Source organism: Marinomonas gallaica, from assembly GCF_001639745.1.
Classification (GTDB): Bacteria; Pseudomonadota; Gammaproteobacteria; order Pseudomonadales; family Marinomonadaceae; genus Marinomonas; species Marinomonas gallaica.
Genome location: NZ_LTAX01000013.1, coordinates 1 through 57,671 on the forward strand (window position 1 = coordinate 1; position 57,671 = coordinate 57,671).

At 45.7% G+C, this 57,671-nt stretch carries 57 protein-coding genes and 1 riboswitch (1 of these 58 running past the window's edge); of the genes, 20 read left to right on the top strand and 37 right to left on the bottom strand.

The window, feature by feature from the left end; all coding sequences use genetic code 11:
• The first annotated feature begins 247 nt into the window (after positions 1-247).
• A riboswitch (TPP riboswitch) is annotated at positions 248-346 on the top strand.
• A 77-nt stretch (positions 347-423) separates the two neighbouring features.
• The 7 genes from thiD to thiE are packed head-to-tail and all read left to right on the top strand — an operon-like array spanning position 424 to position 5,872.
• On the top strand, positions 424-1,236 hold the full coding sequence (gene thiD / locus AYW76_RS12475; RefSeq protein WP_067220634.1) for a bifunctional hydroxymethylpyrimidine kinase/phosphomethylpyrimidine kinase: 813 nt from the start codon (positions 424-426) through the stop codon (positions 1,234-1,236).
• Complete coding sequence (locus tag AYW76_RS12480; protein ID WP_067220639.1) at positions 1,236-1,985, top strand: ABC transporter ATP-binding protein; 750 nt, start codon at positions 1,236-1,238, stop codon at positions 1,983-1,985. Before thiD ends, AYW76_RS12480 begins: the two co-directional genes overlap by 1 nt.
• A complete protein-coding gene (locus AYW76_RS12485; protein ID WP_082866215.1) occupies positions 1,978-2,775 on the top strand; it encodes an ABC transporter permease in 798 nt (265 codons plus the stop codon). The genes AYW76_RS12480 and AYW76_RS12485 overlap by 8 nt, the downstream gene beginning before the upstream one ends.
• A gap of 15 nt (positions 2,776-2,790) precedes the next feature.
• Positions 2,791-3,741, top strand: a complete 951-nt coding sequence (locus tag AYW76_RS12490) for an ABC transporter substrate-binding protein (protein WP_067220641.1) — start codon at positions 2,791-2,793, stop codon at positions 3,739-3,741.
• Positions 3,742-3,750: 9 nt separating this feature from the next.
• Entirely contained in the window at positions 3,751-4,425 is a 675-nt protein-coding gene (tenA, locus tag AYW76_RS12495) for a thiaminase II (protein WP_067220645.1), read from the top strand.
• Positions 4,426-4,428: 3 nt separating this feature from the next.
• Entirely contained in the window at positions 4,429-5,220 is a 792-nt protein-coding gene (thiM, locus tag AYW76_RS12500; RefSeq protein ID WP_067220649.1) for a hydroxyethylthiazole kinase, read from the top strand.
• Between the two features lie 19 nt (positions 5,221-5,239).
• Positions 5,240-5,872 carry a thiamine phosphate synthase gene (thiE, locus tag AYW76_RS12505; RefSeq protein WP_067220654.1) on the top strand — a complete coding sequence of 211 codons (633 nt, stop codon included), beginning with the start codon at positions 5,240-5,242 and terminating at the stop codon, positions 5,870-5,872.
• Between the two features lie 68 nt (positions 5,873-5,940).
• On the opposite strand, the gene AYW76_RS12510 is transcribed toward thiE, so the two are convergent.
• The 3 genes from AYW76_RS12510 to dctP all read right to left on the bottom strand — a co-directional run bounded on the left by AYW76_RS12510 (position 5,941) and on the right by dctP (position 8,833).
• Complete coding sequence (locus AYW76_RS12510) at positions 5,941-7,239, bottom strand: TRAP transporter large permease (RefSeq protein WP_067220658.1); 1,299 nt, start codon at positions 7,237-7,239, stop codon at positions 5,941-5,943.
• Between the two features lies 1 nt (position 7,240).
• Complete coding sequence (locus AYW76_RS12515) at positions 7,241-7,753, bottom strand: TRAP transporter small permease (protein WP_067220663.1); 513 nt, start codon at positions 7,751-7,753, stop codon at positions 7,241-7,243.
• Positions 7,754-7,825: 72 nt separating this feature from the next.
• Positions 7,826-8,833, bottom strand: a complete 1,008-nt coding sequence (gene dctP / locus AYW76_RS12520) for a TRAP transporter substrate-binding protein DctP (protein WP_067220666.1) — start codon at positions 8,831-8,833, stop codon at positions 7,826-7,828.
• 733 nt (positions 8,834-9,566) lie between these two features.
• Between dctP and AYW76_RS12525 the strand changes: the two genes are divergently transcribed.
• Complete coding sequence (locus AYW76_RS12525; RefSeq protein ID WP_067036007.1) at positions 9,567-9,911, top strand: cupin domain-containing protein; 345 nt, start codon at positions 9,567-9,569, stop codon at positions 9,909-9,911.
• A gap of 299 nt (positions 9,912-10,210) precedes the next feature.
• A complete protein-coding gene (locus AYW76_RS12530; RefSeq protein WP_067220669.1) occupies positions 10,211-11,488 on the top strand; it encodes a cation:proton antiporter in 1,278 nt (425 codons plus the stop codon).
• 80 nt (positions 11,489-11,568) lie between these two features.
• Here AYW76_RS12530 and AYW76_RS12535 read toward each other — a convergent pair whose 3' ends face one another.
• The 6 genes from AYW76_RS12535 to AYW76_RS12560 form a co-directional block, all read right to left on the bottom strand.
• Complete coding sequence (locus tag AYW76_RS12535) at positions 11,569-13,350, bottom strand: sensor domain-containing diguanylate cyclase (RefSeq protein ID WP_082866216.1); 1,782 nt, start codon at positions 13,348-13,350, stop codon at positions 11,569-11,571.
• Between the two features lie 133 nt (positions 13,351-13,483).
• Complete coding sequence (locus tag AYW76_RS12540; RefSeq protein WP_067220673.1) at positions 13,484-14,803, bottom strand: GGDEF domain-containing protein; 1,320 nt, start codon at positions 14,801-14,803, stop codon at positions 13,484-13,486.
• Positions 14,804-14,896: 93 nt separating this feature from the next.
• Positions 14,897-15,499: a flavin reductase family protein gene (locus AYW76_RS12545; protein WP_067220676.1), complete on the bottom strand. Its 603-nt coding sequence runs from the start codon at positions 15,497-15,499 to the stop codon at positions 14,897-14,899.
• A 21-nt stretch (positions 15,500-15,520) separates the two neighbouring features.
• Positions 15,521-16,612: an endonuclease/exonuclease/phosphatase family protein gene (locus AYW76_RS12550; RefSeq protein ID WP_067220679.1), complete on the bottom strand. Its 1,092-nt coding sequence runs from the start codon at positions 16,610-16,612 to the stop codon at positions 15,521-15,523.
• A gap of 220 nt (positions 16,613-16,832) precedes the next feature.
• A complete protein-coding gene (locus tag AYW76_RS12555; protein ID WP_067220682.1) occupies positions 16,833-19,415 on the bottom strand; it encodes a TRAP transporter permease in 2,583 nt (860 codons plus the stop codon).
• A gap of 85 nt (positions 19,416-19,500) precedes the next feature.
• Positions 19,501-20,466: a TAXI family TRAP transporter solute-binding subunit gene (locus AYW76_RS12560; protein ID WP_067220685.1), complete on the bottom strand. Its 966-nt coding sequence runs from the start codon at positions 20,464-20,466 to the stop codon at positions 19,501-19,503.
• A 364-nt stretch (positions 20,467-20,830) separates the two neighbouring features.
• Between AYW76_RS12560 and AYW76_RS12565 the strand changes: the two genes are divergently transcribed.
• Positions 20,831-22,513, top strand: a complete 1,683-nt coding sequence (locus AYW76_RS12565; protein WP_067220688.1) for a transporter substrate-binding domain-containing protein — start codon at positions 20,831-20,833, stop codon at positions 22,511-22,513.
• A 24-nt stretch (positions 22,514-22,537) separates the two neighbouring features.
• Entirely contained in the window at positions 22,538-23,941 is a 1,404-nt protein-coding gene (locus AYW76_RS12570) for a sigma-54-dependent transcriptional regulator (protein ID WP_067220693.1), read from the top strand.
• A 15-nt stretch (positions 23,942-23,956) separates the two neighbouring features.
• On the opposite strand, the gene AYW76_RS12575 is transcribed toward AYW76_RS12570, so the two are convergent.
• The 4 genes from AYW76_RS12575 to AYW76_RS12590 form a co-directional block, all read right to left on the bottom strand.
• Entirely contained in the window at positions 23,957-24,895 is a 939-nt protein-coding gene (locus AYW76_RS12575; RefSeq protein ID WP_082866217.1) for an AraC family transcriptional regulator, read from the bottom strand.
• 73 nt (positions 24,896-24,968) lie between these two features.
• On the bottom strand, positions 24,969-26,018 hold the full coding sequence (locus tag AYW76_RS12580) for an NAD(P)-dependent alcohol dehydrogenase (protein ID WP_067035979.1): 1,050 nt from the start codon (positions 26,016-26,018) through the stop codon (positions 24,969-24,971).
• 308 nt (positions 26,019-26,326) lie between these two features.
• Entirely contained in the window at positions 26,327-26,803 is a 477-nt protein-coding gene (locus tag AYW76_RS12585) for a GNAT family N-acetyltransferase (protein ID WP_197467821.1), read from the bottom strand.
• A 115-nt stretch (positions 26,804-26,918) separates the two neighbouring features.
• On the bottom strand, positions 26,919-28,790 hold the full coding sequence (locus AYW76_RS12590; RefSeq protein ID WP_067220700.1) for a methyl-accepting chemotaxis protein: 1,872 nt from the start codon (positions 28,788-28,790) through the stop codon (positions 26,919-26,921).
• Positions 28,791-28,972: 182 nt separating this feature from the next.
• Between AYW76_RS12590 and AYW76_RS12595 the strand changes: the two genes are divergently transcribed.
• Positions 28,973-29,167: a hypothetical protein gene (locus AYW76_RS12595; protein WP_067220703.1), complete on the top strand. Its 195-nt coding sequence runs from the start codon at positions 28,973-28,975 to the stop codon at positions 29,165-29,167.
• 3 nt (positions 29,168-29,170) lie between these two features.
• On the opposite strand, the gene AYW76_RS12600 is transcribed toward AYW76_RS12595, so the two are convergent.
• The 3 genes from AYW76_RS12600 to AYW76_RS12610 form a co-directional block, all read right to left on the bottom strand.
• Positions 29,171-30,136 (bottom strand): GGDEF domain-containing protein, encoded by a 966-nt coding sequence (locus AYW76_RS12600; RefSeq protein WP_067220707.1) that lies wholly within the window; start codon positions 30,134-30,136, stop codon positions 29,171-29,173.
• 322 nt (positions 30,137-30,458) lie between these two features.
• Positions 30,459-31,019, bottom strand: coding sequence for an LOG family protein (locus AYW76_RS12605; protein WP_067220710.1), 561 nt, complete (start codon positions 31,017-31,019; stop codon positions 30,459-30,461).
• Between the two features lie 51 nt (positions 31,020-31,070).
• The gene (locus AYW76_RS12610) at positions 31,071-31,373 is read right to left on the bottom strand and encodes an antibiotic biosynthesis monooxygenase family protein (RefSeq protein ID WP_067035959.1); all 303 of its coding nucleotides are present in this window, start codon (positions 31,371-31,373) and stop codon (positions 31,071-31,073) included.
• A 220-nt stretch (positions 31,374-31,593) separates the two neighbouring features.
• Here AYW76_RS12610 and AYW76_RS12615 point away from each other — a divergent pair, with 220 nt between their 5' ends.
• A complete protein-coding gene (locus AYW76_RS12615) occupies positions 31,594-32,337 on the top strand; it encodes a class I SAM-dependent DNA methyltransferase (protein WP_067220713.1) in 744 nt (247 codons plus the stop codon).
• Between the two features lie 25 nt (positions 32,338-32,362).
• Here the strand turns inward: AYW76_RS12615 and AYW76_RS12620 are convergent, their stop codons facing one another.
• Positions 32,363-33,403: a PLP-dependent cysteine synthase family protein gene (locus tag AYW76_RS12620; RefSeq protein ID WP_067220718.1), complete on the bottom strand. Its 1,041-nt coding sequence runs from the start codon at positions 33,401-33,403 to the stop codon at positions 32,363-32,365.
• A 137-nt stretch (positions 33,404-33,540) separates the two neighbouring features.
• On the opposite strand from AYW76_RS12620, the gene AYW76_RS12625 reads away from it, so the two are divergent.
• Both AYW76_RS12625 and AYW76_RS12630 read left to right on the top strand, forming a co-directional pair.
• Positions 33,541-34,008: an Lrp/AsnC family transcriptional regulator gene (locus tag AYW76_RS12625; RefSeq protein ID WP_067036046.1), complete on the top strand. Its 468-nt coding sequence runs from the start codon at positions 33,541-33,543 to the stop codon at positions 34,006-34,008.
• A gap of 51 nt (positions 34,009-34,059) precedes the next feature.
• Positions 34,060-34,491: a DUF3010 family protein gene (locus AYW76_RS12630; RefSeq protein ID WP_067220721.1), complete on the top strand. Its 432-nt coding sequence runs from the start codon at positions 34,060-34,062 to the stop codon at positions 34,489-34,491.
• A 68-nt stretch (positions 34,492-34,559) separates the two neighbouring features.
• Here AYW76_RS12630 and AYW76_RS12635 read toward each other — a convergent pair whose 3' ends face one another.
• Complete coding sequence (locus tag AYW76_RS12635) at positions 34,560-35,762, bottom strand: MFS transporter (protein WP_067220723.1); 1,203 nt, start codon at positions 35,760-35,762, stop codon at positions 34,560-34,562.
• Positions 35,763-35,906: 144 nt separating this feature from the next.
• On the opposite strand from AYW76_RS12635, the gene AYW76_RS12640 reads away from it, so the two are divergent.
• On the top strand, positions 35,907-36,773 hold the full coding sequence (locus AYW76_RS12640; protein WP_067035942.1) for a LysR family transcriptional regulator: 867 nt from the start codon (positions 35,907-35,909) through the stop codon (positions 36,771-36,773).
• 109 nt (positions 36,774-36,882) lie between these two features.
• On the opposite strand, the gene AYW76_RS12645 is transcribed toward AYW76_RS12640, so the two are convergent.
• From AYW76_RS12645 to AYW76_RS12690, 10 genes are all read right to left on the bottom strand, one after another.
• A complete protein-coding gene (locus AYW76_RS12645) occupies positions 36,883-37,149 on the bottom strand; it encodes a hypothetical protein (protein WP_067220726.1) in 267 nt (88 codons plus the stop codon).
• Positions 37,150-37,204: 55 nt separating this feature from the next.
• A complete protein-coding gene (locus AYW76_RS12650; RefSeq protein ID WP_067220729.1) occupies positions 37,205-37,465 on the bottom strand; it encodes a hypothetical protein in 261 nt (86 codons plus the stop codon).
• A gap of 436 nt (positions 37,466-37,901) precedes the next feature.
• Positions 37,902-39,173, bottom strand: coding sequence for a translesion error-prone DNA polymerase V subunit UmuC (gene umuC / locus AYW76_RS12655; protein WP_067220731.1), 1,272 nt, complete (start codon positions 39,171-39,173; stop codon positions 37,902-37,904).
• The gene (gene umuD / locus AYW76_RS12660) at positions 39,170-39,613 is read right to left on the bottom strand and encodes a translesion error-prone DNA polymerase V autoproteolytic subunit (protein WP_067035930.1); all 444 of its coding nucleotides are present in this window, start codon (positions 39,611-39,613) and stop codon (positions 39,170-39,172) included. Before umuD ends, umuC begins: the two co-directional genes overlap by 4 nt.
• A gap of 214 nt (positions 39,614-39,827) precedes the next feature.
• Positions 39,828-41,513, bottom strand: a complete 1,686-nt coding sequence (locus AYW76_RS12665) for a SulP family inorganic anion transporter (RefSeq protein WP_067035927.1) — start codon at positions 41,511-41,513, stop codon at positions 39,828-39,830.
• A gap of 70 nt (positions 41,514-41,583) precedes the next feature.
• Positions 41,584-42,273 (bottom strand): pseudouridine synthase, encoded by a 690-nt coding sequence (locus tag AYW76_RS12670; RefSeq protein ID WP_067220734.1) that lies wholly within the window; start codon positions 42,271-42,273, stop codon positions 41,584-41,586.
• A gap of 112 nt (positions 42,274-42,385) precedes the next feature.
• Positions 42,386-43,180 carry a LytR/AlgR family response regulator transcription factor gene (locus AYW76_RS12675; RefSeq protein WP_231872607.1) on the bottom strand — a complete coding sequence of 265 codons (795 nt, stop codon included), beginning with the start codon at positions 43,178-43,180 and terminating at the stop codon, positions 42,386-42,388.
• Entirely contained in the window at positions 43,167-44,288 is a 1,122-nt protein-coding gene (locus tag AYW76_RS12680) for a sensor histidine kinase (RefSeq protein WP_067220736.1), read from the bottom strand. The genes AYW76_RS12675 and AYW76_RS12680 overlap by 14 nt, the downstream gene beginning before the upstream one ends.
• The gene (locus tag AYW76_RS12685) at positions 44,281-44,967 is read right to left on the bottom strand and encodes a hypothetical protein (RefSeq protein WP_067220738.1); all 687 of its coding nucleotides are present in this window, start codon (positions 44,965-44,967) and stop codon (positions 44,281-44,283) included. Before AYW76_RS12685 ends, AYW76_RS12680 begins: the two co-directional genes overlap by 8 nt.
• On the bottom strand, positions 44,957-45,709 hold the full coding sequence (locus AYW76_RS12690) for a MipA/OmpV family protein (RefSeq protein ID WP_067220741.1): 753 nt from the start codon (positions 45,707-45,709) through the stop codon (positions 44,957-44,959). Before AYW76_RS12690 ends, AYW76_RS12685 begins: the two co-directional genes overlap by 11 nt.
• A 279-nt stretch (positions 45,710-45,988) precedes the next feature.
• Between AYW76_RS12690 and AYW76_RS12695 the strand changes: the two genes are divergently transcribed.
• Entirely contained in the window at positions 45,989-47,707 is a 1,719-nt protein-coding gene (locus AYW76_RS12695; RefSeq protein WP_197467822.1) for a sensor domain-containing diguanylate cyclase, read from the top strand.
• An 87-nt stretch (positions 47,708-47,794) separates the two neighbouring features.
• On the opposite strand, the gene AYW76_RS12700 is transcribed toward AYW76_RS12695, so the two are convergent.
• From AYW76_RS12700 to AYW76_RS12720, 5 genes are all read right to left on the bottom strand, one after another.
• Entirely contained in the window at positions 47,795-48,145 is a 351-nt protein-coding gene (locus tag AYW76_RS12700; RefSeq protein ID WP_067220744.1) for a hypothetical protein, read from the bottom strand.
• Between the two features lie 205 nt (positions 48,146-48,350).
• Positions 48,351-48,623: a hypothetical protein gene (locus AYW76_RS12705; RefSeq protein ID WP_067035908.1), complete on the bottom strand. Its 273-nt coding sequence runs from the start codon at positions 48,621-48,623 to the stop codon at positions 48,351-48,353.
• A gap of 78 nt (positions 48,624-48,701) precedes the next feature.
• The gene (locus AYW76_RS12710; protein ID WP_067035905.1) at positions 48,702-48,986 is read right to left on the bottom strand and encodes a hypothetical protein; all 285 of its coding nucleotides are present in this window, start codon (positions 48,984-48,986) and stop codon (positions 48,702-48,704) included.
• Between the two features lie 499 nt (positions 48,987-49,485).
• Positions 49,486-49,887, bottom strand: a complete 402-nt coding sequence (locus AYW76_RS12715; protein ID WP_067220746.1) for a YccF family protein — start codon at positions 49,885-49,887, stop codon at positions 49,486-49,488.
• A 152-nt stretch (positions 49,888-50,039) separates the two neighbouring features.
• Positions 50,040-50,984: a hypothetical protein gene (locus tag AYW76_RS12720; protein WP_067220749.1), complete on the bottom strand. Its 945-nt coding sequence runs from the start codon at positions 50,982-50,984 to the stop codon at positions 50,040-50,042.
• Between the two features lie 126 nt (positions 50,985-51,110).
• Between AYW76_RS12720 and AYW76_RS12725 the strand changes: the two genes are divergently transcribed.
• Positions 51,111-51,575, top strand: a complete 465-nt coding sequence (locus AYW76_RS12725) for an Lrp/AsnC family transcriptional regulator (protein ID WP_067035900.1) — start codon at positions 51,111-51,113, stop codon at positions 51,573-51,575.
• An 85-nt stretch (positions 51,576-51,660) separates the two neighbouring features.
• On the opposite strand, the gene AYW76_RS12730 is transcribed toward AYW76_RS12725, so the two are convergent.
• Both AYW76_RS12730 and AYW76_RS12735 read right to left on the bottom strand, forming a co-directional pair.
• Positions 51,661-51,930 carry a hypothetical protein gene (locus AYW76_RS12730; protein ID WP_067035896.1) on the bottom strand — a complete coding sequence of 90 codons (270 nt, stop codon included), beginning with the start codon at positions 51,928-51,930 and terminating at the stop codon, positions 51,661-51,663.
• A 441-nt stretch (positions 51,931-52,371) separates the two neighbouring features.
• Positions 52,372-52,617: a hypothetical protein gene (locus AYW76_RS12735; protein WP_067220752.1), complete on the bottom strand. Its 246-nt coding sequence runs from the start codon at positions 52,615-52,617 to the stop codon at positions 52,372-52,374.
• A gap of 350 nt (positions 52,618-52,967) precedes the next feature.
• On the opposite strand from AYW76_RS12735, the gene AYW76_RS12740 reads away from it, so the two are divergent.
• Positions 52,968-55,145, top strand: coding sequence for an EAL domain-containing protein (locus AYW76_RS12740; RefSeq protein WP_067220754.1), 2,178 nt, complete (start codon positions 52,968-52,970; stop codon positions 55,143-55,145).
• 29 nt (positions 55,146-55,174) lie between these two features.
• Here AYW76_RS12740 and AYW76_RS12745 read toward each other — a convergent pair whose 3' ends face one another.
• On the bottom strand, positions 55,175-55,870 hold the full coding sequence (locus tag AYW76_RS12745) for an META domain-containing protein (RefSeq protein WP_067220757.1): 696 nt from the start codon (positions 55,868-55,870) through the stop codon (positions 55,175-55,177).
• A 237-nt stretch (positions 55,871-56,107) separates the two neighbouring features.
• Between AYW76_RS12745 and codA the strand changes: the two genes are divergently transcribed.
• Positions 56,108-57,352 (top strand): cytosine deaminase, encoded by a 1,245-nt coding sequence (gene codA, locus AYW76_RS12750; protein ID WP_067220760.1) that lies wholly within the window; start codon positions 56,108-56,110, stop codon positions 57,350-57,352.
• Between the two features lie 181 nt (positions 57,353-57,533).
• Here codA and AYW76_RS12755 read toward each other — a convergent pair whose 3' ends face one another.
• A protein-coding gene (locus tag AYW76_RS12755; RefSeq protein ID WP_067220763.1) for a hypothetical protein crosses the window boundary here: on the bottom strand, positions 57,534-57,671 show its final stretch. It continues 408 nt past the right edge of the window; 138 of the gene's 546 nt are visible here — the last part of the coding sequence; the start codon falls outside the window, past its right edge — the gene reads right to left on this strand; the stop codon is at positions 57,534-57,536.

Below are 57,671 nucleotides of genomic sequence, written 5' to 3' on the forward strand. Positions count from 1 at the left end.
AGGACTCGCTCCTTTTAACTTAAATGCCGGTTTGCTTGGTTTGCACATTAAGCATGGCACATAGTTAGGAGGGCGGGTCCATCTCATTTCCTACAACAAGCCGATAGAAGCTCTATCCCCGGTGAAATCGGGTCGTACGATAGAAGATTATGCCTTGATAAGAGACTTCAAGCGTTGGAGTCGCGCTGACGGTCTCGGAGCGATGATGATTGTCTAGTGTCCTTGCGAAAGAGCTGGTAGTATCTTTTACATATAGTCGGGGGGCAGAAATGCTGAGATCGCTGAAGCGAGACCCGTTGAACCTGATTCAGTTAACACTGGCGTAGGGAACTATAGGTAGTGATCTTGAATCCGTTTGACGCCCGTCACTCGTGATCTTCTCTAGCTCTCATACCTGTTCCTTTACACCGTAGAGGAACAAACATGAGCACACCTATTACACTTAGCATCGCCGGTTCCGACAGTGGCGGCGGCGCGGGCATCCAAGCCGATATTAAAGCCATTTCTGCGACAGGTGGTTACGCCTGCACCGTCATTACTGCGACTACTGCACAGAACACCCTCGGCGTCACCGATGTCCACCCTATTCCGCTCGCGCACATTGAAGCTCAACTTGATGCAGTGTTTACTGATCTCAATATTCAAGCCGTGAAAATTGGCATGTTGGCCGACTCTGACATCATCAAAGTGGTGGCTAAGAAGTTGCGCCAATACCAGCCTAAGCACGTAGTGCTTGATCCTGTGATGGTGGCGACCAGTGGCGATAGGCTGTTGCAAGACAGCGCCATTGAAACGCTTAAAACTGAGCTACTGCCGTGGGTGACAGTCATCACTCCGAATCTGCCTGAAGCCGCAGCACTGTTAGGCTGCGGCACACCCACGAGCCAAGAAGCCGCACTCGCTTTAATTCCAGCGTTAAAATTACTGCCGACCGCAGCGGTGTTACTCAAGGGTGGGCATTTAGCCGATACGGCTGAAAGCGTTGACTGGCTGATTACTGAAGAACAACTGATTTCTTTCGCCAGTCCTCGAATTGAAACGAAAAACACCCATGGCACGGGCTGTACATTGTCGTCTGCGCTGGCCTCGTTTTTAGCTCAAGGCTTTGACTTACCCAGCGCGACTCAACAAGCAAAAGAGTACATCAGCCAAGCCATTGCCTATGCGGATCAGCTAGACATTGGTCAAGGCCATGGCCCTGTTAATCACTTTTACATGTTTGCGCAGCGTTCCTAATGACAGACGCCTTAGCTATTAAAATCCAGCATGCACGGCTGGCCTACGGACACACTTCTGAGCCTGTATTACAGGATTTAAGTCTTACGTTTCGTGCCAATCAGTGGACCTGTTTACTCGGCCGTAGCGGTTGTGGCAAAACGTCGGTGCTGCGTAAACTGGCTGGACTGCTAGAGGACGCCTATTGGCACGGCGATATTCTTACCTGTGACGGTCAGCCATTAGCGGGCCGCATCGCTTACATGGCACAGCAGGATTTACTGTTGCCATGGTTAAGCGTGCTAGACAACGTCTGCGTGGGTTATCGTTTAAAAGGCCAGCCCGTGACAGAAGCCATACGTCAACAAGGACTGCGCTTGCTAGAGCAAGTCGATATGGCCGATAAGGCTCAAGCGTTGCCGCAAACTCTGTCAGGCGGTATGCGCCAACGTGCCGCCTTGGCACGTACCCTGATGCAAGACCAGCCTGTAGTGTTAATGGACGAGCCATTTTCAGCGCTCGATGCGGTGACTCGTCATAAGCTGCAAACGCTGTCGTTTGAGTTACTGAAACATAAAACCGTCGTGCTGGTGACGCACGATCCGCAAGAAGCGGTGCGCCTTGGTCATCAGCTTTATGTATTTGAAGGCGACCCCGCCAGCGCTCGTCCTTTGCCAGCTTTATCAAGCCAGCCGCCACGACGATTAGACTCAGACACGGCGCAGCTGCAAGAGCAGATACTAGAGCGGCTGGAGGTTGACCATGCATAATGTCTTGGCACAGCCACTTTCTCCAATCGGCTCACGACGCATCTCGTGGCTGAAAAAAGCACTGCAAGTGCTCATTTCAATTTCTGTTTTAGTCGTACTTTGGCAAGGGGCGATTACGATTTGGGATTTGCCAAGCTTTATCTTACCCACTCCTTTGTCGGTCTTTGACGTGCTGACCGAGCGCTATACCATTTTGTTTAAACATACTTGGGTAACGGCGCAAGAAATATTAATCGGCTTGCTGCTCGGTGTGTCTATCGGTTTATTCTTTGCCTTGCAAATGTTGCTGTTTGCGCCGGTTAGACGCTGGTTGCTGCCTATTTTAATCGCCAGCCAAGCCATTCCAGTGTTTGCCATCGCGCCCATTTTGATGCTCTGGCTGGATTATGGTATTGCCTCAAAAGTCGCCATGGCCGCCATTATTATCTTTTTCCCTGTGACGACTTGCTGCTATGACGGGTTACGCAGTACGCCGCAAGGTTATTTGGATTTGGCGCACACCTTAGGTGCCAATCGTTGGCGTCGACTGTGGCATATTCAGTTGCCTGCCGCACTGCCCGCGCTTGGTTCGGGACTTCGTGTTGCCGTGGTCATCGCGCCCATCGGTGCGGTGGTGGGTGAATGGGTCGGCTCCAGTGCTGGACTGGGCTACCTAATGCTGCAAGCCAATGCGCGCATGATGATCGATGAGATGTTCGCCGCACTGTTTATTTTGTCTCTCTTTTCGGTCGCGCTGTACTTTAGCGTCGACTGGCTCCTCAAAAAACTCATTCCCTGGCACGCACAATAAGGACAGCACTATCTTATGAAAACATTACTTCGCATCACCGCGTCATCGGCCATGGCCGCGTCTATGATTAGCCCAAGCTTCGCCGCTGATCACGAGCTGTCTCTGATGCTTGACTGGTTCGTGAACCCAAATCATGGGCCGATCGTGATCGCACAGGAAAAAGGGTACTTTGCGGAACAAGGCCTTGAGGTCACTATCCAAGAGCCGGCTGATCCTAGTATGCCGCCTAAGCTTGTTGCCGCTGGCAAAGTCGACATGGCCATTTCGTATCAGCCAACGCTCACCATTGATGTTGCAGCGGGCCTGCCTTTGATTCGTTCGGGGACTCTTGTTGCAACCCCCCTGAATACACTGATTGTGATGGACAAAAGTGGCATTGAGTCGCCTGCTGACTTAAATGGCAAAAAAATCGGTATTTCGATTGCGGGTACTGAAGAAGCGACAGTGGGAACCATGCTTAAACACCACGGCGTTGCTTACGATAAGGTCGAAATTATCAATGTGGGCTGGTCTCTGTCAGCCTCTTTAGCCTCAGGCAAGGTCGATGCTATTTGGGGCGGGCTACGTAACTTTGAAAGCAATCAACTGGAATTGGAAGGCTACCAAGCGACGGCGTTTTACCCAGAAGAGCACGGTGTGCCAAGTTACGATGAATTAATATTCGTTGCCAACAGTAAAACCTACGATAAAGCCGCGATCAAGGCCTTCAACAGCGCGATTGAAAAAGCCACGACGTACATTGTGAACCATCCTGATGCCGCGTGGAATGAGTTTGTGTCCTACTCGCCAGACACGTTGGACAATGAGTTAAATGCTATGGCATGGGAAGACTCTTTAACACGCTTCGCGCTGCGCCCAGCAGCGGTGGATTTGGCGCGTTACGATCATTACGCTCAATTTATGTTTGATCACGGCATTATTAAAACGCTGCCGAAAGCCGCTGACTACAACCCAATTATCAACTAGGAGACTGACATGGAATATCAAGATTTGGTTGATGCTTGCTCGGACGAGTGGCAAGCCTACATCGAGCACGACTTTGTCCTGCAAATCGCGGATGGAAGTCTGGACGAGCGTTGCTTTTTACATTATCTCAAGCAAGATTTCCTATTCCTAAAGCATTACGTGCGTGCTTATGCATTGGCCATTTACAAAGCCGATAACCTAGAAGACATGCGTCGCGCCCTACCCAGTGTTCAAGCTCTACTCGACACTGAGATCGCCCATCATGTGGCATACTGCAAAAAATGGGGCATTAGCGAAGCCGAAATGGAGCAAGAAGACGAAGCCTTTGGCACCGTAGCCTATACGCGTTTTGTATTAGATTCCGGCATGAGCGGAGACTTAACAAGCCTTTATGCGGCACTTGCGCCTTGTTCAATTGGTTACGCTGCGATTGGCAACCAACGCATGCAATCACCTGACACTAAGCTCGATGGCAATCCATTCCGTTCTTGGTTAGACCTATACGCCAGCGAAGACTTCCAAAGCCATGTCGCCCAAGGCGCACAGCACTTTAATAGCCTATTGGCGGACATTGAATTAAACAGCAAACAAGGCCAACGACTCGTCGAGACCTTCCGTACAGCGACACGTATGGAGATTGCTTTCTGGCAGCAAGGCTTTGACCACATCAAGCAAGAGGGCTAATACATGACACCTGAACTGATCGCGCAAGCACTCACGTCATTGCGTCAACAAAAGCCGTTGGTCGTCAACATCACCAACTACGTGGTCATGAACAACACTGCAAATGCCTTACTGGCCATTGGTGCATCGCCTATCATGGCCCACTCCCGTGAGGAGATGGCAGACATGATGGCGTTTGCGGGCGCCTTGGTCATCAACATCGGTACGCTCGATAAAGTCTGGGTGGAACGCATGGCCTTTGCTATTGAACAAGCCAATGCCAATCAAACGCCAGTCATTTTAGACCCAGTCGGTTGTGGTGCGACGGCGTTTCGTACCGCAACGTCGCGTCGCTTTGCTGCACTGGCTGAGCGTTTGATCATTCGTGGCAACGCGTCGGAAATCATTGCTCTGGCTGGAGATGCGTCGCAGGGCAAAGGGGTGGACGCGCAAGACAGCAGTCAAGCGGCGTTAAGTGCCGCGAAAGCCTTGGTCGATGAGTACCAGGCAAATGTCGTGGTTTCTGGCGAGGTGGATTACATTGTAACCAAAGACAGTGTGTTCTCTTTAAGCAATGGTCATTCTATGATGCCTCAAGTGACCGGTACCGGTTGCTCTTTGTCAGCCTTAACAGGCGCGTTTGCCGCCATTGGCGAGACGACCGGCCTAGCGGCAGCTGCGGTGATGGGTGTTGCTGGGGAAATTGCAGGACAGGATGCGAAAGGTCCCGGCAGCTTGCAAACGGCATTGCTTGATGCCTTGTTCGCACTCGACGATGACACCCTACTCGCGCGCTTGAAATTAGCGCAATTATAATCCGGCAATAGGAGCCTGCATGTCACCTTACACCCTGTATCTTGTCACCGATGAAAACCTCGATTTAACATCGCTCATGCACGTTGTCGAACAGGCGGTTGCCGGCGGTGTCACCATGGTTCAACTGCGTGAAAAGCATCATGACGTGCAGGCCTTTATTAAACGTGCGTTGGCCATCAAGCCTTTGTTGGCCGACCACAATGTTCCTTTAATCATTAATGATCGTGTCGACGTCGCATTAGCCGTCGATGCGGATGGCGTTCATCTAGGGCAAAGTGATATGCCAGCGACCATCGCTCGTCAACTGCTCGGCCCCGACAAATTGCTTGGGCTGTCAGTGGAAAGCTGGGCACAACTGGATGAAGCGAAACATCTGCCGATTGACTACATTGGACTCAGCGCGATTTACCCAACGCCGACTAAAAAAAATACTCAGTACCACTGGGGGTTGGATGGACTGATGCGAGCACTGAAAGAGTATCAAAAGCCAATCGTTGCCATTGGTGGGATTCGACCAGATAACCTAGCCGAGATCGCGAGTACCGGCGTTCATGGCATAGCTCTTGTTTCGGCGATTTGTACATCGGATGACCCTAAGCAAGCCGCGCAATCACTACTAGACTGTATTCAACGTGCTCGACACCCTTCATAAATGAAAAGGTGTCGAACAAAAAAGGCCAGCCGTATTGCTGGCCTTTTAATTAACATGAATAACCCTGATTAAACAAAGCCAAGCCAACGCGGCAAGAACAAGGACAATTCAGGTACAAAGGTCGTGATTAGCATTACCGGAATGCCCACAAAACCCATTAACGCCAAAGCCGGCATCACTGTTCGATGGATCGACACTTGACCAATACGGCACGCCATATAAAGAATCGGCGCGACTGGCGGGCTGTTCGCCCCGATCACCACAGAACAAGCCACGATTGAAGCAAAATGCACAGGATGCACACCACTTTCAACCATCAGTGGCATAAACAAAGGTGCCACGACAACCGTTACTGATACGTCATCCATGATCATCCCTGCAATGATCAAAAAGATATTCACTGCAATCAAGATCATTAGTGGATTTTCAATCATGCTGCCAACGAGCTGCGTCAGGTCCTGAGGTATACGTTCCATCGCCAAAATACGACCGATCATAAAGCTAAACAGTAAAATCAAGATCACCGTACCGGTTGTTTCCGCGGCAGACACCACACTTCGACTGAACGTAGGAATCGTCAGATCTTTATAGATAAAGAAACCGATCAACATGGCCGCAAACACAGCGACGGCTGCCGCTTCTGTCGGTGTAAAAATACCACCATAGATACCACCCAAAATAATAATGGGCAGCGACAATGCTGGGAAAGCACGAATGGCCGCGCGGCCTTTGCTCGGCGCTTTGTCCATACCAGCGGAAGCCGCAACATTGATTTCATCAAAGAAGCGACCCACACTAAAACGGTTCGCGGCAATCAAACCAATAATCAGCAACAATGCTGGCCCAACCGAGGCTGCAAAGCATGCCGCCACAGACTGACGCGTCACCACGGCAAACAGAATCATTGTGATTGAAGGTGGTATCAGAATGCCCAATAAAGAGGAGATTCCCAACAGCGCAGACGAGTAACCTCGTGGATAACCGCGCTGCTCCAATGGCCCAATCATAATAGTACCGATCGAAGCAACCGCCGCGGTTGCTGTGCCGGCGATGGCACCAAAGATGCCAGAAGCCACCACCATAGACGCGCCCATGCCCCCTCGGCGCTTACCGATCATCACTTCAATAAAGTCTACTAGACGCTTAGCAATACCACCGCTTTGCATCAAGTACCCCGTCAATACGAATAAAGGCAGAGCGATCAAAATAACAGAATCAAGTGAGCGGTAACCTTGCATCATCAACGTATTCAGGTTGGCGTCGTAAGCATATACCAAAAATGCCAATACACCGGCAAATGACCACGCAACAGGCACACCAATGATCATGAATAACAACAGAAGGCCAATTGCTATAAAACCGTCCATACTACTGACCCTCTTTCTTTAAACGACGAGCACCCGCAACCGAGCAAATAAAGTCACGTAATGCATAACAGGTACAACCCACAGCGGCGAGCATAATGGAAGCCTGTGGTAACCACAGTGGAATCCCCATACCCGGAGACGTTTGCGGGCGGCGTACACCCCATGCCAACATCCGGTAAGCCAACACAATGAAAAATACACAAATAACAAACGTGATCAGTGAAATCAGCGCTTTATGCATCAATTTCATGCGTTCATCGCTGATTTTTAGCTCAATAAAATCGACTACCAAATGCTGATTTCGGCGGCTAGCAATCAAGCCTCCCAACATATATAGCCACATGCCAAATAGCATGATGAGCTCAAGCAGACCGACTATGGACCAGCCGAATACGTAACGCGCCAACACCAAGAACAACATTAAACCAACAACCAACAAACTCGACACAAAGGCCGCAGCTTCCAGTAACCAGCCAACACGCTTGTCTAATCCAGAAAAAAACTTACTTATCATGGTTTCTCCAGCGTAAGAAAAAAACCAGCCCGCTAGCGGGCTGGTCTAAAAGGAGGTACTTCAATGTAAAACTTATAACGGTGAAGCGTTTTCGCGAATCACATCCATGATTTCAGAACCGATCTCATCATCCATTAGCGGCCAAACTTGCTCACGTGCAGCCTTGGCAAACTCGCGAATTTGCTCATCAGAAGGCTCGAAATATTCCATGCCAGCTTTTTGCGCTTCGGCAATGTAATGATCATCTTGCTCTTTTGCTGCTTTAAATTGATCGTTCATGATTTCATTCGCGGCTTCTTGAACAATTTTTTGCTCTTCTTCACTCATGCTTTCCCATGAATCAGAGTTCATAGACAGCACACCTGTCATAAAGAAATGCTTGGTTTGTACAAAGTAATCCAATGAATCGCGGAAGTACTCGTAATCCCAGTAGATAACGTTGCCAGCTTCACCGTCTACCACACCTGTTTGCAAGGCCGTGTACACTTCACCCCAGTCGATTGCAGCCGTTTGGTAACCCAATGCTTGCATCGTTTGAGGCGCAGGGAATACGGTCATGGTACGAACTTTAAGGCCTTCAGCGTCTTCAATATTCAGAGCGTATTTGCCTCGAGAACCAACACCATTGAACCCTTCTGGCCAAGGTCCGAAGAATTTCAAACCGATGTCTTGGTAAACACCACCCAACATATTATTAACCCAGCCACCTGGACTGTATGCTTTCAGCGCTTCATCCCAAGAAAGCGTCATGTATGGTGTATAAATAACACCAATGCGCTTATCGTAAGACGTCATGGGCCAGTTCAACATCACATCAACATCGCCTGCAACGTGAAGATCAAACACTTCTTGTTGACCACCTAATTCATTCTGGTAATAAACACGCGCTTCAATTTCACCATCTGATTTCTGCTCAATTAGCTCACCCCATTTTTTCAACGCGTCCCCCGCTGGTGAACCTGCTGTGCCAGAATCCGTCGCTAAACGCAGTGTCAGCGCATCCGCACTAGCACTCATCAAACAAGCCGTAGCAACGGCTGTTGAAACCAACGTTTTCAGTTTTGTCTGGATGCCTTTCATGTCATTTGTTCCTTTTTTTATTGAATACGAGCAACCTAAGCTGTCGCGTTAAGCGGTATTAATCATTGCTTTAGACACGTCTGCCTTAATCAAATCAATGCCACCAATTTTTATTGGAGCGGTCATACACCCTGTAAGAGCGACCGTGTTACACAATGCTTACATAATACCTATATTAAATATTACTAATACCTAATAAGCGACACTTTAGCACTATTAAACAGTCATAAACGACAATCCCTGAACACCTACTCCGCCTCGTCTATTTTTATTGTTAGCACGGTTTTTTATTGGAAATAGTGACATTTATCAACATTTTTATAGGTTTAGCATTTCAAATAATCATCAATCATGCTTGATTCAACCAATCAAAATCACTCTAACCTGTCGCTTATGGTTAACTATTTTAGCGACATTATGATGCTAGTCATTGCGCACGGACAAAACGACAACAAAGTTACCCAATAGCGACAGCTATAAATTTACTGATCGTTATGGCGGTTTATTTTTATGATGAAAGACAGAATGTGCAGGCTTAATCTTATAAACCTGACCGCTTTTAAGACCTCTAATGCAAAACGAAACGGCTTTTTATGGCGTCACAGAGAAAAAACGGAATGCATCATATTGAGCATAACGACATAATTTCGCAGGAATGCGTCGGGCTAGGACAACCCTTGTGTTGATGAGCGCACTACAATGCTAGTTCTCTTAATTTAATCATGGAACTTACATGTCTGATTTCATCACTGTAATGCGCGAAACGTGCCCAACACCTGTTGTTGATGCAACGAAATGGAAACGCATCGAAGGCGAACCACACACTGTTAACCTAAATGCTTACCTATCTGAAGATGGTAGCAAGATCATGGGTACGTGGATCTGTACTCCTGGTAAATTTGAAGTGGAATACGACAAATGGGAATTCTGCCACTTCCTTGAAGGTTACTGCATTATCACGCCTGAAGGCGAAGAGCCGAAGCACCTTAAAGGCGGCGATGTATTTGTTATCGAACCAGGCATGAAAGGCACTTGGGAAGTGGTTGAGACAGTACGTAAGTATTTCGTATTCGCTTAATCGCCCCATTAAACAGCACTGCCTAGCAGTGCTGTTTCCTTCCGCCCTATAGATCTACCCGCCCATTTCTTTGATTTAATTCAAACCTTACCTAGCTAGCATTATTTTTACTTATTTAGCCAGATTAAGCGTATTTTTAGGATTCACCCATTCGGTCGAAACTTTTTCACAGGAGAGGCATATACTATGCGCCGTTCTCGTGTTTAAAACTAAGCGTCGACAGCATGCTGCCAACCTAGCCATTCAAACTCTGCAATTGAGGGCGTTTAGTTGTAAACATGCTTACCCTTGGGACTCTTATGAACGCTTGGTACTTCCTCTGTCTATTATCTGTTGTGGCGATTTTAATCGCCTTCAGTAATCAATATGTCTTAAAACTCCAAACCACCATCGCCATTACCACAGGTTCGGTTGTGATATCCCTTCTTTTGATGGGCTTCACTCAGTTTTATGACAATAGCTTTACCGAATCCATTACTACCTCTGTTGCCAGCTTGAATTTTAATATGCTGCTGTTAAACGGTATGCTCGGCTTTCTGCTCTTTGCCGGAGCCTTAGAGATCGATTTAAAACTGCTGAAAAATCAACGCTGGGAAATCGCCATCATGGCGTTCTTTTCAACACTGATTTCGACGTTTATTGTCGGCGGTTTATGCTATTTCACATTCCATCTATTAGGCTGGGAGCTGCCCTTTATATACTGCTTGCTATTTGGTGCCTTAATTAGTCCGACTGACCCCATTGCAGTATTAGCCATTATTAAAAAGATGAATGCACCCGAGAAAATATCCGTGCAAGTTGAAGGCGAATCCCTATTCAACGACGGTATAGGACTGGTGGTTTTCACTACTATTTTCGCAGTGGCTTTCTCTGGTGAAACCGCAACGATGTCTGGTGTAGCAGAGCTGTTTTTAGTCGATGCGGTGGGCGGTGTGCTATTTGGCTTAGTCATGGCCTTGATCGCTCACTGGTTGATTCGTACCAGTCATGACACCAGCATTGAATTACTGATTACCTTGTGTATCCCTACGGCGGGTTATGCACTGGCCAACGTCATTGGCATTTCCGGCCCGTTAGCGATGGTGGTAAGCGGTATATTCATTGGTAACGTCACGCACAGCAAAGGCTTTTCGGAAGCAAGCCAAACGACGATGAGCCACTTTTGGCACACCATTGATGCGTTCTTAAATTCATTGCTGTTTATCTTGATAGGCTTGCTGCTGGTGGTTTTGCCCGTTACATGGGCAGAGGTAGGCTTAGGTATTTTGATGATACCGGCGGTCTTGCTTGCACGCTTTATCAGCGTTGGCTCCGTGTACAAGCTTTTTCGCAGGTTCCGCGAGTACGATCCGCATTCAGTCAAAATTCTAACTTGGGGCGGCTTACGTGGCGGGTTAGCATTGGCCATGGCCGCATCTATCCCGCAGGGCCAATTGATGGTTAATGGCGCTGATTACCATACGCTCGTGGTAGTTGTGACCTACATTGTGGTGATCTTTTCAATCATCGTACAAGGCTCTACCATTTCACCGATTATTCAACGAAGCATTGAAGAAGGTGCAAAACAACTGGATTAATCACCCGAAAGGACCGACAGTTCAGTATGTAAATCCATACAAGAACGATGCTTTAAGTAAGGCTTAATACGATTTAAGCCTTACTGGGCCATGTTGAAGACCATGACTCGATTTCGACCCGCTGTTTTTGCCTGATACAACGCGGTATCAGCTCGTTTAAACAATTGATCAATGCCAATTGAACCTTCCTCACCCTCGCAACATTGCGCTAAACCGGCAGAAATCGTGACCTTTACGTGATCCTGATTCGGCGTAGTAACCATTAATCCGCTAACCGCTATACGCAAACACTCTGCTATATCAAAAGCTTCTTGCTTTCCAATATGCGGCAAAATAACAGCAAACTCTTCTCCGCCAATACGCCCCACCAAACCTGTATCATCTAGTGTTTTCATCATTGTTTGCGCTACTTTCTTGAGTACTAAATCGCCTATTTCATGCCCATATTGATCGTTCACATATTTGAAATGATCAATATCCAACATGATCATGCTGAAGTAGCCGCTAACACTCAGTAACTCTTTAAGAACTTTGCTAGCATATTCAAAAAAGTAACGGCGGTTAGCAAGCCCTGTCAAATCATCATAATATGCTTTACGCTCAAGCTCATCGCGAGACTGTCTATTTTCGATGGCGACACTCGCTAAATTGCTTGCGAAAGAAATTAAATCAATATCATCTTGTGTAGGATATGTGGCGTAGGGATGGTAAATGGCAAACGTACCCAATACCTCACCAGAAGAAGACAGGATGGGATCAGACCAGCAAGCCGCTAGATTCGCACGGGCAGCAAGCGCTTCAAAGCCGCGCCAATATTCATGCGCACTGATATCCGCAACGATCACTCTTTCTTTTAGGTAGGATGCAGTGCCACAGGAGCCAACTGAAGGCCCAATCTTTAAGCCATCAATGGCTTTTGTATAAAATTCAGGAAGGTCGGGAGCGGCAGCGCTACGAAGTTTATTATGTTCATCGAGCAGTAACACACTGCAAATAGAGTCCTTGGATTCAGATTGCACTTGAAATACAATTTTTTCCAGAATGCTAGCAAGAGATTGCCCCTTAGCAATCATTTCCAACATTTCGCGGTGCGCTGACAATCTATTTTGGATCTGCCAGTAACTGGTCATATCGCTGTAATTAACCAGACGCTTATTACCTACGGAAGTCGCACTAATCAACACATTGCGTACAGAGCCATCTTTACAGGTAACCTCGACAGGCTGCACCTGTGTTTCTGTATCACCTCGTTTCCTCTGGACAACCTGCTCTTGCCAAAGTAAACGGTTTTTTTGGCGATAGGCTTCATCGGGGAAAGCTTTTTCGAACCATTGCCCTAGATTCGGTATGTCTGCTTGCTTGTAACCAAACAGCGCTTCAAAAGCAGCATTAATATATTCTATATTATCGTTTTCAGCATTGGACCACCCCATTGGTGTGGGCAACGCATCTAAAATGGTCTGCAGATGAAATGGCGATTCAAGTTGAATATCATTCTGGCTGTTTTTTCGAGCCAGAAGCTCTTTTTCAACCATGACTTGCAATACATCGACAATGCCTGCACGCACAGTATTGACGACCGTAGGCACGGACAAAGGGAGAGTAGACTCGCCTACTTTAAAAGATCGACCATCTAGAGACAAAACAACCGGAAGACAGTCATCAATATGGACGACAAACTGAAAGCAAAACGAGGCGTCGTAATTTGATGAACCCGCAACTATGAATTGCTCATTTTGTTCCGAGATCCAAACAGAAACACCTGAAGCAGATTGAAAACGACTTAGCACATTGCGCAGCGCATCAATATCTAACACATGAGTGATGGCGAACTTTTGATCACACGTCGTAGGCTGCAACATTATGCTAAAGTCACCTCATATTTATCTTTACTCTTTTTCTAGCATAAAGGAGTGAAGATAAAATAACCGTTACTTTTTATTAATATTCGCCAATATTCCGTAAAATTATGTGTTGTGGCCCAGCGCGCTTGAACTAAACGCTTTCCGGTGCGACTCGTACTCCGCACTTACCTGCGTGCTTGATCGTATACATGGCATGATCAGCGGCTTGAATAATATCGTCTAGAGACTGCTGTTCTGAGTGATGGAAAGCCACACCAATACTGGCACTCACGGTAATCTGGCAACACTTAGAAACTTCAATAGGCTGATGAATCAAGCCTAATAGTTTTTCTGCCATATCGGTAGCGATAGCGCGATCTTTGCTATCCGACAACCATATTAAGAATTCATCGCCACCCAAGCGGACTGCCTGACCCACCCCTTCAGAAGCCTGACTAAGTCGCTGCGCTATTTGCGTCAGTACTCGGTTACCTGTCTCATGACCGCAGTTATCGTTCACGTCTTTAAAGCCATCTAAATCAATATATAAAATCGCCAAGCTTAACTGCTGCTTTGATGAATAGGCCATTAAGCGCTGCTCTTGATCCATCAAATAACGTAAGGAAGGAATGCCGGTTACGGCATCATAGTGGGCTAATTTGCGCAACTCTTCCTGCGCGTTTTGCGCCACCTCTAACGCTTCATGCAAAGGCGTGACATCGTATTCAGACATCAGCAACAAGAAATCGCCCGACAATGGGTGCCGTGTCATACGAATATCGAGATTATGAATGCGCTCACCATGAGCAGTATTGACATGACATGTCCATTCTCCGCCTTTGTGCTCAATGGCTTGCGCCAATATCGCCTCACCTTCCTCTGGGCTAACAAATCGAGCACTGAAAAAAGACTGTCCAGTGGGCAAATTGGTACGGGGGATGTGCTTATAGGCTTCGGTGGCTTCTGGGTTTTCAACAACCGGCGCACCGTCAAAATCAAAACTGGTGACCGCCACACTGGTATAACGCATCGCTTCCACCAATAAAAGATTCTCAGGCGTCTCCCCGAGATTCACTTCTTCGTTAATAAACGCAATGATGCCACGATGCTTCTCTGGCCCAAGCAAAACCGCCCGGTGGCGCATATAAAGAGTTTTAGGCTTGCCGTTTGGGTACGTCGTCCATGGATCAATGGTGAGGCCATTTTGTACCGCTAGCTCAAAAGTTTGAGCAGTACGGTCTTTTGCGCCTTGAGTATCACCAGACAAGTCTTTATTAATCAGCTCATCCACATGGCTTAAGCCCCAAAACTTTACCGCGGCAGAGTTGCCCCACCACCAGCCATGCTTATCCAAATCAAAGAACCACACAACATCAGGAATAAGCTCATATAAAGCCACTTCTGAGTGATCTTTGATATGAACTAGATGCTCGTAAGATGGATTGGCATTTAACGACTTATCGTCCGACATGAAAAGCCCCTTTAAATCAATGCATTCATTGCCTTCGATAATAACCATAACAGTAATGGTTAGCCATGCTAACGATTCAATGCAAATAGCGTTTTATGGACGAGAAAGCGCTTTTAAATCTTTTGTGTAACTGTAGAAATCGCCACCCATCTTGCCAACACTGTCCAACGCCGGCTGCGCAATGCTTCCCTCTCGGTAAAGATCATCTGCCACAAAGACCGAGACCACATCCAGTAGCACCATACTGCCCGCGCCCGCGTGTTCACCAATACGTATCACATCACGAAGACGACACTCATAACGCACTGGTGTATCCGCCACTGACAATGGCGCAACAACCTGGCTGGCCACAGATTCGATATTAGCGAAATCAAACTCACTCTGCTCAGGTGTCAGACTCGCGCACGATTGGTTCATCTTTTCAAGAGAGGCCGTATTGACTATGTGCACCACACATTCATGGTTATGCAAAAGGTTTCTAAGCGTATCTTTATCGTCACCAGTACGAGGGTTCACTTGGGTGTAGCTCAGTACTGGCGGGGTCACGCTGACTACGGTGAAAAAAGAGTACGGTGCAATGTTATGAACCCCCTCTTCTGACACTGTGCTAATCCACGCAATGGGTCTCGGCGTAACACCTCCCACAAGCAAACGGTACATATCAGGTGTTGCTAGGGCTTCTGTTGCTATATTCATAAGCTATTCCTTAGTCATCCTTTAAGCGCTTTTACCTGGCTCGGGCACATCGCTCTTGCTAACATTTTCATCCTTTGCGATGTCTTTCGCTAACTGCTCATCGTCATGATCCCCTGCCACGGCCTCTTGGCCTACACCGGCACTGGGCGTTAACGCCAAACGCGTCAATAAAGGAAAATGATCTGAACCAATTGAAGGCATACGCTCAATATGGCTTAAGGTGAAGTGCTTACTGTGAAACACATGATCCAACGGCCAACGCAAAAAGGGATAATCGGCATGAAAAGTACAATAAATTCCGCGGCCAACCCTTGGGTCCAGTAAGCCACTCACTTTACGGAATAATCGCGTTGTTCTAGACCATGCGACATCGTTCAAATCACCCGTCACAATCACTGGCATGTCACAATCTGCGACACTGCGCGCAACAATAGCGATTTCGGCATCGCGTTCACCAGACTCTTCGTTTTCAGTTGGGCTTGGTGGGGCAGGATGAAGAAAATGCACTCGGATGACACTGCCATCCTTCATGGTCATCGTTGTATGTACAGAAGGCACATCGTCTTCTACCAGAAAGCTCAGTGAGGTATCACCCAAAGGAAAACGAGAGTAGACATGCATGCCATACAGATTATCAAGCGGACACTTTACGGTGTACGGTAGACTTGATTCGATAATGCTTAGTTGGCTCTCCCACCACTTGTCCGATTCCAATGTCACCAGCACATCAGGCTTATGCAATTGCACCAGCTCCACCAGCTTATGAGCCTGACGATTCGGTGTTAGCACATTAGCAGTTAACAGCGTAATCAATCGCTCTGGTTTAACTTCATGAGCGTTTTTCACTTCTTTTGGAAATAACGCCGTATAAGGCAATACCCACCAAAGCTGAATGGCCAAACAGCTTATTGTCATCACGATTAAGGCCCAAGAAAAGGGATCATCCCATGGTAGCACTATCCATTGAACCGTTAATAATACAGCCGCCAAGACGGCAAACTGTAAACGTGGGAAATCACAACTTCGAACCGTCCAGTGGGAGATTCGACACATGGGTAAGAACGTCACAAAACTAATCAGTGCCGTCATAACAGTCAAAATAATCAAGGTCATTGGGTCTCGGCTAACCATAAAGCAATATAAGTTAGGGACAACGCTATCATGACCGGCACAAAAAATCTGATCGGATTATAAAAGAACATAGTTCATTCAAATTTCATGGCCCAATAAGAAATGACTGACCTCTTCTCATCAGCACTTTTGATTGTAAAACCGCATAAAAAAGCCGGAGCAATGCTCCGGCTATTCCCAAACGAAAACCTGAGGCTTGGTATTATTCAACTAAACGCTTTTTCTGGCGTCGAATAATCCAAAGCACTAACAGGAATGCCGGAATAAAAAACCATTCTTTTGCAGGTCGCTCATTGGCCACATCAAAGCCCGAAATTTCCCAATCGAAATCCAGCTTCATTTGTTCGGCCACGCCACCCCATGCAAGGTTATCGATGTACACCTGACCATCTTCGTCACGCACCTCTAGGCCGGCACCATCGAATAGGCGATCACTCGCTGAGCCCGTTTGAGTCAACGGCAAATCAACGGTTTTCTCGATCCAACGGCCATCTAAGTTTTCACCTTCAACCGATAAACGCACGCTTTCTAGCGTTGGATGCTCATCAATGTATTGAGTTAACTCTGAACCTTGGTAATGCTCATACGGCGCGATTACCTGATCCAACCAAAACCCCGGACGGAACAATGTAAAGGCGACCAAGAGTAACACCGCACTTTCCCAACGCTTACTGCGAACAAAGAAGTAACCTTGCGTCGCCGCCGCGAAGATCAACATCGCCGACAGCGCGACAATAAAGACGATCACCCCTTGATACCACGTCACGTCAATCAACAATAAGTCCGTATTGAAGATAAACAGGAAGGGCAACAATGCCGTACGCATCGAATAGAAGAATGCAGTAAAGCCCGTTTTAATTGGATCCCCACCTGAGACCGCAGCCGCTGCGAACGATGCTAAGCCCACCGGTGGCGTCACATCGGCCATGATGCCGAAATAAAACACGAACATATGGATGGCAATCATTGGCACAATGAGACCCGACTGCGCGCCCAGCTCCACGACAACGCTCGCCATCAGCGACGACACCACAATATAGTTGGCTGTAGTAGGCAAGCCCATGCCTAAAATTAGCGAGATCAGTGCCACCATCAGTAGCATGATGATAAGCACGCCACCGGACAACAGCTCGACAAATTCGGCCATTACCTGACCCACACCGGTTAACGTCACTGTGCCGACAATAATGCCTGCTGTCGCAGTCGCCACACCGATGCCGATCATATTTCGCGCACCCGTGTTCAAACCTTCAATCAGGTCCCAAGCACCTTGCTTAAACTGCTGACCAATGCCCTGCTGCTGACGAAACCAAGCTTTCAGTGGCTTTTGGGTTAACAAGATAAACGCCATCAATATACTGGCCCAAAAGGCGGATAGACCAGGTGACTTTCGCTCGACCATCAAGAACCACACCAGCACAACCAATGGCACTAAGTAGTACAAGCCGGTACGATAGATGTCTGCAAACACTGGCAACTTAACGATTTCGCCATTGGCATCGCCCATGTCTAAATCTTTATTTTTCGCCGAAATAAAGAGCAACCCTAAATAGCCTACGACCACAAGCAACAGTAAGCCGATATTGGACCAATCCCCCAAGACAAACTTGATTGCCAACACTAAGTAGTACAACGCGCCAGCCAAGATCATCATGCTCGATAAAATAATACCGGAGCGCAGAATGGCAATTTTCCAAGGACGTGCAGGCGTTACGCGTGGCAAACCGCGCATATCCGCTTTTAGCGCCTCAAGATGGACGATGTACAGCAACGCAATGTATGAAATAGTGGCCGGTAGGAATGCATGCTTAACCACTTCAATGTACGAAATGCCCACATACTCCACCATCAAGAACGCTACGGCGCCCATGACTGGTGGCATAATGACGCCGTTTACCGAAGACGACACTTCGACAGCACCAGCCTTCTCTGGACTAAAGCCCACTTTCTTCATCAACGGAATGGTAAAGGTACCCGTGGTCACCACATTGGCAATCGAGGAGCCTGAAATCAATCCTGTCATCGCCGACGACAAAACCGCCGCTTTGGCCGGACCACCACGCATGTGCCCTAACAAGGCAAACGCCACTTGAATAAAATAGTTACCCGCGCCAGCTTGGTTTAACAGAGCACCAAACAAAACAAATAAGAATACAAAACCCGAAGAAACGCCTAGGGCAATCCCGAACACCCCTTCTGTTGTCAGCCACATGTGCGTCATGGCTTTTTCAAATGAGGCGCCTTTCCAGCGTAAAATTTCTGGCAACCAAGACGCGTCACCAAAAAAAACATAGGCCAAGAACACAATGGCCACCATCATTAGCGGTGGTCCAAGAGAACGACGCGCGGCTTCAAGCGTCAACAGCAAGCCAATGCCCGCAACGACTAAATCCGTAGTAGTGGGAAGGCCCGGGCGCATAGCCAGCTCATCGTTGAACAGAAATAAATACGATGCACAAAAGGCCGCAATGAGCGCCAATGCATAATCAATAATGGGGATATGTTTTGTTGGACTGCGACTAAACGCCGGAAATGCCATAAACGCCAAACTCACGGCAAAGGCTAAATGCAGCGCGCGCGACTGAGTGTCATTAATAAAACCAAAACCAAACTGCGATGGTAATGGCGAGCCAATCCATAATTGAAACAAAGACCAGCACAACGGTACGAGGAACAACAAGCCCAACGCAAAACGACCGGTCGGTGAGCGTTTGCCCGTATCGGCTTCGGCCACCATCTCATCTAATTTGTTGGTATCTAAACCGGTGGATGATTGTGTCGACATAGAAAATTCCTAAGTTCGAACATAGAGAAGAAAAAGCGCCAGCAAGACTGACGCTTTGACGAACAATGCAACAGAGTGTTGTGGCTTACTTAACTAAGCCTTGTTCACGGTAGAATTTCTCGGCACCAGGATGCAGCGGTGCAACCAATGAAGAAGTGGCCATTTCAGCAGGTTGAAGTGGCGCAAAAGCCGGGTGCAGACGTTTAAAAGACTCGAAGTTTTCAAACACGGCTTTAGTCATTTGGTACACCACTTTATCCGATACATTCGCAGACGTTACGATGGTCGCTTTCGGGCCGAATGTCGTCACATCATCAGGGTTGCCGTTGTACATACCGCCAGGGATAACCGCTTTAGAGAATTCAGCGTGTTTCGCTTGAATGCTTTTCGCAACGTCACCATCCAATGGAATCATACGTACATCACACGTTGTCGTCGCTTCTTGAGCGGAACCATTTGGTAAGCCCGCAACGAAGATGGTGACATCAAATTTGTCATCACACAGCGCTTGTGACATTTCAGACGATTTTAGTTCTGCTGCAAACGCAAAGTTATCCGTTGTCCAGCCTTTTTCGGACATCAGCAATTCCATCATAGAACGGTTGCCTGAGCCTGGGTTACCAATGTTAACGCGCTTACCTTCTAGGTCCGCAAACGTCTTAATGCCAGAATCGGCGCGTGCCATTAAATGAATCGGTTCTGGATGAAGAGAGAATACTGAACGTAGCTCAGGGAAAGGGTTACCTTCGAATTGGTTTTTGCCTTCAATCGCTGCGGCTTGTACATCGGATTGAGCAACACCAAACTCTAGTTCACCGGCACGAATGCTGTTGACGTTGTAACCGGAACCACCCGTAGACTCAACAGAACAACGAATGCCGTGCTCTTTACGATCTTTGTTGATCATACGACAAATCGAACCACCCGCTGGATAGTAAACCCCTGTTACACCACCGGTACCGATTGATACAAATTGCGTGTCTGCAATAGATACGGTTGCAGCAACAGTAAACGCGGTAGCCAAAGCCGTTTTAAGCATTACTTTCTTCATTGAGAATTCCTCGTTATGTCTTTATTTTGTTATTAATTTGTCAAAACGATTATCTACATCGCAAAGAAAGTGCCAACATTAAGAAATAAATATAAGCAATTGATTTTATTGAATAATTTAAAAATTACTACGCTTTTCATGAACACGACAACCTATAACTAAGGTTATAGATCCGCTTTGAAGTGACGGTATTGAGTACGTTATAGCGCGTAATACCGCACCTTCGGGGCTGAGATATAACCTTTTTTATACTTATAACTTTTGTTATAAGTATAAAACCCAAACCCCATTTGACAGCTTCTCATCCCTTAAAATAGCCGTTAAGATTCACCACCTTACTTATATATGTAGATAGTTTGATCACATGATGCGCAAGTTCATTTGGCTTATCTTGGCTCTTTGCTTTACCCCCTTTACTCTGGCAGAACAACATCTCGGCCCTTCTCTTGGCATGCAGAAACGTGTGGTCCACATTGCGGCGGACTATAATTACCCACCTTACGAATTTGTTGATGAAGACGGCACCCCTACGGGTTATACCGTTGAACTAAGTTACGCCATTGCGGAAGTCATGGGCTTTGATATCGAACTCACCATGACCGACTGGCAAAGCGCTTATACTGGGTTATTAGACGGCACCTTTGATGCCCTACAAAATATTGCCTATTCAGACGAACGTGCTCAAACCATTATCTTCTCCTCGCCCCACTCGATCGTGAATCAATCCTTGTTTGCGCGTAAAGATGGGCCGCACGTCAACGACATTAAAGAGGCTGCTGGTTACGAAGTTATTGTTCAAAATGCCAGCATCATGCACGAATATTTACAACGTAATGTGCCTGATGCCATCATCATTCCTGCTGCAACCCATTCTGCGGCCTTGCGCTTATTGGCTTCTGGCAAACACGACTTTGCTTTAACAGCTAACTCGCCGAGCCTGTACCTTAGCAAAGAAATGGGACTGAGCAATTTAGAGCCGATCGCACGGCCTGTGGCCGGACAACGCTTGAGCTATGGCGCTCTGCCTGCCAATGAAGACCTGATCGCATTGTTCAGTGAAGGATTAGCCATCTTAAAAAACACGGGGCGACAGCAAGCTATCTATGACAAATGGTTTGGCACCCTAGAACAGTCCAAAGTGCCCTGGAAAAAGCTCGGCCAATATGCGTTTTATACGATTTTAGCATTGCTGTTTATCTTAGGTGGCATCATGATCTGGAACCGCATGCTGCGCAAAGAAGTGGAGCGCCGTTCTCTGCAAATCAAGGCGCAGCAGGAACAACTTATTCAAGCCGATAAAATGGCGTCTCTTGGTGTATTGGTATCAGGGGTGGCACATGAGATCAACAACCCAACCGGTTTATTGATGCTGAATCTACCCATCCTGCGCGGCGCTTGGGAAGATGCACTGCCCTATTTGGATGAGATCGAACAAGAAAATCCAGGCATCATGCTGGGTGGACTGCCATATCAACGCTTGAAAGCTGAGATTCCCTATTTACTCGATGAGATGCAACACAGCACAGATCGGATCCGCAATATCGTCAACGACTTAAAAGACTTCGCTCGGGAACAACCCGATGCTTTGTCTCAAGAAGTGGATTTAAATCAAGTCGTGGAAACCAGCATTCGTCTAGTCGACAAATCCATACGCAGTGCTACGGATCATTTCAATGTGCACATGGATTTGCGCCAGCCGCGTATAATGGGTAACCCACAACGTATAGAACAAGTTATCATTAACCTTGTTTTAAACGCATGCGATGCCATTGAGCACCCAAGTGCCACATTAGCGATTTCTACCACCTTAAGTGCCGACCAAAAAGAGGTGTTTGTTGTTGTAGAAGATGAAGGGTGCGGAATCGAACAAGAAGCCCTAGCGCGCTTAACCGAGCCGTTCTTTACCACGAAACGTGATCATGGCGGAACAGGGTTAGGGCTGTCTGTGTCTGCGGGCATTGTAAAAGCACACCAAGGTCGATTGTCTTTTTCATCAACCTTAGGCAAAGGCACTGTCGCCGTGGCAAGCTTTCCTATTGCACCTTAATGTTTCACTTAAGAGGACTTACGTTTGAATCAGCTGGCCTACCCACAATTTAATATCCTGTTAGTGGACGACGAACCTTCGTTCTTGCGCAGCATGTCACTGACCTTAGAGCGCTATGGCTTAAACAACATCCTAACGTGCTCTGAACCACAGCAAGTACAAAGCTTGATGTCTGAGCACACGATTGGCTTAGTGCTGTTAGATCTGACCATGCCCGTTATCTCTGGACAAGAATTACTGAAATGGCTGACAGAAGAGTACCCAGATGTCAGTGTCATTATCTTTAGCGGTTTAAATCAAGTCGATGCCGCCGTCAATTGTGTGAAGCAAGGCGCATTCGACTACATTGTTAAAACCGCCGACCAAGAGCAGATACTAGAGTCCATCAAACGAGCGATCCATACACAAGAACTGAGCTTGGAAAACCAAGCCTTGCGCGCCCAGCTGTTATCCAGTGAATTGAATAACGCCGACCATTTTGCCGGTTTTATTACCGCTGATCCCAATATGATGTCGACATTTCGTTATTTAGAATCCATCGCACCAAGCAGCCAACCGGTACTGATTACGGGTGAAAGCGGCGTCGGTAAAGAACTAATCGCTGGGGCAATTCATGAGTTGAGTGGTCGAAAAGGCCCGTTGGTCACGGTCAACGTGGCGGGTCTTGATGATAATATCTTCTCAGACACACTCTTTGGACATGCGCGCGGCGCGTTCACTGGTGCCGATAAAGTACGCCAAGGTTTAGTGGAAAGCGCGGCGGGGGGCACTCTATTTTTGGATGAAATCGGCGACCTAAGCGCCACCTCTCAAGTAAAGTTATTACGTCTTCTGCAAGAGGGAGAATATTACCCTATCGGCAGTGATCGCCCAAAACGCATCCAAGCACGTGTCATCGTGGCAACGCACCAGAACTTAGCCGAGCAACAGCAAAAGGGCACCTTCCGCAAAGACTTATACTATCGGCTGCGCACTCATATGGTCAGTATCCGAGCGCTGCGCGAGCGTTTAAACGACCTTCCCTTATTGATTGACCACTTTATGCGTCAAGCTTGTGATGAATTGCAAAAGCCGTATTTAAACATTCCCAATGCATTGGCGTTGCATTTACAAGACTACTCCTTCCCAGGCAACGTACGTGAACTGCGCGCCTTAGTATTCGACGCAGTCAGCCAAAGCGAACAAGAAACCTTAAATATTAGTGTCTTCGAACAGTTGCTGGGGAATCACTCGAAAGATGTATTTGAGCGCTCTGTGCGTTTCCCAGAAGACCAACCTCTGCCCACATTGACTCAATTAAGCAGACTGTTGGTAGAAGAAGCGATGAATCGTTCTAATCATAATCAATCGCTGGCCGCACGTATGCTAGGCATCTCACAGCCTGCGTTGAGTAAGCGTTTGAAAAATATGAAAGAAGGTGAAGAATGACTCACCAGGGATGTGCTAAAACGGCTGCATATCACGGCTGGGCGACACACCAAATGCTCGCGAGTATTCACGACTGAACTGAGAGGAGCTGGCATAGCCCACCTCAAATGCGGCGCCACTTACATCCATACTTTGTGAGCGGATCAAATGACGAGCGTGCTGCAATCTAACCGTTTTTTGATACTGCAAAGGACTCATCGAGGTAATCGACTTAAAGTGCGTATGAAAAGACGACACACTCATACCGCTTAGCGTAGCCAGCTGCTCCATTCTGATCGGCTGGGCGTAGTGATCTTTGAGCCAAGTAATCGCCTTTGACACCTTCTGAGCATGGGAATCCACCACCCCAAGCTGAGCGATAGCAGGTCCGACTGAACTTTTTAGCAGTCTAATCAGAATTTCATCGATGACCATCGGCACCAACAAATCTACGTATTCCTGTTCGACAATCAGCTCAAGTAAACGTACACAGGCTTTCATTACTCGTTGATCATTGCCTTTGACGTACACAGAACTGGCTTTGTCAGTTTTTGGCACACCATTAGGAAACACTCGAGGAATCAGTTCAATTAATCGGTCTTTATTAAGTGGCAACATCAAACAAAAATACGGTTCTTCCGGACTTGCCTGCATGATTTTATAATCTAACGGCACTTCCGCGGCGTAGACCACCATAGTGCTAGCATCTTCGGTATATTCCACACCGGCTTGCATCACCGACACATGTTTTGCGCCTTGCGGCACAATACAAATACTTGGAAGTGCCAACAGACAGTGTTGTTGACTTGAAAGTGTTGCGGACCGAGCAACGTGTACTTGGTTTTCTAATAATGGAAAGTACCCGTCATAAGGCGTCAACGTTGTTAACAATGACGCCATCTGCTTCAACGTTCGACTGAGCTCTACAGACAACTCACTGTTTGATGGCATTTGCGTAAACGTTTGTGGCGCCACTGCACACCTCACCTTAACAATAGAAAAGAGCAGTGATGATCACCACTGCTCTACGCATTCGCTTAACTGACGATTACTCTGCCGCTAGAGAAGCCATATCGATGACGATACGGTGCGCCATATCCCCTTTCGCCATACGCTCGAAAGCATCATTGATTTGATCTACGTTAATCATTTCACATTCAGGATAAACATTATGTTTGGCACAGAATTCAAGCACTTCTTGAGTTTCTTCAATACCACCAATCAAAGAGCCTGCAATACGGCGTCGACCAGTGATCAAAGGTATTGTCATCGGTTCTTCTAAGGGCCCTACCTGACCGACAATGACCAAGGTGCCATCAATGTCCAGCAGTTGTGTGTAAGGTGTGACATCATGCTTAGCAGGCACTGTATCAATAATTAGATCAAAAGAGTTTGCCGCCGCTTGCATGGCTTCCTCATCAGACGATGCCAAGATACCAAGTGCGCCCATCGCTTTTGCATCTTGCTCTTTTTTCTTAGAGCGACTCAATACCGTTACTTCAGCCCCCATGGCAACCGCTAATTTAACCGCCATGTGCCCAAGACCACCAAGGCCAATCACGCCAACACGAGAGCCTTCTTTCACGCCCCATGTACGCAGCGGTGAATAGGTAGTGATGCCCGCACACAAAATTGGCGCCGATTTAGAAAGATCCATATTTTCAGGCAAGCTCAGAACAAACTCTTCACGCACAACGATATGCTTTGAATAGCCGCCCTGTGTGATGTCACCCGAAATACGGTCTGGTGAGCCATAAGTCATGGTTAATCCGTTGCGACAGTATTGCTCTTCGCCCTTATCACATTGATCACAGGCTTGGCAGCTATCGACCATGCATCCTACTGCTACTTTATCGCCAATCTTGTATTTGGTAACGTCAGTACCGATGGACTGCACCACACCTACGATTTCATGGCCAGGTACTAAAGGATAGGATTGTGGGCCCCAGTCGCCGTTTACCGTATGCAAATCTGAGTGACAGACACCTGAGTATAAAATCTCAATCGCCACGTCATTGGCACGCAAATCTCTGCGTTCAAAATGATACGGCACCATGTGTGCATCAGAATCATGTGCCGCGTAACCTATGGTTTTCATAATACTTTACTCCCAGTTATTCTCTAGTTCGCTATCAATATCGTGTTGTTATGGTAATGTAAGTCGCACAGCATACGCCTGCCTAATCCTATTTAGATCATGCCCAAAACTATAAACCCTAAAAAGGCAGCTAAAATTAACACCGTTAAAATCCTCTAAAAAACACTAAATTGATATGAAATGTGAACAAACTATCCAGTTATTTGTGATTTCCTGGAAGCGTCTATTGATATCGACCTGCTTATTCCTTCAGGAAAACATGTAACCATCTGATAACAACCAACGATCACGAAGCCATTGGTAGCTTTTTAATCCTGTGAAATGTCTTTGTACATGATCAGGCAGTCCACTTTACCTAAACGGCCGTGACGATATGCATTAGGTACAGTACCGATGATGTCGTACCCAAGATTTTGCCAAAGCTGCACAGCCACGCGATTGGTGGAGACAACCGCATTAAACTGCATCCCTGTAAAACCCAAATTTCGAGCGACTTGCTGTGAATGCTCACATAACTTACGTGCAAGACCTTTCCCTCGAGCTTTTTCACTGACCATATAACCGCAATTACACACATGATCTCCTGGGCCCATCGCATTCGCTTTTAAATAATACGTCGCTAGTACCTCACCCTCTTCTTCAAATACATACGTCTTTGCGGGCAACATACACCAGATCTCATACGCTTGCTCTTGGGTCATATCTGCACGATAAGCGTAGGTTTCTTGTGCTTTAATAACGGCAGAAAACGTCGGCCAAAACGCTTTAAAATCTGCTTCGGTCATGGCTCTTATCACCTTAGACTCCTTACTTTGAAAGGCTACTGTCTCTTTGTCATCATCGCATAAAAAAGCGCCTCATAAGAGACGCTTTCAAAATTACAACATAGGTCTTAAAGACTTATACAATAAAACGATCCAACAAGGTTTTCTGGGCGCTGGTACTTTCACGCTGCTTTTGCATTGAAGCATTAGAAGAATCCGCTAGATCGGACACTTGTACCGACAAGTCTTTAATCTTCACGGCATTGGTACTAATGTCTTCTGCAACATGGCTTTGCTCTTGCGCCGACGAGGCGATTTGGATGTTCATATCACTGATACGCTCAATTGAAACACTGATTTTGCGCAGTGCTTCGTCAGCAAACTTGGCTTTCTCAACCGCCTCAGAGGCGGTATTTCGGCTTTCATTCATCGCGTTAGATACCGCTGTCGATCCGGCTTGTAGCTGCTCAATCATACTGCGTATTTCGGTGGTCGACTCTTGAGTACGCTGTGCCAGAGTACGTACTTCGTCCGCCACAACCGCAAAACCACGACCACTTTCACCTGCACGAGCGGCTTCAATGGCAGCATTCAACGCCAACAAGTTGGTTTGATCTGCGATGTCATTGATCACACTTAAAATGGTTTCAATATTCGACGTCGCGCTTTCTAAAGCACGAACTTGCGCTACGGCTTGCTCAATACGTTCCGCCAAACTATCAATTGAGCGTGCGGTTTCACTCACCACACTCGAGCCTTCAATGGTATTTCGATCGACATCCTGAGCCGCTTCAGAAGCGCTTTGCGCACTTTGTGCCACTTCATTTGCCGTCATTGCCATTTCATGAATGGCTGTGGCCAATAGATCTAACTCATGCATCTGCTTACGTGTCGCTTCAGCGGATTTGTTCGAGTCTTCTACCGTTTCATTACCCGACTCAACAATCTCATCACCAAGATGTTTAAGCTGCTGAATTTGTGACTGTAGGTTCTCGGTAAAGCTATTGAAGCCTGTTGCCAAACTCGCAAATTCAGGCGTGTTGTTTACCTCAATGCGCTTAGTTAAGTCGCCATCTCCTTTAGAAACGTTTTGAATGGCACGATTTAAACCGTCTAATGGACGTAACAAGGCTTTGATCATTATGGTTAACACAACAAAACTGACTAACAAGCCAATGACACTGAAAATAACCGCATTGTTACGTAAAGAGCCTAGCGCGGCATACGCTTTCGCTTCATCAATGACCGCAACAATAAACCAGCCCTCTTCTTTGTCTGGTGTGATGTTAACGATATGATCCGTGCCATCAATAGAAACGGTTTGAGTACCCGCGGTTAAATTGACGCCAGGCAGCAGTTCCGATAATTTTTTACCATTATTCTCCGTGTTAGGATGTGCAATGGCAGTGCCTTTATCAGTAACGATGAATAGGTAGCCCGCATCAAATAAATTAATCGAATTAACCAGATCAGATAAACCACCTAGATCCATATCGTAAAATGATGTTCCAACAAACTGATTGCCATCGTAAATCGGATTGACAATCGAAATGACGATCTTGCCTGACGCCATATCTAAATACGGCTCGGTGACAGCTTGCTTTCCGCTGTTTTTCGCTAAGTTGTACCATGGACGCTGACGCGGGTCATAACTGCTATCTGGGTTCCAATCATCAACGTTTTCAAGAATAGCGCCATCTTTTTGATAACCAAAGCCAGCGCCTAAAAAGCTGCTTTTGAATGTCTTTTCTTCGAGAACATCCTTAACAAACTGTTGATCATTCGGGTTCAATGCCAGTGTTTCAGCGGCCATGTAGGCCATTGCTTTTTTGTTGGTCATTTCTGATCGAATGGTATTTTGCACACCACCCACCATTTCTTTCAAACTGTTTGAAACTAAATTTTCAACTTCGCTTCTCACGGTAACAAGCTGTTGTATACTTAGTAGACCAACGGTCAAAAGTAACAAGAATGTCGAAGCAGCGACGATTTTATGGCTAAAGCGCATTTACGGTACCTTATCGTTAAGAATTCAACAAAATTGACCTAGATCAATTATTTGAAGATTTCCTGACATTCTACACCGTAAATATGTCTTTTTATTTACTCTATATTCAGTATTAATCTAAATAATAAAGACTTTCTTTTTTTGCTTCAATTTTTAAACTATGGAAATACGTCGATACACTTATGAATACTCACACATCATCTGATACTCAACAGGCATCATCTTCCAAAAAGATGAACGTAGCCATAGTGTTTTTTGCGGCGATCGCAGGGCTGTGGCTATTCCATCAACCTTTAGCTGACTTTGTTATGATGATGTTCAACAATTATCTTTCAGCCATGCAGACCTTGGTTGATCTTCAGTATTTTGCCTGCTAAGGGTCACTTTTTTTTAAACCAGTGATGTTGGTCTAACTCTGCGTATTCACGCTCACTTAAGCTCGAGTATTTGCAGGTTTTATTGCGTCCTTCTTTCTTCGCTTGATACATGGCTTTGTCTGCACGTGAGATTAAAGCGAGCGTATCAAGATCTTTCTCATGGACCTGTGTCACTCCCATGCTCACCGTAACCTCAATTTCGTACAGCTCTGTTTCGCACGGAGATTTCTCAAGCCTTTGCCGCAATTTCTCAGCAAACTCATAAGCGTCATGTATGTCTTGTTCAGGGAGCAATATCGCAAACTCTTCCCCCCCTATTCGGCCAAACGATACTTCGGGGTCAAGTTCAGAACGAAACACGTCAACGACATGCTGAATCACTTCATCACCAGTCGTATGTCCTAATGTGTCGTTTACTCGCTTAAATAAATCAATATCGTACAGAATCAAAGAGAATGGCTTAGCACCGTGCTGATAATCTTGAACGTGTGTTTTTAAAATATTCGAGAAGGAACGGCGATTTAAAATCCCCGTCAGCTCATCAATTTCAGACAGGGTTTTCAGCTCTAATTCCAAATAGTGCTGCCGGGTGATGTTTTTTGCAATCCACAGTGCAACACGTTCGCCCTGCTCAATAATGGGTAAATACTTAATCGTACCTTCAAACCAAATCTCCTTTGGCACCATGACATGGTTGGGCAATTCAATCATCTCATCTTCATCAAATTTGTATTTGATGATCTGAGTTTCCTGCAGATGAATGGCGGTTCTAATAAGGGAAAGGAAGTCATCCGCCAAGTGATGTGGCATGACGTCGTGGAGGTATTTACCTATGAATGGTTTACAGTCAAATCCAGTCTTATTCTCATCGCCACCGTACACGTCAAGATAACGTCCCGATTCAGAAAACAAAAACATATGATCAGGCAATGTATCAATTACCGCGTAGTATCGGTCTAGCAAACCCATTAATCACCTAGTTAGGTAAGGTTCCGCATACGTCTGTCCCTACAAAAATGTACGCATGCAATATAATTTAAAGAGATGATAATCGGTATAGGTACTGGCGTGGTGCACTCCACTCCACTCCACCTCGTACTCATACCATAGCCATTTACCATAGAGTAGATATATAGAAAACAGCATACTGTAAAGACCAAAATACACGCAACACATTAATCATGAAAAGTTTAATGATTATAGGTCAGCTATAAAAAGTGCCCATTTCAATCCTAATGGACACTTTTATTATGCTTTTCTCTTTCAAAAATTCAGGTTAGGTGCTCTGATCTTAGCCCCATTTCTTTTTAGGTGGTTGATAGGTTTTTAATGCCGTCAGTAGTTCATCCGCCTGATCGGTGTTGATCAACATATCAACATATTGAGGGCGAATGAAACCAGCTTCGCTCATCTGTCGTACCATTGACATAAGTGGATCATAAAAACCCATGACATTGTAAAAAGCACACGGTTTAGCATGATGACCTAATTGTGCCCATGTCCATACCTCAAAAATTTCTTCTAATGTGCCAGCGCCACCCGGTAGCGCTACAAAAGCATCCGCAAGACCGGCCATTTTCGCCTTACGCTCATGCATATCGGCGACCACATGTAACTCTGTTAAATGTTCATGTGCGATCTCTTTGCTTTTCAAGTATTCAGGAATAACACCGTATACTTTGCCACCATGAGCCAGCACGGCATCAGCAATAGTGCCCATTAGACCGACATCGCCACCACCATAGACAACGTCCACTCCCTGCTCAGCAAAATATTTCCCTAATGCCTTAGTTGTTTCGACATAGCGCGGGTCATTGCCACTGCTGGCGCCACAAAATACTGCAACTTTCATTGTGAAACCTACTTTATTGTTGTTGATGAAATGCTTTCTACGATAGGCAATTTAGATGACAGCTTCAAAACACTCTAACTGAGGATGCCCCAAATAGATCTCACGTCGGCTACCGGCATTCGCATGGGCTTTGCGAAAAGCATCAGACTTTGTCCACGCTTCAAAAGCCTCACGTGATTCCCATGTAGCATGGGAGGAAAACAGTGTGTACTCTTCCGTCGTCGGCCCCTGCAGTAAATTAAACGATTTGAAGCCAGGCACATCTTCTAAATAAGAGTCGCGGTTGCGCCAAATATCAAGAAATTCATGCTCACACCCTAGCTTGACTCTGAAACGATTCATCGCAATAAACATAAACACTCTCTCTTAGCCGTTAATATCGGCGTTGTTTCAATGCCCTTTATAGAGCAGTATGCTTTATTAATGGTGCTGATATGACGTATTAAAAGCCCACACCTTCATACAGCATGCCATCGACTCTTTTGATCACATTAAAAAATTAATTTTCTAAGTGGATTTAGCCTATTTTCGACGCTATGATGCACGACCTTTTTCTTCTCCCAGAGCTGCCAATATGTCTGAAACGGTTTTGTATACTGACTTGTCAGCTTACTATGACTTAATGTGTGCCGATATTAATTACCAAGCACAAAGTGATTGTGTCCACCGCCTCCATCAAATCTTTGGTAACAAAGGCGTATCTCATCTCGATATTGGCTGTGGTACTGGCCCTCATATCCGACATTTTTTAGATCACGGTTACCAATGCCAAGGTCTAGATCTGAATCAGCCAATGCTTGATCAGGCGCAAATCCGTTGCCCAGAAGCCGCTTTCACTTTACAAAATATGTGTGAGTTTCGTATTGATCAGCCAGTCGATTTGATTACCTGTTTTTTGTATTCAATCCATTACACTGGCGAGCTGCAACCGCTACAACACTGTATTGGCGTAGTCGCTAAGGCCCTCAATGCGGGCGGGGTATTCTGTTTTAATGCCGTCGACAAAGACCATATCGACAATCAATCTTCTGTTGCGCATTCAACACATCAAGATAACAGCTGCTTTGATTTTCGTTCGGGTTGGTATTATGAAGGACAAGGTGATCAACAAAAGCTGCGTCTAAGCATCCGTAAAACAACAGATGAGCACGTGGAATGCTGGCAAGATAGCCATCCGATGGTCGCCATCGACTTTGCGCAACTGACAAAAATGCTTGATCCCTACTTTGAAGTCACTGTTCTTGAGCACAATTACGACACTCTACAACCGTTAGAGGTTAATTCAGGTAACGCATTATTCGTCTGTGTTAAACGCTAAGACAGCTATTCTATTAGCGCATCCCTTACGAGCTGAATACACTCAGCTCGTTTAGGTAACGCTCAATATCACCTAACTCGCGCGCCACCCATTCAGGGTTATAGTAGGTGTCCTGATAACGCTCACCACCATCACACATCAAGGTGACAATAGAGCCAGCCTCATGATTTGCCTGCATCGCTTTTGCAACCTTTAACACGCCCCAAAGATTGGTGCCTGTAGAAGGCCCAGCTTTGCGCCCAGTTTGTTGTGCTAACCAATGCATCGTTGCCACACTCGCTGCATCGGGTACTTTTAACATGGCATCAATCACATCCGGCTGAAACGACGCTTCAACCCTAGGACGCCCAATACCTTCTATTCGACTGCCTCGTCCGATGGTTATACTTGAATCTTTGTTTGTATAACCGTCGTAGAATGCTGAGTACTCTGGGTCAACAACAACTAACTGTGTGTCCAAGCCTTGATAACGAATGTAACGCCCAATGGTCGCTGATGTACCGCCAGTCCCCGCACTCATGACCACTGTATGCGGCACCGGGTGTGGCTCTAATGCCATCTGACCGAACATACTCTCCGCGATGTTATTGCTCCCGCGCCAGTCCGTCGCTCGTTCTGCATAGAGAAACTGATCCATAAAGTGGCCTTGTACCTGTTGTGCCACATTAACGGCCTCATCATGCATACGCGTGGCGCAAGCAACAAAATGGCATTGCCCTCCATACTGTTCAATTTGACGAATTTTACTTTGTGCCGTTGAACTAGGCATCACCGCAATAAAAGGTAACCCAAGCATTCGTGCAAAATACGCTTCTGATACGGCTGTACTGCCAGACGATGCTTCGACCACAGTCGTGCCTTGCTTTATTTTGCCGTTACACAGTGCGTAGAGAAATAATGAACGTGCCAAACGGTGCTTCAAACTGCCGGTTGGATGCGTGCTTTCATCTTTCAGGTAAATGTCAATGCCTCGAAAGTGTAACCCCTCCAGTTTGATCAAATGCGTATCCGCAGAGCGTTGATAATCCGCATTGATTTTCGCGATGGCATCACTTACCCAGTTCATATAGCACTCCTCGTTGACTGTTTTATCTGCTTTAAATGTAATCTTTTGGTGAGAAAATGCTTAGCTATTTTTTACCTATCAATGCTATTTTTAAGCAAATTATGCTTTTAAATACACATATAATAGAAAAAATAACCATGGACAGCATTGATCTAAAAATCCTAGATATTCTACAGCGTGATTGCACTATCGCCATTCAAGACATCGCCGAACGGGTCAACCTTTCGACGTCACCCTGCTGGAAGCGTATTAAGCGCATGGAAGAGCAAGGCATTATCAAATCCCGCGTTGCCTTGCTGGACGGCAGTCAGATCAACTTAGGCATCTCCGTTTTCGTTCATATCAAAACCCTACGTCATGATAATGCTTGGCTGACGTCCTTTTCAGAGCGTATCTTGAGCTTCGATGAGGTCGTCGACTGCTACCGCATGTCTGGCGAATGGGACTACTTATTACGCGTTGCCGTGAAAGACATTCATGCCTTCGATAGTTTTTATAAAAAGCTCATCAAAGACATTGATGGCTTAAGCAATGTGTCGTCTAGCTTTGCTATGGAAGAAATTAAGCACACAACTTGCCTGCCAATCGATGTTGGGACTTTATGATTACTGACGATGTGCGATAATGCGGCTCGGACATTCAGCTAGGACATTCTTATGGTTACATGTGGTATCGAAATCAAAGGCAGCGAAATTATTCTTTGCCTATTGTCTAAACAAGATGGGTTGTTTCAACTGCCGGATTGCCGTCAGGTGCGCCATGCAATGAAGCACTCTGATGACGCAGAAGCCATGCGTAAATTTCAATTTATGCTGAAGAAGCTGTTTGAAGATTACAAGGTTGAACATGTCGTTATTCGCGAACGACCAACTAAAGGAAAATTCGCCGGTGGTGCCGTTGGATTCAAAATGGAAGCGGCTGTTCAGCTCATTGATGGCTTAAGCGTTGAGTTAATGAATAACGCTACGATGAAAGACATCATCAAGCATAACCCATTGCCAATCCATTTTTCTGACACTGGACTGAAAGCCTTTCAAGAAGGCGCTTTCACAGTGGCGTATGCGGCCCTAAGCAAACAGCCAGAGTGATGTTATCGCAATAAAAAAAGCCCCGCTAAGAACACCTTAGCGGGGCTTCGTCTTTTTAAATCGATGGTTTAAACAGCACCGACCAGAGGTTGCTCATCTACTGGCTTACGATCACTTAAATAAATGTACGCCGCCAACACAAACAACACACATCCCATCGCTGTGATCAACCAATATACATTCATCAAACTGCCGGTGAGTTCATTAATCGCACCCGCCGCCAAGTTGCCTAACGCACCGCCTAAACCAAAGGTCACCATACCAATGCCATTGATCTGCATGGTTGCTTTTGAGCTATAGTGCTTGCTTACCCAACCAGCAACAATCCCCCAAATCGGGAAGTACATTAAGCCGTAGCCTAGACCCGCTAACAGAACAAAGCGCGCTGGGTCATAAGTGAAAGCTAATAATCCCAAAGCAAAGGCACCAAAGATGATTAACAACGCAATCCCATGGCCTTTACTATCAGCAAGTTTACCCGCAAAGAAGCCAACGACCATGCCCGTCATACCGATCACACTCCAAGTGTAACCGCCTAATGCGGCAGGCAAATTCAGTTGCGCTAAGAACGTATTCAACCAAGTAGAGAACGTCATCGTAGAAAGACCAACTAAGAACAACACCAAGCAAGATAAAAATGCTGTACGTTCTTTGAATACTGTCGCAAACAATTGACGAGACGTCATCGCAAACGTTACTTCAATATCGTGCTCTTCTTTGTTTTGACGCATGTGGCGCAGTAAAGTAATGGTCGCAAACAAAGTAATCAAACCAAACACAGACGCTGCGATCCAACCACTGCGCCAGCCAAAAACCGGTACGACCAGCAAGATAATCAAACCATTAAAGCTGTAACCCCATGCGGTTCCGCTTGAAGCAATGGATAAATTAGTTGAGGTACGGTCTAAACGGCCAAAACTGGTCACCATTTCGACAATCCCGCCCCAGCTAATCGCTGCACTCGCGGCCATGACCGTCAATACACATGTGATAATCAATGGATCGTTTAGCCACGCCATGGAAAATAATAAGCAGCTGGTTAAGATCCCCGTGCCAATCAAAAGACGACCTGAGTCCATACGATGGCCAATAGTACCGAGAATCATCGCGCCGGCTAAATACGACAACTGCGTCAGCGCACCGATGGTAGCAAGATGCCAACTGGTAATGTCAATTGACTCTTGCATCAGCGGCACCAATGCAGCAAACAAGAACAGACCGAAGCCATGACTAATAACTTGATTAAACCCAAATGTAATCGCCATGCGCATAGCACACTCTCCTGCTTAAAACGATATATGGAATTTCGGTAAGTCGACGATGCAACCTATGAGCGCCATATTAGGGGCTTGCTTTTGTTCAGTAAATCGATAAATATTCAACTCTACGTTCAACTTTATTGAAAACTAAACGCCATGCACGATTTACCTATTAATTTACTGCGAACCTTTATGGTCGTGGCGGATACTCTAAATTTAACCGAAGCCGCAAAACTGCTGCATAAGGCCCCTTCCACGGTGAGCATGCAGCTGAATCGCTTGGAAGATTTGATTGAAAACCCATTGATGGAACGAGGTCAGCATGGGGTTCGACTTACTGCCGTGGGCGTCCAATTAACTACCCATGCGCAGCAGCTGTTGAATCTGCATGATCAAATCGTCGGCTCTTTTCAGAATATGGACATTAATGGCGTAGTGCGTCTTGGTACACATGACCAATACGCAACTCGAACGCTCGCACCGATTTTACAAGACTTCATTTTGAGCTATCCAGAGGCACAACTTGAAGCCTTTTGTGATTACCGTCCAAACCACTTAGTCGATTTATTGGATAAAGGTAAGCTGGACATCGCATTGGTTGAAATGGTGGCGGATACGGAAGGCGGCATTCGACTGCGCCGAGACGAATTAGTGTGGATTGGTTCAAAAGACCATTTCGTTCATACACAGGCGATATTGCCTCTCGTGGTTTTTGATGAGGGCTGTAAGCATCGGCACTATGCTTGTGAAGCACTTAAAAAGGCTGAAATCCCCTACCGTATTGCGTTTACAAGCCAAAGCCGCGCCGGGGTACTGGCGGCTGTTCGCGCTGGCATTGGCATTGCTATTGTTCCGTATCACACACTCGAAGAGGATTTAGTCGTTCACAGAGAATTTCCAGAATTACCGGATATGGAAGTCACTTTATTTACGTCGAATAAAATTAACGAAGCGACTCGACGATTGGAAAAAATCATTATCAACAGTCCTGTCTTTAATCCAATGAATAATGAGTTCAATTAATGTTCTTTCGTTCGGCCATATAAAAAAAAGCCCTGATTAACGAGTAATCAGGGCTTTGTTTTTATCAAGAGCTAAAGGGGAATAAAGCTCTATTTACCAATACACAGTGTTAATAAGTACTGTGTTCATTGTATTGGCTTTGCAATGTGTCAATCTTGTCTTCGTAAGCGTCTACTTTCTGAGATAATGTCGTCGGACTATTAAATTCAACGTTTGGGTTAGTATCAACGCCCATCGTTTCAAGTTGAGCAGAAAGTGCTTTTGCATGCGACTGTGAATCTAAGTAGTCGTCTTGTAGATTGTTATCGCCAGAGGCAAAAGAAGCGGAAGCGGCTAACGTTAGCGTTGCGATCATAGCGGGTGTTTTAAAATTCATATCATTCACCTATATGCTTTAAAAAATAATAGCTTAGAAAATTTTAGCTGCGTTTTTATTGCGACGTTTCAAGGCTATTTAGTACGCCTTTCAGCTCCATGTTTTTTTCTTTTACGGTATCTAGCTTTTGTGACGTCGTCATTGACTCCGTATACAACGAATCAACTTGGTAGCCTTCGGACTCTATTTCAGTTGCCATTGATTCGTAACGTGCTTCAGCCATACGAAGATCATCAGAGATGTTGTCGGCAAACGCTGGCGATGTGATGGCAGAGGTTGCTAAAACAGCTGATGTGATTGCGATTAACTTTTTCATGATGAGCCTCCTGCTAAGGTCTCTTTTATTAAACATTAAACGTTTGCGTGTTAACTTTCGTTGCACTCAACGTTTTGCGTTTCGATGTTATTAATACTAGAGGCCATGCTGAATAAGAAAAGGTCTAAAAACTCCGTTTCAACTTTCCTCCATTAATTTCGGTAAATGTGCTGTCTACTGTTATTAATGCAAGAATAATGGAATTAGCTAACCATTCATTCTCTAAACCAGCTAAAGTTCGCAAATACAGTCTAATTTAACTTGAGTTATAAACGGAATTTAAACAACAGGTGTACATAGTTTGCGCAATCTACTCATATCAGCACATAGTAAGTCGAACAAAGCACTATAGACGGATTTTCAACGCCCCAGACTTACTCATTTGAAATCTGTTTCTTCAATGCGATTCAGTCGATTTATTCGATATTGGGACGCATCAACGCACGATAGGCAAGTCAGACCATTGCGTCGTGTACGCTGGTGACAAGTGCTCGCGCTTCATTGACCAAGGGGTTGAAGTGCCTTGCGCTGCTAGAAAAACCTTTCCAAGGCGACTGTGGTTAATGTTGTCTATTACCTCCATCAGTGCTTTTGACCCCTTGCGTACTGGATCTGCTTGGAACATATCCTGTTGGTAGGCATGATGCTCATAAAAGTCTGTCAGCATAACGCCCGCTTTAGCGTATCGGTAACCAGGGCGATAAAGCTTTTCGAGTACCTCATAAGCCGCCTTGAGTAAGTCACGGGAATCATTCGTTGGATGAGATAATTCAATAGTCAATGCATTCGTGTAATAGGCATCATTGGGGTTAAACGCACCGGTTCGTATAAACACTTGTACCACTCGCGCTAACCGCTGCTCAGAGCGCAGTTTTTCAGCGGCACGCCCCATATACTTAGCAATGGCTTCTTTTAATGCCTCTTTTTCGATGATGCGTGTACCAAATGAACGACTGCAGACAATTTGCTGTTTCACTGGCACTGCGTCTTCAAGCGCGATACAAGACACCCCATTAAGTTCTTGAACCGTTCGCTCTAATACCACCGAAAACTCACTGCGAATAACCTTTGAATTGGCGTCGGCTAAATCCAGCGCAGTGTAAATGCCGCGTTCATATAGACGCTTACTTAAACGTCTTCCGACCCCCCAAACATCCGACACATCCAGCAATGCCAACAAACGGCGCTGACGGTCACGCTCCATTAAATTTACCACTGAGCCTGTCGCAGGATAAGTTTTTGCCGCGTGATTGGCGAGTTTAGCCAATGTTTTAGTCGGCGCAATGCCCACCCCTACCGTAATACCAGTGCATTGATCGACTTTAGCTTTGAGATGTTGTCCAAAACTTAGAACATCCACACAACCATCTAACCCTGTTAAATCCAGAAAGGCCTCGTCAATTGAGTAAATTTCGACGTGCGGCGCTTCCTCTTCTAACAAAGACATCACTCGTTGCGACAAGTCCGCATACAATGCGTAGTTGGATGAGAAGCACACAATATTATGTTGCTCGATCTGATCTCGTATTTGGAACACGGGCACGCCCATTTTAATTCCCAACGCCTTTGCTTCTTTTGAACGCGCGACAACGCAGCCATCGTTGTTCGACAACACAACCACCGGACGATGTTTTAAATCCGGACGAAAAAGCTTTTCACAACTGGCGTAAAAGTTATTGCAGTCCACTAAAGCAAAAATAGAACTCACCGCTCCAACCTACGCACTACGCCGGTCACAATGCCAAATATTTCCAACTCGGAGTGCTCCGAAATCGGGATCACCGGATACGCTTTATTATGAGGACGCAACACGGTTGTTGGTTTCAGCTGCAACTCTTTGACGGTTAACTCACCATGAATCGAGGCAATCACAATATCGCCGTGTTTAGCACTTAAAGAGCGATCAATGACCAACACGTCTCCAGAATGAATCCCCGCCTCGACCATAGAATCCCCTTGTGCTCGCACAAAAAAGGTCGAGCTGGGATTCTGAATACATAATTCATTTAGATCTAATGAGCGCTCAACAAAATCCTGAGCAGGTGATGGAAAGCCTGCCGAGACAGACTCAACATAAAGCGGAATAGCCATCTGCTTAGACGCAAGAAAAGCGGCCGACTCCGCAGAACCGAGGTATGTCACACGCATAACGATCTCCATATACTGTATATTTATACAGCATTATAGCTCAGTTTTTATAAAGACCCATCTATTTTTAACATTCAGATACAACAAAACCCCGACAAGCAGAGCTCACCGGGGTTTTGTTGTCGGGCGACAGGGCTAAAACGCAAGCAACTATGTCAAAGCCGTAGAATATAGAGCTAGATCAGTGTTTATAGAGTCCAACGTATCGGCTCATTCATGAATGGGCGTGTACTTTATAAGCTTCAACAACATCGGAAACGGATTGATAATAAGCGTCTTCGCCCACCTGTTCAGTAATGCCAGAACGATCCAATTCTTCGCGAACCCGATCCGACACTTCTGCAAAAACAAGCCTAACGTGACATTTTTGCAATTCGTCGACGAGAGAAAGCAAGGTTTTTGCTGAGGTATAGTCCACATCATCCACCGCATTCGCTTCGATACAAAACCAATCTAATGCGGGTCGAGCACTGTTCACTAAGTACAAGACCTCTCGGTTCATCAGCGCCGCGTTAGCGTAATACATCCCATGAGTGAAGCGATACACCTGCAGCCCCGGCATCAACTGAGCATTGTTGTTAAGTGGCACCCCACGCCAGCGACCATGGCCATTAGGTACAATGACACTGTTCACCGGCCGATACCCATGGCGAGTATGAACCAGAAGAGACAAGGCAATGGCAGCCAAAATACCCAGTTCAACCCCTAGAACGACAACGGCAATCATCGTAGTCAACGCCACCCAAAACTCCCAGCGGCGCTCATACCACACATCTCGGAGTCCTTTAATGTCGATCAATTCAATGCCGACCAAAAACACAATCGTCGCCAGCGTAGCGTGAGGTAGGTACGCCAAAGGCTCTGTTAGAAACAGCAACACCGCCACAACCACCGCCACCGTAATCAAATGAGATAGTTGACTGCGACCTCCGGAACCGTCCAGCATTTGAGTTTTGGTTGGACTGCCATTGACCACAAACGCACCGGATAAACCCGCGCCTAAATTGGCCATGCCAAGGCCAATCAGATCGGCATTATCATCGACTGTTTCTTGATGGCGCGCAGCATAAGCACGAGAGGTGGCAGAGCTTTGCGCAATAATCACCATAAACATGGCAAAAGCGGTTGGAATCAGCTGTGTAAATTGATCCCACGTTAACATAAACACAGGGAACTGGAGTGTAGGCAAACCGCTCGGCACGGTCCCAACGAGAGCTAAGCCATGTGTTTGTAGGTCCAGTAGCCAACTCACAATCATCGCGCCGATTACGGCAAGTAACGCGCCCGGTATCCGCGGCGACCATAAACGCATCCCAACCACCAAAATAAGTGTCAATAAAGACACGACTAGCGTGTAAATATTCAAACTATTCAATGCCGGCCAATGCAACACTAAGTGCGCTAATGAACTGACGCCTTCATGCTCAATGCCCAGCATTCCCGATACTTGGCTTAAGGAAACTTGTATGCCAACACCACTAAGAAAGCCGATCAATACGGTGCGCGATAAGAAATTGGCCAACACGCCTAAGTTGAGTAAGCGTGCAATAAGCAACATCGCACTGACCAACAACGCCAGAGTTCCAGCCATGGCCATGTAATCATCCGAACCAGCCAGCGCCATACCCGCTAATGCCGTGGCTAACATCGCTGCGGTGGCTGAATCAGCACCGACCACCAGTTGTCTCGATGCCCCAAACACAGCGAATAACAACATAGGCAGCAGCATGGTATAAAGCCCAGTCACCACCGGCACTCCAGCAATTTGTGTATAACCCATTACTTCAGGAATCGCGAGCGCGGCCAATGTTAGGCCCGCAATGGCTTCTTGCGAAAAACGGGATTTAGACAAAGGCAGTAGCCCTTGCAACAGGCGGTAACGCTGACGTCCGATGGTCATGTATCGACTCTACGTAGAATTGTGTGTATATCTTTGCGAGATTACGAGGATGAGTCAATTAATCAATAACTTAACGCGTAAAAGACCGTACTTCATCAACGGTTAAATAGCGCCAGCCAGATTCAGGGACATCGAGTACAACATCACCAATGCGCTCACGATGCAAACCAACCACTCGATTACCCACCGTAGCAAACATACGTTTTACCTGATGGAACTTGCCTTCCGTTAAGGTTAAGCGTACTTCAGTCGACGTGATTATCTCTAACTGTGCTGGTAATGTCGCTGCCGCTTCACCTTGCAACCGGATACCCTTAGCAAAACGCTGCGCGACATCATCCGCAATAGGCCGTGATAACAAAACATGGTAGACCTTGCGACAGCCTCGATTCGGCTGTGTAATGTGAAATGACCAGCGACCGTCATCCGTGATCAACACCAGCCCCGTCGTGTCCGCATCCAAGCGCCCGGCAATATGCAACTCATTCGGTTTATCGACTGACAAATGTTGAAAAACCGAGGGGTAAGCTTCGTCGATGTTGGAACACACTGTGCCGGCAGGTTTGTGCATCATGATATAACGGAAAGGACGAGCAACCAGCCGCTCGCCGAGCAGTCGTACATCATTATTTTCATGAACTTGAGTTGCCTCCAGCACAGCAGGTTCACCATTAACCGTCACCCTGCCCTGCTGAATGTGATGAATCGCCTCAGTTTTTGTGAGTTCAGTACTTTTGCAGACAAATTTATCCAAGCGCATGAGCAAACAACATAACTATCAAATTGGCACCGTATTATGAAGGGCTCATTTTAAACCGCAAGCTGTGTCGGCTGACGTCAGAATCAACAGCTCATACTTTGATGTTTGCATTCTACATTTGTTTAAACAATTGAGCGTTATTACGACTTACAGGAAGAACACGTTCAAAGTCTTTAATTAAGACAAAGTAGTGCCCTTGATCATCCTTTTTAACGCACTCAATACAGCTAACCTGGACAATAGCTGATCGATGTATTCGCCAAAATACATCTGGATTTAGCTCATCCACTAATTGTTTAATTGTTTTACGGATAAGAAACTCACCATCGGCGGTGATCACAGAGGTATATTTATCTTCAGCAATAAAACAGAAAACATCACTAACTTTTATGACATGAATGCTGTCTCCTCGTGAAGCATTTATCCATGAAAGTGTATTTACATTTTCGGTTCGAGGTAGCAATCGCGTCAGCTGGTCCGAATCAAGCTCGTACTTGACTGTTGTTTGAGAGCGACTCTGTAGGCGTTTAATACACTCATAAAGACGTTTTTCCTCAATGGGCTTTAGTAAATAATCCAGTGCCTCATGTTCAAATGCAGCTACTGCGTGTTCATCATAAGCTGTCACAAAGACTAAATGCCCACTAAAGCCACTTTTTCTAAGCTGTTTAGCGGTTTCAATACCACTAATACCTGGCATCTTAATATCCATAAAAATAGCATGGACATTGATTTCTTGAGCCATACTAATCGCCTCTAACCCTGAGCCTACAGTAATAACTTGATCAACACCTTCCCAGAGCTCTTGTAGCAATCTTTGCAAATAAAACCGCAATAATGGTTCATCATCAACGACCATGACACACATAGAAGAATGCCCTGAGTTGGTTAGATTAGCGTTGGCCATGTACGCCTCCTGAAAAATGCAACTCACCCACCGTTGTATCATTGAAGAGAGGCCAACTTAAGGCAACTAAACAGCCATCGACTTGCTGCTCATCGTTGTAGACATTACGAATTGAAAAATTCGACTTATCGGCATAAATAAGTTGCAAACGCTGACGAATATTTTTCAACGCAATGCCATGACGATTGTCTGTCTCACTAGTTTGACTCCAGTTTGACGTCAGCCCTAAACCTGTATCTAAAATAGTCACATAACAGTTACTCGCATCCACTAATACTTTTACCTCTATATTTCCACCTTCCAAGCTTGGCTCAATACCATGTATAACAGCATTTTCAACCAATGGTTGTAGCAAAAAAGGGAGACACTCAACGTCACTAATATCACCTTCTTTTTGTATCTGAAAACTTAATCTTTCTCCCATTCGGATTTTCTGAATAGACAAGTACGAGGCTACCAAATCTAGCTCTTCTGTTAGTGTAATACGCGGTTGTTTCACTTTGCTCATAGACACTCTCAACAAACTTGTTAAGTCATCCAACATTTGCTGGGCGTCATGCGGACGAATATGAATCAACACCTGAATATTAGCCAACGTATTAAACAAAAAATGTGGCTCTATCTGAGATTGCAACACCTGATAGTTGGACTCAGCTAACTGCTTCGCTTGTAAAAGCGACTTCATCTTCTGTTCTTGGAGCTCTCTTTCTTTGCGGCTCAATCGATGCGCATTATAAAAAATATACGTAACCAGCATACTGAACACAACTTTCAGCAATAAGTCCGACCAAGAAGCGTTTAGAATCGCCTGAAAGGAATCGTATACCTCATAGAATAAGTACGCCATACCAATGACGACACCACCAAAGTACCCCAAAACTGTCGCGGCGCGAACAGAGATACGATCTGTTAGATAATGAATGCTAAGACGTATACTAGACAGACAAGCCACACCAAAAATCAGTGATATTTGCAATGTCATCCAAAACTCACCCGCTTCGGTAATCCAGATCACCACAGCGATCAAACTACAGTAAAGCATAACCGTAATACTGTCTTTTAATAGTTCATGTTGTCGCCAGAAACGAGTGAAAGGGACCTTAAGCATAACGCTTACTCGTATGTTTAATCATTAACGCACCTATTATTAAAAACCAAACAATGCAGCCTAGGCCAAAGGCTCCTCCCAACATGGATAATCCCGGAGCAGACGAAAGCACACCTATAGAACCAATGATAAACGCCAACACTTTTAAGCCTAACCCATATATATTAAATGAAATAAGTGCTGCACCCAGCGTCAACATCCATACGCCGCCCACTATCTCATGGCCACCGCCAAGACCATCGATCAGCATTTGTAAGGCATACCACAAATACATAGCCGAACTGCTATCGAAACTGACAACCTGCAAAATCATAGTGTTTCCGACATTCGCTAACATCCCTGTCGTAAGCGTTAAACCAACCCAAAGATAACCCAGTACAGCACAAGCCTGTTGTAGACCACCTACTTTTAGATAGGGCTGTATCCCTATTTGAAAGCCTAAAAGCGCCAACCCAAACACAATATAAATGATGAAATACCATCCATAGAGTAATAACGCATGCTCAGCCATAGTACGAACTTGCGACGCGAAAGGCTCGTTTATATCGCCAAAGCGGTACTCCATTAAGAAACAAACATAAACCAGCATACCAAATAGAAAACAAAGTCCTGCGATGATGCCGCAATACCCGCCAACCATTACTTTTTGATTTTGGCTTTTTACTTTATTAGAACGCATAAAAAACCGTCATAGAACCGCTCCAATAGCCAGATTCCTTCACAATTGTACTGTCACTGATACCATCACCTAAATAATCATAGGCAACAGTTGTCGCCACATGCCACTGATCTGTCATTGGGTATACGTGAGTCATTGATACATTGGCGTTGGTACTCGCTTTTCCTTTGTAAGCGCTAAAAGAAGAGCTGGCTTCAGACGTGCGAACGCCATAATAATAATCAACTAAGTCATCAGACTGATATTGAATAGCCGCTGCAGGGATCAATGAACCTAATGCGGTTTCTATTCGTTTCGACAACATCAGTTTAGCCTCATAACCATCATGAGTATCCGATACATCCATGGACACTGCCCCAGTAATGTCAACGTACGGCGCAAAGTGTGTCCAATGCAATGCTAGCTCAGTCGCATCCTTTCGCTTACCTAAGTAAGCAAGTTGTTTATTATCATCATGGTCAATGACTGACTTTCGCATTAAAAATAACGCACTCAGCTGATTACTCTCGCCTACGTTAGTTGTCATACCAACCCCTTCAGGACTTGCCACAAACATGCCGTATTTTAGATTGAGATATGGATGAAGCTCAGCTTCATTCTCTTCGCCTATTACATGGTTTTGCTGTCCTGACAGCGTCAAACCAAGGTCCGCATCAAACTCTGACGCTTCAACAAAAAACGCTAGGGGCGTAGCGGCAAATACACATACCTTGATCGCACGAGTCATATTTATAAACATCATTATTCTATCCATCTCACAATTTAAAAGGGAACGCCTCGATCAGCGTGAAACCAATGTCCCATACAACTACCTTTGAAAATTGCGGATATGATGAATGGTGAAATAGAAGGATGATTAGCGCTATAACAGGATAAAGTGCATATAGAAATGGTGATAAAAGCCAATAAAAGCGCTTTTTTTAAACTCAAAGGCATTTAATTCGATCCCAACTATCTTAGACTTATAAATTAAGGTAATAATAAGTATCCAAATTAACGTCTAATGCCCAAAGGTGATAACTTGAGCCATGCTTCCAAAAACGAAGCTCATTCCAGCCTTCAATCCACCACACATTCCGCTCTACATTGGTTCAATAGCTTTCGTAATCGCATCGCTGTGTTATTTGGCTGCTTGTTGCTTATCTTAGGCATTATTGTCGTATCCTATATTTATAACGCTTCGTCTAATCGTCTGACCATTGCCAGTGGCAAGTCGCTGGCAATCATCGCTCAATCGGTTTCCAACATGCTGTCGAGCACGTTACAAGAGCGAGAACGAGAAATCATTTTGCTGAGCAAACGGCCGTTGTTCGCAACTGAGCGGAATCAAGAGAAAATGCAACAGGCGTTGGATCGCATAAAAGATTCTTACGAACATTATGCTTGGATTGGGTTCGCGAACGCAGACGGCAAAGTTATGGTAGCTGGTAAACAAATGCTGCAAGGCGCCGATGTCAGCCAACGGCCTTGGTTTATTCTGGGCAGTCAGGCACCTTTTATAGGTGATGTGCATGGAGCACTTTTATTAGCCAGCATGATTGCGCCCATGGATGATGGTTCACAGCCCAGGCTGGTAGACTTTGCCGCACCCGTTTATGGCAAAAACGGCGTATTTGAAGGGGTTGTTGCAGCCCACTCTAACTGGGCATGGGTCAGCAATGTTTTGAACTCAGCATTGCCAAAAGAGCACGATGGCATTGAAATATTCACCATCGACAAAAATAACGAAATCCTATATCCAAACACGCTCATTCACTCAACCATCGTCCCTAAGGACATCCCAGCGTCAGGTGAATTTCAGTACAACGAATGGCGTGACGGTAAACGCTACTTAACCGCAATGGCATTAGTGGATTCTCAGGTGTCAACCGATCTTGGCTGGAAGATACTCGTACGTCAGCCCAGTGACATGGCGATGTCTGCGGTGCACGACATGAGAGTAGTCATATTGCTAATCAGCATTGTGGCAACCTTGATTGGCGTCTTTATCGCCTATCAGCTGGCGGGGGCCTTAAGCCGTCCGATTGAACGCCTAGCGGCAACCGCTCTAGGGATTAAGAACGGTAGCCGAAAAATATCGTTTACCGAAACGGACAGTCGCCTGAAAGAAGTCATTAGTCTAAGTAATTCGTTACAAGGGATGATGACCTCTTTATTGGATCGAGAGCAGTCGCTTGTAGAAATGAATGCCAATTTGGAAGCCACCGTACAAAAGCGTACTAACGCACTCGAGCAAGCGAACAAAGAGCTGGCTGAACTGGCATTAAGAGATCCGCTTACGCAATGCTTCAATCGCTTAGCGCTTGAAGAAGCTATGACACAGATCTTCAAGCAAGCAGCCGAGGACGGCGAAGCGTATTCCGTTATCATGATCGACATTGACCACTTCAAAGCGGTAAACGACACCTATGGCCATCAGGCCGGTGACGAAGCCTTGAAAAAACTGGTTGAACTAATGCATAACAATACGCGAGACGGAGATTTTGTCGCACGTTATGGGGGTGAGGAATTTACTATTTTACTGCCAAAAACAGACTCAAAAACGGCCGCAGAACGAGCAGAACAAATTCGACAAATCGTTCAGGACACCGTGATTGAAGAAATTGGCCACATTACCATTAGCTTAGGTGTTGCTACCTATTGCCAAAGTGATCAACGTGCTGAAATCATTTTAGATCGTTCTGATGAAGCACTGTACCAGTCCAAAGAAAACGGCCGTAATCAAGTGTCAATCAACTAGCCAAACGCGTCATAGGATTTATTCAGCATTGACATATTAAAGAGAAAGGTAGGGCTTGTTACCAACCTTTCTCTGATACTTCTGGCGCTAGCGAATCCACGATCCAATGACTTTGACGTCCCCTTCGACGCTCTTTAGATACAGCATCACTAAAAAGTCACCTTCTACTTTCGTGCTCCACTGCTTCCACAACACCAAAACATGATCCATTTGCCTTAGAACGCCCATAAATTCGCGTTCCTCTGTCAGCGAGGTGAACATCTTGCTGTATTGCCACTGATGTTCAACGCTGGCTCTGGCTTGCTCAGTGACCGACTCAGCAAGCATATGTTGAGAGTAAATGTCCCAATCTCTGCTGTTCGCGCCGTTCACCATATCGCCCCAAATCGTCTCGGCGACCTTTCGAATATTGGCATCAGATTGCTCTAAGATATCCATTAACTGCTCCCTATCCAGTCAAAATTCTCAGTCACTGAATGACTGCTTCACTTAAGTCGTTTTAATAGATGCCAAATAGAACATACGATAGGCAGATTGGAAAGAGCTGAAACGCCTGTAAAAACAAAGCCCCGATCAGGGGAAACCTGTCGGGGCTTTTGTTGCTTACTAGCGATTTAACAGTGAGGCTTATGAGCCAACAATATTAGTTCGCGCTACGAACGGTATCAAACTGATTTTGAAGCTCATCAATTTTGTCTTCGTATGCGTCAAGCTTTTGAGACAACGTGGTAGGAGAATTAAACTCAATATTCGGGTTCGATTCAACGCCCATTGTTTCTAACTGCGCAGAAATGGCTTGAGCATGCGCTTGTGCATCAAGGTAGTTATCAAGCAAGTTGTTTTCATCGCCTGAAGCAAATGATGCAGAAGCGGTAAGTGTAAGAGCTGCAATAAGCGCTGGAGTTTTAAAGTTCATAATAATCACCTCTAAAATAAAATAATATGTCTTGGCGAATACGCCGCTGGTTCGTTGCTTGCGTTACTCAGCTAAATATTAGTTAGCTTGAGTCGCAGAGGAGTTGTGCGCATCGAACTTAGCTTGAAGCGAATCAATTTTGCTTTCGTAGGCATCAAGCTTTTGAGACAGTGTCGCTGGTGAATTGAATTCAACATTTGGATTTGACTCTACACCCATTGTGTCGAGCTGCGCTGACAAGGCTTTAGCGTGCGCTTGTGCGTCTAGGTAGTTATCAAGCAGGTTATTCTCGTCGCCAGATGCAAAAGAAGCAGAAGCGGTTAATGTTAGGGCTGCGATAAGTGCTGGAGTTTTAAAGTTCATAATAATCACCTTTCTATCTAGACCAATCAATTAATGTTCAGTCATTTATTTGTTTAGCAGCTGGCGTTGATTGCTGTGCGCTGCGTTTCGATAAGATGAATATTAGACCTCTTGAAAAATAAAAAAAGAGCTCAGTGAATCGTTCCAAAATACTTGCTACAAGCTTTAAAACACGCCTTATTTAGGGATAAAAGCATCAATCATGCATGACCAGAACAATATGTTCTTTATGCCTAAAAATTAGCAAATATTATTCACAGGAACAACGACAACACTATTTAAAAACACACCTTCTTAGTAAAATTTGCAAAAATTATTTATGGTTACGTCCATAATCCATACTTAATAAAAACGAAACAAAAATAAATAGATGTGCACTTACATAATTGAAATCGAATTAATAGATTAGGAATGATCGATGAATTCGATCATTCCTAAAAATTAGCGCGCTGAAGAGGATTAGCAACGAGGCCCAGCGCCCTTTAGGTGTCATCACGGCCTATTTATAAAAAGAAACGACTCTTACATCGTTTGGTGCCAGGGCTGCACGAGCCAACTTCACATGCTGCAGCGCGAAAGGAATTCCGAGAATGGTGATGGCTAAAATAATCGCCGAAACAGTGTGGAATATGGCCAACCAAAAGCCCGCCAGAACAGTCCAGAAGACATTTCCCAAGATACCCAGACTGCCAAGCGTGAGATGATCTTCATCAATAACTTGATTGACCGGAGTAAATTGTTTACCAAAAGGCAGTACCGCGACTTTAGCGATCATAAAACAGCTCCTAGCCCAGGGCATCCCAATAATAGTGACAGCGGCGAGCACGCCTACAATCACCCACAATAGGGCAACTTCCACCCCTCCAAGGAGAAACCAAATAATATTCCCAATCACTCTCACTATCGTTCCTTGATATTATGTCTAATCGAAAAGACAAAATAACGCCTCTTTCTCTCAATAACAAGTCCCAGCGGTTTATACGTTAGCGCGCCGAAACGGCTTGATATCACATCGAAATATTAGCAAGTTACACTGGGGACTTTAACTCTATACTAATTAGCTGCCTCTAGCCGCTTTGTCACGAAAGAAACCCTTGCTAAAACAGCAATAACGATTAATGCAAACGCCAAACGCGCCCACAGTACACCCGATAAATCAGCACCAAGCAGCAAGACTAAAGTAGTGTCTTCTATCACGCTATGGCACAAACTTAAAAAGCCAATGGTTAAGAAAATATCACGTTTCGTTAAACGTCCTGATTCCGCTTCTTTAATTAACAACCCTGCGCCAAACGTGAGCCCAAGCACGGTTCCAATCACTGCAACATTGGCGGCATCTTTACCAATACCCAGCATCCTTAATACGGGATACAGCACCATATGCATCAATCGCTCTACACCCAATACTCGCAGTAGTTTGAGTAATGTCATTAGTGTGAGAATGATGACGTAGATCCAAGCAAACGTTTCGATCTGATTAAGACACCAACCGATAAAACTAGGGTCGGTGCTGGCTGGCGGTTGCCATAACAGCTCACTCGGCTGTTGTAGTAAATCAAAGTGGCTATAAAACTGATGCAATATAAAGCCAAGCACTAACGCCCCACCAAAACGCAAAGCAAGCGTCGCTCGCCACCCTACTCCCATACGCTTTGCTACCGCACCTTCAACGGGTAACGAGTGCCCTAGCAATGCCAGCACACCTAACACTGTCACTTGTGCCACGCTTAAATTTTCCGCAATGCCTAAATTGAAAAACACCAGCATGCCAGCGTAGATATTGGTAAGCATGAATGTCGCCCACACAATCCCCACTTCATCAGGCAGCCCGACCAATTGCATAATCGGCGATAACAGATGACCAAGTAAGGTCACGCCGCCTAACATGTCTAACCCTTTAACGATCAACAATGCAGGCACCATCACTTTTAACAATGTCCAGTACACTCGCCCCGACTCTTTAATTAAGTAGCCGCTCTCTCGAAACACAATATTCATACCTGTCATCTTAAACCTGTTGCTGTGAGGCTATTGTAATCGACATCAAAGAAATTATTTCTCTTTAATAGCCCATAACATGCTGATAAATTCGTTTTAATCACACCAAACAAAATTTTATTAATCATGCCCGAACTCGACAATATTGACCGCAATATACTGCGCCAACTACAAGTAGACAGCCGTCTGACAAATGTTCAATTAGCGGAAGTGATTGGGCTGTCCCCGCCTGCTTGCTTAAAACGCGTGAAGCGCTTAACTGAGGACGGCTACATTGCCAGGCAAGTTACACTACTTGAGCCAAGCAAACTTGGGCCCATGTTGCATATGGTGGTGGAGGTCTTTATGGAGCGAGATCACAAACACCTATTTCAAGCATTCGTGCAGCGTGTGCAAAACACACCGGAGGTAAAGCAATGTTATCAAGTAACGGGGGAAGTCGACTTTGTTTTAATCGTGATGACCACCGATATGGTGGCCTACGAATCTCTGTGTGATCGGCTACTGTATTCCGATCCCAATGTACGTAAGTTTCGTACCTTGATTTCAATGAAGCGAGACAAATTTGAAACCGCTATTGATATCCCTTAAACAACAAAGCCCCAGTAAGCAAAGCTTACTGGGGCTAAGTCGATCGGGGTTAAAGGGGGATCCCGATTAAAACACGAGGTTTTGATTAGTTCGCTGAGTGAGCTGAATCAAATTGACCTTGAAGGTCTGAAATCTTAGCTTCGTATGCATCCACTTTTTGAGAAAGTGTCGCAGGCGAGTTAAATTCAACATTTGGATTAGATTCAACACCCATTGTGTCTAACTGAGCAGAAAGTGCTTTGGCTTGAGCCTGTGCGCTTAGGTAATCGTCATGTAGGTTATTGTCGCTTGCCGCGAAAGAAGCCGTTGCTGTTAAAGTAAGCGCTGCGATAAGTGCTGGAGTCTTGAAGTTCATAATATTCACCTTTAAGTTGTTGGGCTGCGGGCTTGAAGAGATGTCCGCTGCGTTTCGATAAGACAGATATTAGACCTGTTTAAAAATAATAATAGAGCTCAAAGACGCGTTCCAACATGCTTCCTATAATAAGACAAAACAGCCATATTTGATGATAAAAGCACCAATAGCGCATTTACTTATATAAAGGTGACCTATTCATGAGAATTTGCATTAAATAGTCACAAACATCTCGTAATATTATTAAACTCTACCGTCTCAATGACTTAATCGTGCACACAATGCATACGACACGAGCCTTAATGCGTCCTTAAAAGTTAAAGCATACCGTATTAAAAAAAGGCACTTACATAATTGAAATCGAATAAATAGATAAGGAATCATCAAAGGATTCGATCATTCCTTATCTTGCCAGTAAAAAAGCAACGGACTCGCCGTCAGTTAATGCTTAGTCGGGCCTCTTCGAACCCTATCTTTACCGTTGTCAAACACATCTTGTGTCACCCAACGTCCCATCAACAACTGATGCTTGTCGTCCAAAACTGCGACAAAAGGACGTCCATCAGCGTTGTTGGTCGCCAATGCAATCCCCGCAACATTATTAAGACCCAAACCGCCATTTTCCACCGAAATCAAAAAGGCCTCTAGTTCGTCTAGCGTCTCAATTACTGTGTCATCATTAATCATTATCTACTACCCAGATGCGTAAAACAGGCAAGGATATCAGCTCTTAGCCAAAGGCTAAACAGACCGATTACAAAGAATCGTTACTCTCATCGTGCCGATCACTTATCCATACATAACGTCACTTTAACTTACAATCCGAGGTAACCATTACCTGCTAAAATCAATCATAACGTAATCACTAAAGCTCTCTACTAAAATTTGCTCCATACAAATTGCTTCGTATCGCACGACCGTCAAGGTTGTTAGGCGTTTACACTCTCACCTTTACAAGAAGCACCACTTACCCAAACCTAGAGATTTACTCAGTGAACCCTATTAAGCGACTTAAAAAGATTTCACTCTGTTCGAACATGAACAACCTTGACCGGTCTGTCAGGGCCATTCTCGGTATTTTACTTATTTCAATCAGTCCAATCGGGGTCGATGCATCAGGAAATGACGTGATTGGGTGGTTTTTTGCTGTCTTTGGCATCGCGAATGTTATCTCCGCCGCGACAAGTTGGTGCTTTATGTACTCACTGGTCGGTCTAACCAGCTTATCTAAAAAGGATGATGACAACGACGACCAAAGCTTTGAACTCGATTTTAAGTCGATCAGAAAAAAAGCACTTGTCGGATTTGGCACGGTTTCAATATTGATCAGCGCATTTTTCATTGGCGAAGGCTATGAGTCAGGCAAAGCAACGGTGCAAGCCATGGAACTACAGCAGCTGCACCGCAGCGCGGCTTTAATCACCAGTGACCTGGAAAGAGCACTAGGCAAAGAGATCTCTGAAGCACCAGACATTGCCACGCTAAGCCGTAAGATTGCTCAAGAACACTTTATAACCGATACGCCTATGTTTGTTGCGATCAAGCAAGCCAACAACGCGTGGCTATTCCATGCAAAAAATATCGACAAAGCCTCTCAAACAGACATATTAGAAACACTAAAAACACCCAACAACAACGAACTGGCCCGCTTAATGTCGCCGTACGTTGAACATGATTTTTTTCACAATATTGATGACATAGAAGACTACTATTACTCAATAAATGGCAAGCAATACGCCATTACACATCATGGCTTAGCGGTGCAAAACACATCACCCACACACATTTATGTCGGTGAATTAAGCCTTAGCTCTGATTACTTGGTCGACAGTGTCGTTTACCGAATGCTGATTTCGTCCGCAGTGGTCATTTGGATAGCTCTATGGGGCGCTGTTGCGGTTGCATTCTTTATTTGGAAGCACGTGGAAAGCTCCAACTACCGAGCGATAAAAGCCGCCAACACTGATTCGCAAACAGGCTTATTAAATGAGCGCGCACTAAGAGAACTATTCTCAAACAACCTCACTCTCCGCTCTAATAGGGAATACACAGTTTATGCGGCGAAGTTCCGAAACTTATCACAAATTCTAGCGACCAATAGCTCCATTGTACTCACACAAGTATTACAACAGCTGGCCACAAGATTAAAACAAGAGGTGGATCCTGAGTGTATTTTAGGCCGCCTAAATGACAGCACCTTCATCATTATTACACCCGTTGCTAAAGCCAACTGCGTTAACCACTTCAAACAGCGCATTAATGAAACTCAACACTTGGATAACTTTCAGTTTTCGCTAGAGCCCACGGAAGTCGAATTAAACTACCCAACAGATGTCAGTGATTTTGAAAGCCTTATTTCATCTGTTTCTACACTGATTTATCATGCCAATCAGCAACGCTTACCGTATTTGCGCTACCAGCAACACTTGATTCAAAACAGCCGAAAAGTGTCGCAATACTCAGCGGCATTAAAAACAGCCATTGAAGAAAAGCAGTTCGAACTGTACCTACAACCCAAAGTAGACATGCGCACAAGTGATATAGTCGGCGCTGAAGCACTGATTCGCTGGAACCATCCTGAAGACGGGCTGCTTTCCCCCTATCACTTTCTAGACTTAGTTGAGCAAAGCAATATACGTTCGTCATTTGCTTTATTCGTGGTGAACGAAGTGTGCCGTATGGCACTTGCATTACAATCAGCAGGTTATCAGCTGCCATTGTCATTGAACTTAAACGGCTATGATGTGTTTGACCCTAGCGTCATTGCGACCTTAGAACAGGTTTCAAAAGAGCTGTTGGTCCAGAACCACTTAATGCTAGAAATCGAGTTAACGGAATCTGAAACCGCACTCGACGTTGACCACATCGCCAAGCAATTAGATTATATCTCTAATCTAGGCTTCGCCATTGCACTTGACGACTTTGGTACGGGTATGAGTTCATTCTCTTACTCCCATGCACTGCCTATAAACACGATAAAAATCGACCGTTCCTTTGTTTTGAACATCAATGACTCCGATCAATCGCACATCCCCATCAAAGCCATTTTATTCTTAGCAGAAAACTACGGCTACAACGTTGTCGTTGAAGGCGTGGAAACACAACAACAAGTCAATATCTTAACTGAATTGGGCTGCACCGTTTGCCAAGGGTACTTCTACTCTAAACCCATCACTTTCGATACGTTTGTTAAATGTCTCCCCGACCTTCCATAAGTAGTCGTAGGTAGCCACTGGAACCAAGATTAAGACGCGCGGCGACATTGCCAGGTTTGATCACCAGACGCCAAGGTCGCTTCAGCGCCTTTGTTCCAAAAGCTAACATGACCTTTGCTGTACTTCGCTCCCGATGCACTTTTAACTCGCGGTAACATCAACGCTTGCTCTGCCAATAATAACTCAACAGTATCAGGACCGACAAAACGCACGCCCAAATTGGCGATGCTATTGGCATTTCGACAGCTATACTCAGAGACCTGATCTAGCGCCGCATCTTGCTTTGACGCAGTCGGAGCCATCTCAATCATCTTTAATCTCTGGGTGCCGCTCGCATCCTCAGCCACTAGCCATGTATCAGACAAACGACGAATCGTGACCGTCTCTTTAAGCGCACTTAAAAAACGTTGTTCTTGCTTCATCAACGCCGGAGCACACGCCATGCGTGTTGACACCGCCTGATCCACTTTCAAAGTCTTCCCTTGCTCGATCAAGTTTGCTGAGTAGCGATTACAGCTTGTCGAGCCACTGATACGACCCTGTTCTGAGAACAACACCGTGACATGAGAATTGTCTATGATACCTCCCTGATCAATGCTTTCGACTTGCCACTGACCAGACAGCTGCGCCAACGAGACATCGTCATACTCAGATGACGTCTGATGTGATGAACACCCCGCCACTGTCAGAGCAACCAGTGCCCCACCTAACCAATAACGCTTCATAATGCCTCCTTCCGTAATGACTATAAACTTTCTATACGCTAACCAAATACGCCAGCAATGAACAGCATCAAAAAACGAATCCACCTAGACTACAAGAACCTTACACCTCACACGCAAATGTAGGCCTAAATTGGAACGTTGAGTCTGCGTAGGTGCGTAATAAGACAGCACTAACGATTCTCAAATTTCATAAAACATGCAACTATAAAACCACTAACTAAATCCAAGGAAGTGGTTATGAAAATCATCAACGCGCGATTACGTCACCAAGACACACTCTTTACCCTTGAATGTGAGCACGGCGTGTTCAAATCGATCACTCCACAAACGTCTGTTATCTCTGAACCCTGCGATATCGATGCGCAACAAAAACTGGTCTGCGCCCCCTTTATTGAGCCCCATATTCATTTAGACGCGGTGCTGACCGCCGGCGAACCACGCTGGAACAAAAGCGGCACGCTGTTTGAAGGCATTGAATGCTGGGCCGAGCGCAAGCAGCAACTCACCCAAGACGATGTTCAACGCCGAGTACTCAAAGCCGCCGAGCTACTGATTAGCCACGGGGTGCAACACATTCGCACCCACATTGACGTGACCGACCCGGAGCTCACAGCCCTTAAAGCCATCGTGCCGCTAAAAGCGCAGCTCGCCCCCTACCTGGATTTGCAGATCGTCGCGTTCCCTCAAGAAGGCATCTTGTCTTACCCCAATGGCAAAGCCTTAATGGAACAAGCCCTTGAACTGGGCGCAGACGTGATTGGTGGCATCCCGCATTTTGAATTCACCCGCGAATACGGCGTTGAGTCCATGCGCTGGGTGATCGAGCTGGCGCAGAAGCATAATAAATTGGTGGACGTACACTGTGATGAAATCGATGACGAGCAGTCGCGCTTTTTAGAAGTGCTTGCGACCGCCGCGCTGGAAAGCGGCCTAGGTGATCGCGTCACCGCCAGCCACACCGTCGCCATGCATTCGTACAACAACGCCTACTGCTCCAAACTGTTTCGTTTGCTGAAGCGCTCCGGCATTAACTTTGTCTCCTGCCCGACCGAAAACATCCACCTACAAGGGCGCTTTGATACCTTCCCCAAACGTCGCGGCATCACCCGCGTCAAAGAACTGCGCGATGCCGGCATCAACGTTGCCCTCGCCCAAGACTCCATCCAAGACCCTTGGTACAGCCTCGGCAACGGCAAACTGCTGCGCCAAGTCGACTTCGCCCTGCACGCCTGCCACATGATGGGCTACGACGACTTCTCTACCGCCCTCGACTTCATCACCGACAACAGCGCTAAAGTACTGCACATCAGCGACCAATACGGCATCGACGTCGGCAAACCCGCCAACTTCATCGTCCTCAACGGCGCCGACGACGTCGAAGTCATCCGCGAACAAGCCGACGTGCTGTACTCGGTTCGTGAGGGCAAGGTGATTGTTGAAAGGCAACCAGCGGTAGTGAAGACAAGCGTGGAATTGGGGTGAAGTTTTAGAGCCAAGCCCCATCGGTGAGAGATGGGGTTGGGTATTGGGTGTGTTGGGAGAGATAGTAGTTAGTAAGAGTTAGCGCCAAATTAAGTTGTGAGCGGTGCTTGACTATGCTTTAGCGAAACGAAAACGCCAAGCGTTGCGAATCACTCTTAAATGCTTTGTTAGATGCGTGGTATCAAGTACTCATGGTCAAGGCTTCAATATTGCTTTCAACCCAACTAGAAATAACCTTCTTTGCATTTCGTTCGATTGTTTTTCGCCCAAACGTTCGGTTCCAGATGCTACTTGGCAGCATGTCCTCAGTTATTTCACC

Coding starts and splice junctions, on each gene's coding strand:
- AYW76_RS12745 (WP_067220757.1), bottom strand. CDS start 55,870: ATGAAGCGTTATTGGTTAGGTGGGGCACTGGTTGCTCTGACAGTGGCG.
- AYW76_RS12730 (WP_067035896.1), bottom strand. CDS start 51,930: ATGAACTTCAAGACTCCAGCACTTATCGCAGCGCTTACTTTAACAGCA.
- AYW76_RS12595 (WP_067220703.1), top strand. CDS start 28,973: ATGAATACTCACACATCATCTGATACTCAACAGGCATCATCTTCCAAA.
- AYW76_RS12700 (WP_067220744.1), bottom strand. CDS start 48,145: ATGGATATCTTAGAGCAATCTGATGCCAATATTCGAAAGGTCGCCGAG.
- umuD (WP_067035930.1), bottom strand. CDS start 39,613: ATGCGTGTGACATACCTCGGTTCTGCGGAGTCGGCCGCTTTTCTTGCG.
- AYW76_RS12705 (WP_067035908.1), bottom strand. CDS start 48,623: ATGAACTTTAAAACTCCAGCGCTTATTGCAGCTCTTACACTTACCGCT.
- AYW76_RS12535 (WP_082866216.1), bottom strand. CDS start 13,350: ATGTTGCAGCCTACGACGTGTGATCAAAAGTTCGCCATCACTCATGTG.
- AYW76_RS12685 (WP_067220738.1), bottom strand. CDS start 44,967: ATGCGTTCTAATAAAGTAAAAAGCCAAAATCAAAAAGTAATGGTTGGC.
- AYW76_RS12540 (WP_067220673.1), bottom strand. CDS start 14,803: ATGTCGGACGATAAGTCGTTAAATGCCAATCCATCTTACGAGCATCTA.
- AYW76_RS12605 (WP_067220710.1), bottom strand. CDS start 31,019: ATGAAAGTTGCAGTATTTTGTGGCGCCAGCAGTGGCAATGACCCGCGC.
- tenA (WP_067220645.1), top strand. CDS start 3,751: ATGGAATATCAAGATTTGGTTGATGCTTGCTCGGACGAGTGGCAAGCC.
- AYW76_RS12625 (WP_067036046.1), top strand. CDS start 33,541: ATGGACAGCATTGATCTAAAAATCCTAGATATTCTACAGCGTGATTGC.
- AYW76_RS12735 (WP_067220752.1), bottom strand. CDS start 52,617: ATGATTAATGATGACACAGTAATTGAGACGCTAGACGAACTAGAGGCC.
- AYW76_RS12555 (WP_067220682.1), bottom strand. CDS start 19,415: ATGTCGACACAATCATCCACCGGTTTAGATACCAACAAATTAGATGAG.
- AYW76_RS12675 (WP_231872607.1), bottom strand. CDS start 43,180: ATGGCCAACGCTAATCTAACCAACTCAGGGCATTCTTCTATGTGTGTC.
- AYW76_RS12580 (WP_067035979.1), bottom strand. CDS start 26,018: ATGAAAACCATAGGTTACGCGGCACATGATTCTGATGCACACATGGTG.
- AYW76_RS12640 (WP_067035942.1), top strand. CDS start 35,907: ATGCACGATTTACCTATTAATTTACTGCGAACCTTTATGGTCGTGGCG.
- thiE (WP_067220654.1), top strand. CDS start 5,240: ATGTCACCTTACACCCTGTATCTTGTCACCGATGAAAACCTCGATTTA.
- AYW76_RS12665 (WP_067035927.1), bottom strand. CDS start 41,513: ATGACCATCGGACGTCAGCGTTACCGCCTGTTGCAAGGGCTACTGCCT.
- AYW76_RS12620 (WP_067220718.1), bottom strand. CDS start 33,403: ATGAACTGGGTAAGTGATGCCATCGCGAAAATCAATGCGGATTATCAA.
- AYW76_RS12615 (WP_067220713.1), top strand. CDS start 31,594: ATGTCTGAAACGGTTTTGTATACTGACTTGTCAGCTTACTATGACTTA.
- AYW76_RS12650 (WP_067220729.1), bottom strand. CDS start 37,465: ATGAAAAAGTTAATCGCAATCACATCAGCTGTTTTAGCAACCTCTGCC.
- AYW76_RS12635 (WP_067220723.1), bottom strand. CDS start 35,762: ATGCGCATGGCGATTACATTTGGGTTTAATCAAGTTATTAGTCATGGC.
- AYW76_RS12510 (WP_067220658.1), bottom strand. CDS start 7,239: ATGGACGGTTTTATAGCAATTGGCCTTCTGTTGTTATTCATGATCATT.
- AYW76_RS12550 (WP_067220679.1), bottom strand. CDS start 16,612: ATGACCTTGATTATTTTGACTGTTATGACGGCACTGATTAGTTTTGTG.
- AYW76_RS12590 (WP_067220700.1), bottom strand. CDS start 28,790: ATGCGCTTTAGCCATAAAATCGTCGCTGCTTCGACATTCTTGTTACTT.
- dctP (WP_067220666.1), bottom strand. CDS start 8,833: ATGAAAGGCATCCAGACAAAACTGAAAACGTTGGTTTCAACAGCCGTT.
- AYW76_RS12740 (WP_067220754.1), top strand. CDS start 52,968: ATGAACAACCTTGACCGGTCTGTCAGGGCCATTCTCGGTATTTTACTT.
- AYW76_RS12545 (WP_067220676.1), bottom strand. CDS start 15,499: ATGAATATAGCAACAGAAGCCCTAGCAACACCTGATATGTACCGTTTG.
- AYW76_RS12630 (WP_067220721.1), top strand. CDS start 34,060: ATGGTTACATGTGGTATCGAAATCAAAGGCAGCGAAATTATTCTTTGC.
- AYW76_RS12725 (WP_067035900.1), top strand. CDS start 51,111: ATGCCCGAACTCGACAATATTGACCGCAATATACTGCGCCAACTACAA.
- AYW76_RS12720 (WP_067220749.1), bottom strand. CDS start 50,984: ATGAATATTGTGTTTCGAGAGAGCGGCTACTTAATTAAAGAGTCGGGG.
- AYW76_RS12690 (WP_067220741.1), bottom strand. CDS start 45,709: ATGATGTTTATAAATATGACTCGTGCGATCAAGGTATGTGTATTTGCC.
- AYW76_RS12585 (WP_197467821.1), bottom strand. CDS start 26,803: ATGACCGAAGCAGATTTTAAAGCGTTTTGGCCGACGTTTTCTGCCGTT.
- thiM (WP_067220649.1), top strand. CDS start 4,429: ATGACACCTGAACTGATCGCGCAAGCACTCACGTCATTGCGTCAACAA.
- AYW76_RS12645 (WP_067220726.1), bottom strand. CDS start 37,149: ATGAATTTTAAAACACCCGCTATGATCGCAACGCTAACGTTAGCCGCT.
- AYW76_RS12530 (WP_067220669.1), top strand. CDS start 10,211: ATGAACGCTTGGTACTTCCTCTGTCTATTATCTGTTGTGGCGATTTTA.
- AYW76_RS12480 (WP_067220639.1), top strand. CDS start 1,236: ATGACAGACGCCTTAGCTATTAAAATCCAGCATGCACGGCTGGCCTAC.
- AYW76_RS12610 (WP_067035959.1), bottom strand. CDS start 31,373: ATGTTTATTGCGATGAATCGTTTCAGAGTCAAGCTAGGGTGTGAGCAT.
- thiD (WP_067220634.1), top strand. CDS start 424: ATGAGCACACCTATTACACTTAGCATCGCCGGTTCCGACAGTGGCGGC.
- AYW76_RS12600 (WP_067220707.1), bottom strand. CDS start 30,136: ATGGGTTTGCTAGACCGATACTACGCGGTAATTGATACATTGCCTGAT.
- AYW76_RS12560 (WP_067220685.1), bottom strand. CDS start 20,466: ATGAAGAAAGTAATGCTTAAAACGGCTTTGGCTACCGCGTTTACTGTT.
- AYW76_RS12515 (WP_067220663.1), bottom strand. CDS start 7,753: ATGATAAGTAAGTTTTTTTCTGGATTAGACAAGCGTGTTGGCTGGTTA.
- AYW76_RS12525 (WP_067036007.1), top strand. CDS start 9,567: ATGTCTGATTTCATCACTGTAATGCGCGAAACGTGCCCAACACCTGTT.
- AYW76_RS12710 (WP_067035905.1), bottom strand. CDS start 48,986: ATGAACTTTAAAACTCCAGCACTTATCGCAGCCCTAACATTAACCGCT.
- AYW76_RS12565 (WP_067220688.1), top strand. CDS start 20,831: ATGATGCGCAAGTTCATTTGGCTTATCTTGGCTCTTTGCTTTACCCCC.
- AYW76_RS12670 (WP_067220734.1), bottom strand. CDS start 42,273: ATGCGCTTGGATAAATTTGTCTGCAAAAGTACTGAACTCACAAAAACT.
- AYW76_RS12490 (WP_067220641.1), top strand. CDS start 2,791: ATGAAAACATTACTTCGCATCACCGCGTCATCGGCCATGGCCGCGTCT.
- codA (WP_067220760.1), top strand. CDS start 56,108: ATGAAAATCATCAACGCGCGATTACGTCACCAAGACACACTCTTTACC.
- AYW76_RS12485 (WP_082866215.1), top strand. CDS start 1,978: ATGCATAATGTCTTGGCACAGCCACTTTCTCCAATCGGCTCACGACGC.
- AYW76_RS12680 (WP_067220736.1), bottom strand. CDS start 44,288: ATGCTTAAGGTCCCTTTCACTCGTTTCTGGCGACAACATGAACTATTA.